The 56,879-nt window shown below is 57.1% G+C and carries 54 protein-coding genes and 1 riboswitch (1 of these 55 cut by a window edge); of the genes, 22 read left to right on the top strand and 32 right to left on the bottom strand.

Annotated elements, in window-relative coordinates; all coding sequences use genetic code 11:
• The 3 genes from map to AVCG78_RS06730 all read left to right on the top strand — a co-directional run.
• Positions 1-306, top strand: the 3' end of a protein-coding gene (gene map, locus AVCG78_RS06740) for a type I methionyl aminopeptidase (protein ID WP_071206282.1). Its footprint begins 531 nt before the window's first position; only the last 306 of its 837 coding nucleotides appear in the window; its start codon lies off the left edge, out of view; it ends in the stop codon at positions 304-306.
• A 54-nt stretch (positions 307-360) separates the two neighbouring features.
• On the top strand, positions 361-1,146 hold the full coding sequence (gene radC, locus AVCG78_RS06735; RefSeq protein WP_087728450.1) for a RadC family protein: 786 nt from the start codon (positions 361-363) through the stop codon (positions 1,144-1,146).
• Positions 1,147-1,279: 133 nt separating this feature from the next.
• Positions 1,280-1,606 (top strand): flagellar basal body rod protein FlgC, encoded by a 327-nt coding sequence (locus AVCG78_RS06730; RefSeq protein ID WP_071206287.1) that lies wholly within the window; start codon positions 1,280-1,282, stop codon positions 1,604-1,606.
• Between the two features lie 56 nt (positions 1,607-1,662).
• On the opposite strand, the gene AVCG78_RS06725 is transcribed toward AVCG78_RS06730, so the two are convergent.
• Positions 1,663-2,289 (bottom strand): LysE family translocator, encoded by a 627-nt coding sequence (locus AVCG78_RS06725; RefSeq protein ID WP_015916042.1) that lies wholly within the window; start codon positions 2,287-2,289, stop codon positions 1,663-1,665.
• Between the two features lie 463 nt (positions 2,290-2,752).
• Between AVCG78_RS06725 and AVCG78_RS06720 the strand changes: the two genes are divergently transcribed.
• Positions 2,753-4,072 (top strand): MFS transporter, encoded by a 1,320-nt coding sequence (locus AVCG78_RS06720; RefSeq protein WP_015916041.1) that lies wholly within the window; start codon positions 2,753-2,755, stop codon positions 4,070-4,072.
• Positions 4,073-4,425: 353 nt separating this feature from the next.
• Positions 4,426-4,731, top strand: coding sequence for a DUF1883 domain-containing protein (locus tag AVCG78_RS06715; protein WP_015916040.1), 306 nt, complete (start codon positions 4,426-4,428; stop codon positions 4,729-4,731).
• A 19-nt stretch (positions 4,732-4,750) separates the two neighbouring features.
• On the opposite strand, the gene AVCG78_RS06710 is transcribed toward AVCG78_RS06715, so the two are convergent.
• From AVCG78_RS06710 to crcB, 4 genes are all read right to left on the bottom strand, one after another.
• Positions 4,751-5,536, bottom strand: coding sequence for an ATP12 family chaperone protein (locus tag AVCG78_RS06710; RefSeq protein WP_071206290.1), 786 nt, complete (start codon positions 5,534-5,536; stop codon positions 4,751-4,753).
• On the bottom strand, positions 5,529-6,200 hold the full coding sequence (locus AVCG78_RS06705; RefSeq protein WP_071206292.1) for an HAD-IA family hydrolase: 672 nt from the start codon (positions 6,198-6,200) through the stop codon (positions 5,529-5,531). Before AVCG78_RS06705 ends, AVCG78_RS06710 begins: the two co-directional genes overlap by 8 nt.
• The gene (locus AVCG78_RS06700) at positions 6,197-7,189 is read right to left on the bottom strand and encodes an RluA family pseudouridine synthase (protein WP_060716998.1); all 993 of its coding nucleotides are present in this window, start codon (positions 7,187-7,189) and stop codon (positions 6,197-6,199) included. The genes AVCG78_RS06705 and AVCG78_RS06700 overlap by 4 nt, the downstream gene beginning before the upstream one ends.
• A 132-nt stretch (positions 7,190-7,321) precedes the next feature.
• Positions 7,322-7,699, bottom strand: coding sequence for a fluoride efflux transporter CrcB (gene crcB, locus AVCG78_RS06695; RefSeq protein ID WP_015916036.1), 378 nt, complete (start codon positions 7,697-7,699; stop codon positions 7,322-7,324).
• A gap of 217 nt (positions 7,700-7,916) precedes the next feature.
• Here crcB and AVCG78_RS06690 point away from each other — a divergent pair, with 217 nt between their 5' ends.
• Together AVCG78_RS06690 and AVCG78_RS06685 are read left to right on the top strand one after the other, a co-directional pair.
• Positions 7,917-8,213 carry a hypothetical protein gene (locus tag AVCG78_RS06690; RefSeq protein WP_041696588.1) on the top strand — a complete coding sequence of 99 codons (297 nt, stop codon included), beginning with the start codon at positions 7,917-7,919 and terminating at the stop codon, positions 8,211-8,213.
• Between the two features lie 208 nt (positions 8,214-8,421).
• The gene (locus AVCG78_RS06685; protein WP_041696586.1) at positions 8,422-8,634 is read left to right on the top strand and encodes a hypothetical protein; all 213 of its coding nucleotides are present in this window, start codon (positions 8,422-8,424) and stop codon (positions 8,632-8,634) included.
• Positions 8,635-8,732: 98 nt separating this feature from the next.
• Here AVCG78_RS06685 and AVCG78_RS06680 read toward each other — a convergent pair whose 3' ends face one another.
• On the bottom strand, positions 8,733-9,245 hold the full coding sequence (locus AVCG78_RS06680; protein ID WP_071206296.1) for a copper chaperone PCu(A)C: 513 nt from the start codon (positions 9,243-9,245) through the stop codon (positions 8,733-8,735).
• Positions 9,246-9,509: 264 nt separating this feature from the next.
• A riboswitch (glycine riboswitch) is annotated at positions 9,510-9,596 on the top strand.
• Between the two features lie 151 nt (positions 9,597-9,747).
• Here AVCG78_RS06680 and gcvT point away from each other — a divergent pair.
• The 3 genes from gcvT to gcvP are packed head-to-tail and all read left to right on the top strand — an operon-like array spanning position 9,748 to position 14,127.
• A complete protein-coding gene (gene gcvT / locus AVCG78_RS06675; RefSeq protein WP_071206298.1) occupies positions 9,748-10,887 on the top strand; it encodes a glycine cleavage system aminomethyltransferase GcvT in 1,140 nt (379 codons plus the stop codon).
• Between the two features lie 16 nt (positions 10,888-10,903).
• The gene (gene gcvH, locus AVCG78_RS06670) at positions 10,904-11,266 is read left to right on the top strand and encodes a glycine cleavage system protein GcvH (RefSeq protein ID WP_071206300.1); all 363 of its coding nucleotides are present in this window, start codon (positions 10,904-10,906) and stop codon (positions 11,264-11,266) included.
• Complete coding sequence (gene gcvP, locus AVCG78_RS06665; RefSeq protein ID WP_071206302.1) at positions 11,263-14,127, top strand: aminomethyl-transferring glycine dehydrogenase; 2,865 nt, start codon at positions 11,263-11,265, stop codon at positions 14,125-14,127. Before gcvH ends, gcvP begins: the two co-directional genes overlap by 4 nt.
• Before the next feature lie 101 nt (positions 14,128-14,228).
• Here the strand turns inward: gcvP and AVCG78_RS06660 are convergent, their stop codons facing one another.
• A complete protein-coding gene (locus AVCG78_RS06660; RefSeq protein WP_071206304.1) occupies positions 14,229-15,980 on the bottom strand; it encodes a M10 family metallopeptidase C-terminal domain-containing protein in 1,752 nt (583 codons plus the stop codon).
• A gap of 115 nt (positions 15,981-16,095) precedes the next feature.
• On the bottom strand, positions 16,096-16,608 hold the full coding sequence (locus AVCG78_RS06655; protein WP_143049414.1) for a hypothetical protein: 513 nt from the start codon (positions 16,606-16,608) through the stop codon (positions 16,096-16,098).
• 413 nt (positions 16,609-17,021) lie between these two features.
• Between AVCG78_RS06655 and AVCG78_RS06650 the strand changes: the two genes are divergently transcribed.
• Positions 17,022-17,309, top strand: a complete 288-nt coding sequence (locus AVCG78_RS06650; RefSeq protein ID WP_071206620.1) for a hypothetical protein — start codon at positions 17,022-17,024, stop codon at positions 17,307-17,309.
• 350 nt (positions 17,310-17,659) lie between these two features.
• Here AVCG78_RS06650 and folK read toward each other — a convergent pair whose 3' ends face one another.
• From folK to folP, 3 genes are all read right to left on the bottom strand, one after another.
• Positions 17,660-18,109: a 2-amino-4-hydroxy-6-hydroxymethyldihydropteridine diphosphokinase gene (folK, locus tag AVCG78_RS06645; protein ID WP_234665114.1), complete on the bottom strand. Its 450-nt coding sequence runs from the start codon at positions 18,107-18,109 to the stop codon at positions 17,660-17,662.
• Positions 18,110-18,170: 61 nt separating this feature from the next.
• Positions 18,171-18,539: a dihydroneopterin aldolase gene (gene folB / locus AVCG78_RS06640; RefSeq protein WP_070164703.1), complete on the bottom strand. Its 369-nt coding sequence runs from the start codon at positions 18,537-18,539 to the stop codon at positions 18,171-18,173.
• Positions 18,532-19,425, bottom strand: coding sequence for a dihydropteroate synthase (gene folP / locus AVCG78_RS06635; RefSeq protein ID WP_071206624.1), 894 nt, complete (start codon positions 19,423-19,425; stop codon positions 18,532-18,534). Before folP ends, folB begins: the two co-directional genes overlap by 8 nt.
• Positions 19,426-19,703: 278 nt before the next feature.
• On the opposite strand from folP, the gene AVCG78_RS06630 reads away from it, so the two are divergent.
• The gene (locus AVCG78_RS06630) at positions 19,704-20,360 is read left to right on the top strand and encodes a DUF922 domain-containing Zn-dependent protease (protein WP_234665107.1); all 657 of its coding nucleotides are present in this window, start codon (positions 19,704-19,706) and stop codon (positions 20,358-20,360) included.
• Between the two features lie 72 nt (positions 20,361-20,432).
• Here AVCG78_RS06630 and AVCG78_RS06625 read toward each other — a convergent pair whose 3' ends face one another.
• Both AVCG78_RS06625 and AVCG78_RS06620 read right to left on the bottom strand, forming a co-directional pair.
• Complete coding sequence (locus AVCG78_RS06625; protein WP_015916026.1) at positions 20,433-20,753, bottom strand: 2Fe-2S iron-sulfur cluster-binding protein; 321 nt, start codon at positions 20,751-20,753, stop codon at positions 20,433-20,435.
• 215 nt (positions 20,754-20,968) lie between these two features.
• Complete coding sequence (locus tag AVCG78_RS06620) at positions 20,969-21,337, bottom strand: Hpt domain-containing protein (RefSeq protein WP_015916025.1); 369 nt, start codon at positions 21,335-21,337, stop codon at positions 20,969-20,971.
• 494 nt (positions 21,338-21,831) lie between these two features.
• On the opposite strand from AVCG78_RS06620, the gene AVCG78_RS06615 reads away from it, so the two are divergent.
• Entirely contained in the window at positions 21,832-28,596 is a 6,765-nt protein-coding gene (locus tag AVCG78_RS06615; protein ID WP_071585120.1) for an apolipoprotein A-IV repeat region-like domain-containing protein, read from the top strand.
• Positions 28,597-28,690: 94 nt separating this feature from the next.
• On the opposite strand, the gene AVCG78_RS06610 is transcribed toward AVCG78_RS06615, so the two are convergent.
• The 5 genes from AVCG78_RS06610 to tpiA all read right to left on the bottom strand — a co-directional run bounded on the left by AVCG78_RS06610 (position 28,691) and on the right by tpiA (position 33,796).
• A complete protein-coding gene (locus tag AVCG78_RS06610; protein ID WP_071206630.1) occupies positions 28,691-29,602 on the bottom strand; it encodes an agmatinase in 912 nt (303 codons plus the stop codon).
• A gap of 23 nt (positions 29,603-29,625) precedes the next feature.
• Entirely contained in the window at positions 29,626-30,657 is a 1,032-nt protein-coding gene (locus AVCG78_RS06605) for a serine hydrolase domain-containing protein (RefSeq protein ID WP_234665108.1), read from the bottom strand.
• Between the two features lie 130 nt (positions 30,658-30,787).
• Positions 30,788-32,425 (bottom strand): CTP synthase, encoded by a 1,638-nt coding sequence (locus AVCG78_RS06600; RefSeq protein ID WP_081363374.1) that lies wholly within the window; start codon positions 32,423-32,425, stop codon positions 30,788-30,790.
• Positions 32,426-32,541: 116 nt separating this feature from the next.
• Positions 32,542-32,928: a preprotein translocase subunit SecG gene (secG, locus tag AVCG78_RS06595; RefSeq protein WP_015916020.1), complete on the bottom strand. Its 387-nt coding sequence runs from the start codon at positions 32,926-32,928 to the stop codon at positions 32,542-32,544.
• A 97-nt stretch (positions 32,929-33,025) separates the two neighbouring features.
• Complete coding sequence (tpiA, locus tag AVCG78_RS06590) at positions 33,026-33,796, bottom strand: triose-phosphate isomerase (RefSeq protein WP_071206756.1); 771 nt, start codon at positions 33,794-33,796, stop codon at positions 33,026-33,028.
• A gap of 360 nt (positions 33,797-34,156) precedes the next feature.
• Here tpiA and AVCG78_RS06585 point away from each other — a divergent pair, with 360 nt between their 5' ends.
• The gene (locus tag AVCG78_RS06585) at positions 34,157-35,353 is read left to right on the top strand and encodes a GGDEF domain-containing protein (protein ID WP_071206632.1); all 1,197 of its coding nucleotides are present in this window, start codon (positions 34,157-34,159) and stop codon (positions 35,351-35,353) included.
• A 40-nt stretch (positions 35,354-35,393) separates the two neighbouring features.
• Here the strand turns inward: AVCG78_RS06585 and AVCG78_RS06580 are convergent, their stop codons facing one another.
• Positions 35,394-36,287: a dienelactone hydrolase family protein gene (locus tag AVCG78_RS06580; RefSeq protein WP_071206634.1), complete on the bottom strand. Its 894-nt coding sequence runs from the start codon at positions 36,285-36,287 to the stop codon at positions 35,394-35,396.
• A 301-nt stretch (positions 36,288-36,588) separates the two neighbouring features.
• Here AVCG78_RS06580 and parE point away from each other — a divergent pair, with 301 nt between their 5' ends.
• Positions 36,589-38,700: a DNA topoisomerase IV subunit B gene (gene parE, locus AVCG78_RS06575; RefSeq protein ID WP_156582739.1), complete on the top strand. Its 2,112-nt coding sequence runs from the start codon at positions 36,589-36,591 to the stop codon at positions 38,698-38,700.
• Between the two features lie 31 nt (positions 38,701-38,731).
• On the opposite strand, the gene AVCG78_RS06570 is transcribed toward parE, so the two are convergent.
• Complete coding sequence (locus tag AVCG78_RS06570) at positions 38,732-39,217, bottom strand: GNAT family N-acetyltransferase (RefSeq protein WP_087728107.1); 486 nt, start codon at positions 39,215-39,217, stop codon at positions 38,732-38,734.
• A 136-nt stretch (positions 39,218-39,353) separates the two neighbouring features.
• Between AVCG78_RS06570 and AVCG78_RS06565 the strand changes: the two genes are divergently transcribed.
• Positions 39,354-39,752, top strand: a complete 399-nt coding sequence (locus AVCG78_RS06565) for a hypothetical protein (protein ID WP_015916014.1) — start codon at positions 39,354-39,356, stop codon at positions 39,750-39,752.
• A gap of 37 nt (positions 39,753-39,789) precedes the next feature.
• Here the strand turns inward: AVCG78_RS06565 and AVCG78_RS06560 are convergent, their stop codons facing one another.
• Positions 39,790-40,926 carry a DUF2336 domain-containing protein gene (locus AVCG78_RS06560; protein ID WP_071206638.1) on the bottom strand — a complete coding sequence of 379 codons (1,137 nt, stop codon included), beginning with the start codon at positions 40,924-40,926 and terminating at the stop codon, positions 39,790-39,792.
• 74 nt (positions 40,927-41,000) lie between these two features.
• Here AVCG78_RS06560 and AVCG78_RS06555 point away from each other — a divergent pair, with 74 nt between their 5' ends.
• A complete protein-coding gene (locus AVCG78_RS06555) occupies positions 41,001-41,726 on the top strand; it encodes a hypothetical protein (protein WP_071585118.1) in 726 nt (241 codons plus the stop codon).
• On the opposite strand, the gene AVCG78_RS06550 is transcribed toward AVCG78_RS06555, so the two are convergent.
• Together AVCG78_RS06550 and AVCG78_RS06545 are read right to left on the bottom strand one after the other, a co-directional pair.
• Entirely contained in the window at positions 41,715-42,320 is a 606-nt protein-coding gene (locus AVCG78_RS06550; RefSeq protein WP_071206642.1) for a flavin reductase family protein, read from the bottom strand. The genes AVCG78_RS06555 and AVCG78_RS06550 overlap by 12 nt on opposite strands.
• The gene (locus tag AVCG78_RS06545) at positions 42,320-42,904 is read right to left on the bottom strand and encodes a nitroreductase family protein (RefSeq protein ID WP_070164689.1); all 585 of its coding nucleotides are present in this window, start codon (positions 42,902-42,904) and stop codon (positions 42,320-42,322) included. Before AVCG78_RS06545 ends, AVCG78_RS06550 begins: the two co-directional genes overlap by 1 nt.
• A gap of 222 nt (positions 42,905-43,126) precedes the next feature.
• Here AVCG78_RS06545 and AVCG78_RS06540 point away from each other — a divergent pair, with 222 nt between their 5' ends.
• A complete protein-coding gene (locus AVCG78_RS06540) occupies positions 43,127-44,113 on the top strand; it encodes a hypothetical protein (RefSeq protein WP_015916009.1) in 987 nt (328 codons plus the stop codon).
• 6 nt (positions 44,114-44,119) lie between these two features.
• Here the strand turns inward: AVCG78_RS06540 and nadC are convergent, their stop codons facing one another.
• The 4 genes from nadC to AVCG78_RS06520 all read right to left on the bottom strand — a co-directional run bounded on the left by nadC (position 44,120) and on the right by AVCG78_RS06520 (position 48,560).
• Positions 44,120-44,977 carry a carboxylating nicotinate-nucleotide diphosphorylase gene (gene nadC, locus AVCG78_RS06535; RefSeq protein WP_071206644.1) on the bottom strand — a complete coding sequence of 286 codons (858 nt, stop codon included), beginning with the start codon at positions 44,975-44,977 and terminating at the stop codon, positions 44,120-44,122.
• A gap of 1 nt (position 44,978) precedes the next feature.
• Entirely contained in the window at positions 44,979-46,526 is a 1,548-nt protein-coding gene (locus tag AVCG78_RS06530; RefSeq protein WP_071206646.1) for an L-aspartate oxidase, read from the bottom strand.
• On the bottom strand, positions 46,523-47,494 hold the full coding sequence (nadA, locus tag AVCG78_RS06525) for a quinolinate synthase NadA (protein WP_071206648.1): 972 nt from the start codon (positions 47,492-47,494) through the stop codon (positions 46,523-46,525). The genes AVCG78_RS06530 and nadA overlap by 4 nt, the downstream gene beginning before the upstream one ends.
• Before the next feature lie 169 nt (positions 47,495-47,663).
• On the bottom strand, positions 47,664-48,560 hold the full coding sequence (locus tag AVCG78_RS06520) for an NUDIX hydrolase (protein ID WP_139191558.1): 897 nt from the start codon (positions 48,558-48,560) through the stop codon (positions 47,664-47,666).
• Positions 48,561-48,891: 331 nt separating this feature from the next.
• On the opposite strand from AVCG78_RS06520, the gene AVCG78_RS06515 reads away from it, so the two are divergent.
• Positions 48,892-49,380 carry a hypothetical protein gene (locus AVCG78_RS06515; protein WP_234665109.1) on the top strand — a complete coding sequence of 163 codons (489 nt, stop codon included), beginning with the start codon at positions 48,892-48,894 and terminating at the stop codon, positions 49,378-49,380.
• Between the two features lie 48 nt (positions 49,381-49,428).
• On the opposite strand, the gene thrS is transcribed toward AVCG78_RS06515, so the two are convergent.
• The 3 genes from thrS to AVCG78_RS06500 form a co-directional block, all read right to left on the bottom strand.
• Positions 49,429-51,429 carry a threonine--tRNA ligase gene (gene thrS / locus AVCG78_RS06510; protein ID WP_071206654.1) on the bottom strand — a complete coding sequence of 667 codons (2,001 nt, stop codon included), beginning with the start codon at positions 51,427-51,429 and terminating at the stop codon, positions 49,429-49,431.
• Between the two features lie 189 nt (positions 51,430-51,618).
• On the bottom strand, positions 51,619-52,005 hold the full coding sequence (gene yidD, locus AVCG78_RS06505) for a membrane protein insertion efficiency factor YidD (RefSeq protein WP_156601533.1): 387 nt from the start codon (positions 52,003-52,005) through the stop codon (positions 51,619-51,621).
• Between the two features lie 13 nt (positions 52,006-52,018).
• Entirely contained in the window at positions 52,019-52,462 is a 444-nt protein-coding gene (locus tag AVCG78_RS06500; RefSeq protein WP_071206758.1) for an iron-sulfur cluster assembly scaffold protein, read from the bottom strand.
• Positions 52,463-52,734: 272 nt separating this feature from the next.
• On the opposite strand from AVCG78_RS06500, the gene folE reads away from it, so the two are divergent.
• From folE to AVCG78_RS06485, 3 genes are all read left to right on the top strand, one after another.
• Complete coding sequence (gene folE / locus AVCG78_RS06495; RefSeq protein WP_015916000.1) at positions 52,735-53,340, top strand: GTP cyclohydrolase I FolE; 606 nt, start codon at positions 52,735-52,737, stop codon at positions 53,338-53,340.
• Between the two features lie 98 nt (positions 53,341-53,438).
• Entirely contained in the window at positions 53,439-53,897 is a 459-nt protein-coding gene (hisI, locus tag AVCG78_RS06490) for a phosphoribosyl-AMP cyclohydrolase (RefSeq protein WP_071206759.1), read from the top strand.
• Between the two features lie 302 nt (positions 53,898-54,199).
• On the top strand, positions 54,200-55,150 hold the full coding sequence (locus AVCG78_RS06485; RefSeq protein WP_071206657.1) for a patatin-like phospholipase family protein: 951 nt from the start codon (positions 54,200-54,202) through the stop codon (positions 55,148-55,150).
• A 173-nt stretch (positions 55,151-55,323) separates the two neighbouring features.
• On the opposite strand, the gene AVCG78_RS06480 is transcribed toward AVCG78_RS06485, so the two are convergent.
• Positions 55,324-55,758 carry a CBS domain-containing protein gene (locus AVCG78_RS06480; RefSeq protein WP_071206658.1) on the bottom strand — a complete coding sequence of 145 codons (435 nt, stop codon included), beginning with the start codon at positions 55,756-55,758 and terminating at the stop codon, positions 55,324-55,326.
• 138 nt (positions 55,759-55,896) lie between these two features.
• Positions 55,897-56,688, bottom strand: coding sequence for a rhomboid family intramembrane serine protease (locus AVCG78_RS06475; protein WP_139191559.1), 792 nt, complete (start codon positions 56,686-56,688; stop codon positions 55,897-55,899).
• Positions 56,689-56,879: the final 191 nt, after the last annotated feature.

Genomic DNA, 56,879 nt, shown 5'->3' with positions numbered 1-56,879 from the left:
GTGCGGGATTTCTGCGGCCACGGCGTTGGGCAACTGTTTCACGACAGCCCGAATATCCTGCATTACGGTCGGCCCGATGAAGGCCCGGAAATACGCGAGGGCATGATCTTCACCATCGAGCCGATGATCAATCTCGGCAAGCCGCATGTGAAGGTGCTGGCCGATGGCTGGACGGCGGTGACCCGCGACCGGTCGTTGACGGCGCAGTATGAACATACCGTCGGTGTTACCTCGTCCGGCTGCGAAATCTTCACATTGTCGCCTGCCGGGCTTGACCGTCCGGGCCTGCCTCCCTTGCAAGGCTGAGCAATGAACAAGCCTCCGCGCTTTAACGTCGACGAAACTGCCTCCCCGTCCTTCCTGCCGGAACAGGACGAGAGCTTCGATTACGAGCAGGACGAGCGCGGCTTTTTCGCCGAACAGGTCCAGAAGCCGAAGGCGATGAAAAAGGCGCCGGACACCAGTGCCAAGCAGCCCGAACATTACCATGGTCACCGTGAACGGCTGCGCCTGCGGTTTAAGGAAAAGGGCGACGAGGCGCTAGCCGATTACGAAGTGCTGGAACTGCTGTTGTTCCGGCTGATCCCACGGCGTGACACAAAGCCGATTGCCAAGGCTCTGCTGGACCGATTTGGCAGCCTTGCGGGCGTATTTGGCGCAAAACACACCCTGCTTCAGGAAGTGAAAGGCGTCGGCGAGGCCGTGGCGCTTGATCTGAAGCTGATTTCATCGGCAGCGCAGCGGATGCTGAAAAGCGAGTTGAAGGGCAAGCAGATCCTGTCCTCCTGGTCGAGCGTGATCGATTATTGCCACGCCGCCATGGCCTATGAAACCACTGAACAGTTCCGAATCCTGTTTCTCGACAAGCGCAATACGCTGATCGCCGATGAAGTCCAGGGCCGCGGCACGGTAGACCACACGCCGGTCTATCCGCGTGAAGTGGTCAAACGCGCACTCGAATTATCCGCCACGGCCATTATCCTCGTGCATAACCACCCAAGCGGTGATCCGACCCCATCCCGCGCCGATATTGAGATGACCAAAACCATTATCGATACGGCCAAACCTCTCGGCATCACCGTGCATGACCATGTCATCATCGGCAAACAGGGCCATGCCAGCCTGAAAGGCCTGCGGCTGATCTGAGCTATGAATCATCATTGAAGATCTCAACCGTCTCAGCTTGAGACAGCCGCTATCTTATTGTTAAGCTTGACTGTTCAACCTTCGGTAAATCGTGTCCGCTACACCTTGTTATACCAAGCCAAGGACGGATCAGATGAGCATTTCCGGTATTTTGAACACGGCAACGTCAGGCATGCTGGCCCAACAGACACGCCTGAGCAATATTGCCAGCAATATCGCCAATGCCGATACGCCCGGATATCAGCGGCTGAACACAAATCTTTCGGCCAGTGGCTCAGGTGTTGCGCCGACCACAACGCGCTCCACGGACGCGCCTGCGACGCAAGACACCTCCAATGTCGATCCCTTACGTGAGATCACCGACATGATCGGCGCCGAAAACGGGTTTGCCGCCAATGCGAAAGTGTTCGAGACCGGTGCCGACATGTGGGACATGCTGATGAGCGTCAAACGCGACTAAAGCATTTTCCTGACGGAAAACCACTTCACACTTTTCCTGGAAATGCTCCAAGCCCCTCACCCACCCCAATATTGCCGGGCGGCAAGGCCAAGAGAAATCAGGCCGAAGCCGATCAGCAGCACGGCGGAGCCGCGTTGAACCCAGATCGTGAAATGGTCCGGCAATCGGCTTTTCAGCCAGACAACGGCGCCGCACAGCGCAAACCACCAGATCAGCGACCCAAGAAACACCCCTGCAACCAGAAAGAACGGGCTGACTTCGCCGGTATCGGCGAGACCCGCGCCTGCAAATAATGCTGCGAAACCGAAGATCGTCGCAGGATTGGTAATCGTCAGCCCGAAGGTGGACATGGTGGTGCGGATAAAATCGCTGGCCTTGATCTGTGCTGCCGGTCGCGGTGGCCGCGCTGCAAGCATGCGGATACCGATCAGCAAAATCAGCGTGCCGCCGACCAGTTTTAGCGGCAGCGATATTTCAGCCAGTAGATCCTGCATGGCGGCAAAGCCCGCTGCGGCGGCAATGGCGAAGACCATATCGCCAATGGCAGCTCCAAGCCCGGCTGACACCCCATGCCAGAAACCGCGCTCCATGGTGCGGTTGATACAGAGTGTGCCGATTGGCCCAATCGGTGCGGCCACGGCAATGCCGAGCAACACGCCCTTGAGCAGCAGGATAATCAGCATGTTTTTCTCCGTCACAGAGGCCTTATCCGTGACGGATGAAAGCAGAAACAGTCATGTACAGGCAGCGCGGCGAGCCTTGACGAGGCATAACGTCGAGAACCCCATTCGGTTCGCAAATTATGCCGTGCCAGCACTGCAACGGCCCAAAAGCACGGGCAAAGAGCACGGGCCAAAGACGCTGTACTGCATAATTCCTCAAACCGGAACCGATTAAAGGAAAAGCTGGAACTGCAATTCCAGCACGGAACCACACCGCAACGACAACCAAAATTTTGTAGAATTCCCGTCTTGCGAGATGCCAGCCGACCATGCAACGGTTTTGCCTGTTAAAACATGCCTCCCGAAAGGCTGCAGCAGTTTCGGGGAAAAGACATGCGAAAACAAAAACCTATGGCATATCGGGTGAATCCCGAATCATGCAACCCGCTATAGGGAAGAGAATCGGCACAGGTGAGAAAGCAATATGGCAGAGAGACAAAGCGCACCACCAGCGGGCGAAAATAGCGGTGATATGGCGCGCCGCCTGCGCTCCATTTTCAGCGGCTCCATCGGCAATATGGTCGAATATTACGATTTTTACGTCTATTCCGCGTTTTCTCTCTATTTCGCGCCCGCTTTTTTTCCCAATAGCGATCCGACTGCGCAATTGCTCAACAGTGCCGGCATCTTTGCCGTCGGCTTTATCATGCGGCCTGTCGGCGGTTGGTTTTTTGGGGTCTATGCCGATAGCAAAGGGCGTAAATCGGCACTGACGCTTTCGGTCCTTCTGATGTGTTTCGGGTCGCTGCTGATCGCGGTCACGCCGGGCTTTGCGACGATCGGCTATGCCGCCCCCGCCATCCTGATGCTGGCCCGCATGTTGCAGGGCCTCAGCCTTGGCGGAGAATACGGCACCAGCGCCACCTATCTTTCCGAAATGGCGACGAAAGAGCGGCGCGGCTTTTATTCGAGCTTCCAATATGTGACGCTGATCAGCGGACAGCTTTGCGCCATTCTGGTCTTGTTGCTGCTGCAAAAGCTGCTGCTAACGGGTGAGGAGCTGGAGGCCTGGGGCTGGCGCATCCCCTTCGTCATCGGCGGCGCACTGGCGATTATCGCCCTCTTCTTACGCCGCAACATGGCCGAAACCGAACAATTCCAGCGTGCGTCGGAAAAGGTGCGGACCAATCCACTGCGCGAACTGATGAAATATCCACGGCAGGTCTTCACGGTCATTGGCCTGACCCTGGGCGGTACTGTCGCCTTCTACACCTATACGACCTATATGCAGAAATTCCTTGTTAACACCGTGCATCTCAGTAAGGACGATTCGACACTGGTGTCGGCAGGCGCGCTGTTTTTCTACATGTGCCTTCAACCCCTCGTCGGATTGCTGTCCGACAAGATTGGCCGCAGACCGATCTTGATCGCCTTCGGCGTGCTCGGCACGCTTTGCACCGTGCCGCTGCTAACCACGTTGAGCACGGCCTCCAATGCGCTGGAAGCCTTTTTCATCATTATCGCGGCGCTGGTTATCGTATCAGGCTATACTGCCATCAACGCGGTGGTGAAGGCAGAACTATTTCCAACCGGGGTTCGGGCGCTGGGCGTTGGCCTGCCCTATGCACTCACCGTGTCGATCTTCGGTGGCACAGCCGAATATGTCGCATTATGGTTCAAGCAAGCTGGCCATGAAAGCTGGTTCTACTGGTATGTGTCGGGATGTATCGCGGTCTCGCTGATCGTCTATGCCGTGATGCCGGATACACAAAAAACCTCCCATATCGACAGAGAAGCAGTGTGAGCGGCGGGCTTCAAACCTTCAGGAATTGCCTGAAAGGCTATGAAAAACCCCGCCCGGCATAGCCTGGGCGGGGTAACCAGAGGTTGGGGGCCGACGATCCGGCTCCGATAGGGGGGTTCGAAACCCTCACATCAGCCCCACTCACGAACGAGTGGCGAACCGATAAGTTCCACCGCATTCATCTAGGATTTCCTTAATGATCCTGTTTTATTTTAGCAGAGCTTAAAAGCCACGGCTCTTTCGAGATTTTTGGATCGATTATACGATTTGAAATGATCGTAGTGACATGCAACCACGCTTCGCGCACCGGCCGCGATAACCACAATCATGCCTCGTGCGGGAGGAGGCCCATCATGACCAAACCGAGCTTTCGGTTCACCCATTACGACCTAAAGGAATTGCGGGCGGGCACCATTCTGGAAGTGCAGCTGAATGCCATCAACAATGTCCGGCTGATGACCGCCAGTAATTTCCAGCGCTTCAAGGAAGGGCTGGATTACAAATTTGCCGGCGGTGTCGCCAAGAAGGCCCCGGTCAAAATCGTCGTTCCCGAGCAAGCTCATTGGCATCTGATCGTCGATATGGAGGGCCATCATGGCCTGGCGGAATCCTCGGTGAAGATGGTCGCCCCGCCAGTGAAATCCAAAAAGGCGAGCTGACACTGCTATAGCGTCGAACTCAAGCGCGAGCAGCCCTCAGCACCTCATAGGCCGACTGCATATCGACAAAGCGGGCCGCGCGCCGTGCTTCTGCTTCCATATCGCTGCCCCAGTGCTCGTCCGTCCAGTTCTCGTCCAGATGGGCGAGATCCCAGGCGTCGAACAAGGTCAACTGGCCATCGGCTAGCGCCAGCGCCAGAATGGCGGACCCTGTCAGAGTCGTCATCACGTGCAGGCTGGCGAGCGCCACACCATCGCGATAGCGCTGCAATGCCCGATCAAATGCCTCGATTGCGTCCGATGGCTGGGGTTGGTAGATGATGCCGCTGGTCTGAAGAACCCGTGCCCCATGTGTGTCGGCTAGCCAGTCCAAAACTGGATCCCATTTAACACTCTGACGCTCCACCAGTTCCTGAGGCGCATCGGCCCGGTAGCACAGCATGTCATTGCCGCAGAACCGGACAATATCGTCCAGTACCTCTTGAGTATTGACGCTGACGGCATCAAGCGCTGTATTGACCAGCCGGGTGACCGGCATCGTCGCGGGATCGATGAACTCACCTTGCTCCTGCCATTCGCCAGCAACCAACGCAGCCAAAGGCTCGGTCGGCAGCACGAGGGCGTTTCGGGCTGGCGTCTTGACCGTCTTGCCATCCAGAAGCACCGCATGACCGTCCTGCCCCGCTGCAACGGTCACGTCTTTATAAAAGCGCTTCGGCAAGGGCTTTTTCATCTGGATCTGCGCCCGGCGTACCGGATCTGGATCGCTCAATTCAGGCGTCAGGCCCTCGAAAATATCACGCATGATGGGTCACTCCCAAAATATGGGCAAGAAGCTCGTCAGGCCGGTCTACGACGACATGCGCACCGCTGACCTTCAATTGGTCGGTGCTGGCGCTGCCCCAACTGACGCCGATTGCCTTGACGCCAGCGTTTCTGGCCATTTGCATATCGTAGATCGCGTCACCGATCACCACGGTATCTTTCAAATCCATCCCGGTTTCGTCGCAGCACTCCGTCACCATGGCCGGATGCGGTTTGGACGGACAGTCGTCCGCCGTGCGCGACACGGTGAAATAGGACTGAAAACCGTGAGCGTCGAGAACATAGTTCAAGCCGCGCCGGGATTTGCCGGTCACAGCGCCGATCAGGATTTCGTCTTCCGCAGCCAGCCGCTCGATCAAAGCGCGGATACCGTCAAACAGCGGTTCGCTATAGCCGGGTGCCTGGCGCACTTCGGTAAACAGCGATTTGTAATGGTCCCGCATGGCCACGGCTTCGTCATCGACATGCTGCTTGCCGTCGATACGGGCGATGGCGATATCCAGCGTCAGGCCCATGATGCTTTTGGTCGCAGCAAGCGTTGGCTCCGGCTTGCCGAAAGCAAGAAACGTACGGCGCATGCTCTCGTGAATGGTGCCTGCGCTGTCGATCAAGGTACCGTCACAATCGAACAGGACCAGTTTCATGCAAAGTCACCGCCATTTTCCATGTCCAGGCCCAGAAGGTTCCAGGTCTGCACCATATGCGGCGGCAAGGGCGCGGTGATGCGCAGACGTCCGCCATCGGGATGGGGAATATCGATATGGCGGGCATGCAGATGCAGCCGCTTCTGGACGCCGCCGGGGAAATCCCAGTTGGGATCGTCGACATAATATTTCGGATCACCGATGATCGGATGGCCGATATGCAGGGCGTGGAGGCGCAGTTGATGGGTACGGCCCGTATAGGGTTCCATTTCCAGCCAGGCGAGGCTTTGCGCTGCGGTTTCCAGCACACGGTAATAGGAAACGGCGTGATCGGCACCGTCTTCGCCGTGGCGGGCGATGCGCATGCGGTCGCCGTCTTCGGTCTGTTCCTTGACCACCCAGGTGGAGATCTTGTCGTCATGCTTGCGCGGCACGCCCTTGACCAGCGCCCAATAGGTCTTCTTGGTGTCGCGTTCACGAAACGCTGCCGTCAGCTTTTGGGCCGCGCCACGGGTGCGGGCCACCACGAGCACGCCTGACGTATCGCGGTCAAGGCGGTGCACAAGGCGCGGCTTTTCGCCCTTCTTACTGGTCCAGGCTTCGAGCATCTGGTCGATATGGCGGTTGAGGCCGGAGCCGCCCTGCACGGCCAGACCAGCAGGCTTGTTTAGCACGAAGACTTTTTCATCTTCATGCAGCAGCATGCGCGACAGCAATTCGCCGTCGCCAGCGTGCTTCAGATCATGGGAGGCAATCGGCCCGGATTTCGGGGTCTTGGCATCGACATCCATCGGCGGCACACGCACCACCTGGCCGGGCTGCACACGAGCATCGGTTTTCACCCGGCCGCCATCGACACGGACCTGGCCGGAGCGCATCAGCTTTTGCAAGGGGCCGAAACCGAGGCCCGGATAATGGATCTTGAACCAGCGGTCGAGGCGCATGCCCGCCTCGTCTGGACCGACGGTAATATGTTCTATGCCTGCCATAAGGACGTCTTTCGTTCCCTTGGGCGCGCGCGCGCGCCAAACCCTGTCAATTCTATTATGGGCTGGCTTTACCCCATTTCTGCGCCCGTGTGAAACCGCGATTGTGAAAAAACGCCTGAAACAGACAGGCCATCAGAAAAGCCAGCGGCCCACGGCAAGTCCCGCAAACACAGCGCCAACGCCAAAGCCGATACTGGCCGCCACATAAAAGGCTGGCCACAGAAGGTCGCCGCGTTCCGCAAGACTGACCGTATCCAGCATGAAGGCCGAAAAAGTCGTGAAGCCGCCGAGCAGACCGGTGATCAGCAGCATGCGCAGGTCGGCTGACGCATCAAACTTGCGGGCGATCATTTCGGCAAACAATCCGATGCAGAAAGACCCTATGAGATTGACCGAAAACGTACCCCAGGGAAGAAACGGACCGAACAGCCTGATTGTGACGATGCCGACCCAATATCGCAACACCGATCCGACCGCGCCGCCAAGGGCAACATATATCACGTCCTTCATCGTTTTCCGGGCCTCGCTTGTTTCCTGCATCCCTTTGTGCGTCATCCGGCAGGACGGGCAAAGAAAAAATCAACGCAGTTTACAGCTTTCCCGGCATGTTTTTCTCAACACAAACCGCTGGAATCCGGTCGGTCTTTAAAATGCGATTCATTTATTTAAGTCACGATAGAATTTGTCGTGATGAAATGGCAACAGCTAAACAGATCATGTGAGTGCCATGGTTCAAGTTCTTTCGGTTTCGGCCACCACGGCCGGCTATATTTCGGATACGTTGAAGCCGGTGCAAAAGCCAGGCCGCTCAACCTATGTCGAACAGATCAACCGGCAGATCAGCGTCAAAAAGGCAATCGCCAAGACGCAAGGCATCAACCGAACGGCCATCGAAACCCTGCGGGATAGCTCGGCCATCGGCTTGCACTTCATGAAGGCGGGTGAAAACAAGCAACCCCGCGCCAGCCTGGAAGAAACCAAACAGGCCTATCAGGAATCCGAGGATGCCGGCCTCAAAGCGTAATCAAGCCTGAAAGCGTCATACAGAGCCCAGCATTCCGATTGTCGTAAACCATTACCGGAACAACATCACACAGTCCGCGTTTGTCATCGACGCTGCATGCTGCTGCGCGACTGCGCATAAGTTTCGCAGGATGCAGCGTATAGACCTGGCGCATGATGCCCTCAACCGATCTGGTTGAAGGGATGATGCTGCATAAAGGAGGTTCGCGATGCATAAGGACGCTAAAGCCCGTAACGCTGTCGAACATACGGAAAAACCTATTCCTGCCGGAACGAAGTCTGGCAACACCGGACAAGCGGCTGATAATCTTCCAGCCGGGCCGCATTCCAAGGAACATTTGATCGACCGGGAGAAAACGCCCGGCAGTGGAACCCTGCCAGGGGAACAAGATGGGCCAAATGTCGATGCCGGAACCGGTTGATGCAAGGTTCCGATAAAGCAAGCCGACTGGTCTCAAATGATGACTGAAGACGGACGATTATCGAAATGAACTGGCGCCGCGTCCATTGGCGCGGCGTTTTACCTGCCGCGTATCGTCACCACGGGCATCGCCAGTTCGAGCGTACCAGCCTTCTCGAAGGTTAATGTTACCGGTATAGTCTGGTTCGCCTTGAAGGGCATCTGCACACCCATGAACATGAGATGGTAACCGCCCGGTTCCATTTTCAATGTGGCGCCTGGGGCAATGGCAAAACCATCTGGTATTTTTCGCATTTTCATGATCGTGCCTTGCATGACCATTTCATGCAATTCCACCCGCATCGCACGCGGCGATGAGATTGCAATCAGCTTATCTTCCACGGAGCCGGTATTGTTGATCGTTACGAAACCACCGCCGACGGGCTGGCCCGGGATCATCGCTTTCAAATAGCCATCGCTGATCTTAAGCGATCCAAGTGTCGCGGTAATCGCCTGCGCGGGCGCGGCCATATCGCCCTTTGCCGTCATGGCGGCATGATCCATTTCTTCTGACGCAGCCCCGCTGGCGGCAAGCATGATGACAATGGCTGAAGCTAAAAATGTCTTGGTCATTATTGTCTTCCTCTCTCCCAAGTCTGCCGGCGGGAATCTCCGTTGCGCCGAAAGCACTTATCTGGAACCTGAGCGAATTGGCGAGGGAAAGCAAGAGATCTCCGCGCCCGGTGCCCTTTCCGCAGGCTGTATAATAATATTGCTTTATCACGGTCATTGGACGTGCATTTGCCCTGGATCAAACAGCGCTGCGCTGCGACAAAAATTTGGCTGAGAACGACCGGTAGCACTTGCCAAGAGCCCCCCACTCCGGATAATTGCGCCATCACCTTGTAGGGAGAATCCGGTTAAGTCCGGTGCCGAAGGAGCAACCGCCCCGGAAACTCTCAGGCAAACGGACCACAAGGCGTAAACTGCACTCTGGAGAGAGGCTTGGTTGCAAAACCAAGCCGCGCCGAAGGGATAACAATCTCAGGCAAACGGACAGAGGGGGCTCATGAACCGGCACAACCGTGCCTGAATTTGAGCCTATGCGCGTAGCGCATGACAGTGGAGACGCCTCTTGGACGACCATCTCGCCCTCAAACGCACCCCCCTTTATGATCTTCACCTGTCGCTTGGTGCCCGTATGGTGCCATTTGCCGGCTATGACATGCCGGTGCAATATCCCGCTGGCGTGTTGAAAGAGCATCTGCACACCCGCGCCAACGCCGGGCTGTTTGATGTGTCACACATGGGGCAAGTGCTGCTCAAGCCAAAATCCGGCAAGGTGGAAGATGCAGCCCTTGCGCTGGAAACGCTGGTTCCGGTCGATATTCTGGCCCTCAAAGAAGGGCGTCAGCGCTATGGCTTTTTTACCAATCTCGATAGCGGCATTCTCGATGACCTGATGATCACCAATCGCGGCGATCATTTGTTTGTGGTGGTCAATGCGGCCTGCAAGGATGCGGACATTGCCCATATGCGGGCGCATCTTGCCGATAGCTGCACTATTGAGGTTCTGGAAGACCGCGCCCTTCTGGCGCTGCAAGGCCCGCGTGCCGAGGCGGTGTTGGGAGAGCTTTGGGCTGGTGTCTCCGGCATGAAGTTTATGGATGTGCGCGAAATTCCGCTTTTGGATACGCTCTGCATCGTCTCGCGCTCTGGCTATTCCGGTGAGGATGGCTTTGAAATCTCTGTGCCAGCGGATAAGGCAGAAGCGCTTGCCAAAGTGCTGCTGGATCACCCGGATTGTCAGCCAATTGGCCTTGGCGCCCGCGATTCCCTGCGGCTGGAAGCTGGCCTTTGCCTCTATGGCAACGACATTGACACCACCACCAGCCCGGTGGAAGGCGCGATTGAATGGGGCATTCAAAAAGCCCGCCGCGCTGGCGGTGATCGCGAAGGTGGATTTCCCGGCGCTTCACGCATTCTGGCAGAGTTGTCAAACGGCCCTGCCCGCCGCCGCGTTGGCCTGAAGCCCGAAGGCAAAGCGCCTGTGCGCGGCCATTCCAAACTGTTTGCGGATGCAGAAGGCAAGGTTGAGGTTGGCGAAGTCACCTCTGGCGGCTTTGGCCCCACGGTCGAAGGCCCCGTTGCCATGGGCTATGTGCTTGCCGATCACGCCAATGTTGGCACCCAGCTTTTCGCAGAGGTACGCGGCAAATATCTGCCTGTTGCCGTTACCACCCTGCCCTTCATTACTCCCACCTACAAACGCTAGATCTCTGGAGAGACCCATGTTGAAATTCACCTCTGAACATGAATGGCTGCAAATTGAAGGCGATATCGCCATTGTTGGCATTACCGCCCACGCCGCTGAACAGCTTGGCGATCTGGTGTTTGTAGAGCTGCCAGAAGTTGGAGCCACATTTGCAAAAGACGGTCAGGCCGCAACGGTTGAAAGCGTCAAGGCAGCTTCCGACGTTTATTGTCCGCTGGATGGCGAAGTGACCGAGATCAATCAGGCGATTGTCGATGATCCATCGCTGGTTAATTCCGATCCGCGTGGCGCTGGCTGGTTCTTCAAGCTCAAGCTCGCCAATCCTGCTGATGCCGAAACCCTCCTGAACGAAGCCGCTTACAACGAGCTGATCGCATGACCACACCCACAGAATTTCAGTTTACCGATTACCAGCCCTACGATTTTGCCAATCGCCGCCACATCGGCCCCTCTCCGGCTGAAATGGACGAAATGCTGAAGACCGTGGGCTATGACAGCCTTGACGGGCTGATTGCAGCAACCGTTCCCGCCTCCATTCGCCAATCCGCGCCGCTGGTGTGGGGCAAAGCGATGAGCGAGCGCGAAGCGTTGGACAAGCTGCGCGAAACCGCCAACAAAAACAAGGCTTTGACCTCGCTGATCGGTCAGGGCTATTACGGCACCATCACGCCGCCCGTGATCCAGCGCAATATTCTGGAAAACCCGGCCTGGTACACAGCCTACACGCCTTACCAGCCGGAAATCTCCCAAGGGCGCTTAGAAGCGCTGCTCAACTTCCAAACCATGATCTGCGATCTGACCGGGCTGGACGTTGCCAACGCCTCGCTGCTGGATGAGGCAACCGCCGCTGCCGAAGCCATGGCCATGGCGGAGCGCGTGGCAAAATCCAAGGCCAAGGCCTTCTTTGTCGATGCCAATTGCCATCCCCAGACCATTGCCGTGATCCAGACCCGCGCCGAGCCTTTGGGCTGGGGGGTCGTGGTTGGCAATCCCTTCACCGATCTCAACCCCGGCGAAGTGTTTGGCGCGCTGTTTCAATATCCCGGCACGCACGGCCATGTCAGCGACTTCACCCCGCTGATCAACGCCCTGCACAATGCGCAAGCCATTGCCGCTGTGGCCGCTGATCCGCTGGCGCTGCTGCTGCTGAAATCCCCCGGTGAAATGGGTGCCGATATTGCCATTGGCTCCAGCCAGCGCTTTGGCGTTCCAGTGGGTTATGGCGGTCCGCACGCCGCCTATATGGCGGTGAAGGATGCCATCAAGCGTTCCATGCCGGGCCGTCTGGTGGGTGTATCGGTGGATTCACGCGGCAACCGCGCCTATCGCCTGTCGCTCCAAACCCGCGAACAGCATATTCGTCGCGAAAAGGCCACCTCCAACATCTGCACAGCCCAAGTGCTGCTGGCGGTCATGGCCTCGATGTATGCGGTGTTCCATGGTCCGCAGGGCTTAAAGGCCATTGCCCAGCAGGTGCATCAAAAGACCGTGCTGCTGGCCAAGGGCTTGGAAAAGCTGGGCTTTACCATTGAGCCAGAAACTTTCTTTGACACCATCACGCTGGAAGTCGGCCATATGCAGGGCCTTATCCTGCGGGCGGCTGTGGCTGAAGGCGTCAACTTGCGCAAAGTCGGCACCACAAAAATCGGCATCTCGCTGGATGAGCGCACCCGCCCTGCCACGCTGGAAGCCGTTTGGCGTGCCTTTGGCGGCAATTTCGCGGTGGGTGATTTCACCCCGGATTATCGCCTGCCCACCAGCCTGCTGCGCACCAGCCAATACCTGACCCACCCGATCTTCCATATGAACCGCGCGGAAAGCGAAATGACCCGCTACATCCGCCGTCTATCGGATCGGGATCTGGCGCTGGACCGGGCGATGATTCCGCTTGGCTCCTGCACCATGAAGCTGAATGCCACAGCCGAAATGCTGCCAATCACCTGGCCGGAATTTTCCGACATTCACCCCTTTGCCCCAGCCGATCAGGCCTTGGGCTATCAGGAAATGATCGACGATCTCTCGGAAAAGCTCTGCGCCGTTACGGGTTATGATGCGATTTCGATGCAGCCAAACTCTGGCGCGCAGGGCGAATATGCGGGTCTTTTGACCATCCGCAACTATCACCTTGCCAAGGGCGATACGCACCGCACCGTCTGCCTCATTCCAACATCGGCCCATGGCACCAACCCGGCATCTGCCCAGATGGCTGGCATGTTGGTGGTGCCAGTCAAGGCGCTGGACAATGGCGACGTCGATCTGGCTGATTTCCGCGCCAAAGCAGAACAGCATTCGGCAAACCTGTCTTGCTGCATGATCACCTACCCCTCCACCCACGGCGTGTTTGAAGAAACCGTGCGGGAAATCTGCGAGATCACCCATGCCCATGGCGGGCAGGTCTATCTCGACGGTGCCAATATGAACGCCATGGTCGGCATTTCCCGCCCCGGTGATATTGGCTCGGACGTTTCCCACCTCAACCTGCACAAAACCTTCTGCATTCCGCACGGCGGCGGTGGTCCGGGCATGGGTCCAATTGGCGTCAAAGCCCATCTCACCCCCTACCTGCCTGGCCATGTGGAAACCGATGGTCGCCCCGGTGCTGTGTCAGCCGCCCCTTACGGCTCCCCTTCCATCCTTCCCATCAGCTGGTCCTACTGCCTGATGATGGGTGGCGAGGGCCTCACACAAGCCACCAAGGTTGCCATTCTGAATGCCAACTACATCGCCGCCCGCCTGACCGGGGCCTATGATGTGCTCTACACCTCGGCTTCTGGCCGTGTTGCGCATGAGTGCATCATCGACACCCGCCCGCTGGCCGACAGCGCTGGCGTAACAGTCGATGACGTTGCCAAACGCCTGATCGATTGCGGCTTCCACGCCCCCACCATGAGCTGGCCGGTGGCTGGCACGCTGATGATTGAGCCAACAGAATCGGAAACCAAAGCCGAGCTGGACCGCTTCTGCACAGCCATGCTGGCCATCCGCGAAGAAGCCCGCGCCATTGAAGATGGCCGGATGGACAAGACCAACAACCCACTGAAAAACGCACCCCACACGGTGGAAGATCTGGTTGGCGAATGGGATCGTCCCTACAGCCGCGATCAGGCCTGCTACCCACCGGGCGCGTTCCGCGTGGACAAATACTGGTCTTCCGTCAACCGCGTGGACAATGTCTACGGCGACCGCAATCTGGTCTGCACCTGCCCCCCGATGAGCGCGTATGCGGAGGCTGCCGAGTAAGCAGTAGATCAAGTATCGAAGTCTGTCTTTATTGTCCTAAGAATAGGCCTCCCTGAATGGGGAGGCCTAGAATGAGTATTTCGCCTGTCAAAGTATCTGAATCAAGCCAACATGAAATCATTGGCTGAAAGACTATGTAGCGCAACATTTTGCAGGCGTATGGAATTCGTTTCATCGAACTTCAACCAAGTCGTTCCATCCAATTCCTCGGCAATTGCAATTACGTCAGAAAAATCGTCGAACGAGGTGATATCAGAAATATCAATACGATCCTCATTGACAGTGAAGTCTTCAATCCAGTCTGCGCCTTGAGCCGAAGAACTGAAAACGAAGATATCTGCGCCCGCGCCGCCGATCAGATAATCATCACCCGCTCCTCCGGCGAGGATATCATCACCTTCGGAGCCATTCAAAGTGTTAGCATCTTCTCCAGCAGTGATGGTATCGTTTCCACTTCCTCCAGTGATATTTTCAATGCTGAAAATTTTGTCATCGTAGGTATAATAACTTTGATTTCCTCCCGACTGAGAGAATTCACCGTCACCACTCACTTTCCAAAATTTTTCCCCGCTTGAGGAAACAACTCCGGTAAAGGTAATGGTCAAGTCTTGCGTTTCGCCGCTATAATCAACGGTATCCTGACCGCCACCGCCATATACAACATCGTCACCAACGCTGTACAAGCCTAAGCGAAACATATCGTTCAAAGTGCCGCCATAAGCGAGATCCCATCCATTGCTGAGAGTGAAATCAGCTCCAGCAAAACTCTCTGCTGACCTACTTTCTGTAGCGCTACCGCCCGCGGTTCCACTGTCGTTATCACCACTACTGGGTGAGTCACTGGCGACAAAAACCCAGTCTTCGGTAGAAGAAGGGTCATAAGTTATGAAATTTGTAACGCCGTATTGAGCAAAGGACGTCTTATAATCATCCTCAACAGTAACAACGAGAACAGCTCCAATATCATTAAATACAAAATTATGGAAACCAATATGTGAAATCAGAGTATTGATTAAATCTCCATCAGTATAAAGAGATGAAAATTCACGATCAACTAAATCATCATCAATATCATTGGTTGCTTGCTCAAGCTCCGTTGCCGTGATGTTCGTGACGTAGGTTTCCGAACCATCTTCCGTAGAGCTTTGCGCGTAAACGGTAAAATTCTTGTCTGACCCATCAATGAGGTCAAGGGTCTTTATCGCTTCAGCACTCTCTCTCGACACCCAATTCCTGTTAAGCTCATCTGCAAACCAAGTAGGGTAAACAGCGATTGAGCCAGAAACCAGAAAAACGTCATCCCATTCAGGATGGTAGATCTTTACATAATTCCCATCCTGAAGATCGTCCGCCTTGAAGCCCTCCTCCACTGCCCCACCAACTAATATGTCTCCAGCGATGTCGTCACGTCCTTGCCCACCAGCCAGAACGTCATCCCAGATACCGCCACGAATGATATCGGCTGCGTCAGTTCCGCTAACCTGAAAAGCGATCTCCTGGTAAGCAACGTGGGCACCATCATTCGCATTCAAGCCCGGAAATCCATTGGTGACATTTGAGGGCGTTATGCTGTCGATATAAGAAAAAACGTTGATACCCACAGCATTTAGCATTGTGTTTACGTAGGTATTACTATTATCATCAGCCGTATAATCTATGATACAATCATCAATCGACGCCGATATTTGCTTTAAAAGCTCCCAAACGTCGTTGGCATTTCGCCCGCTTAGATCGAGTTCAGAGATTTTGTAATTCTCAGGCTCACCATACCCCGGAGTATTTTCAATATGAAGTTGACTCCCGTCACCATAGACAATCCAATTGGCGCCAGCTTGAACCTCCAATTCAAACAACTCGCCATTCTCGTCTTCCCCAACAATTTGTAAATGCCCCCAGCCAGAAGGTGAAATTTGATTGGCTGCAACTTATAGCTTTACGATAGTCATAAATTTTCCCCGCACCAGAAAATCATAAGTAGGTGAAACCAATTCTGACTTTTATTTTTCTATCTGGTTCCTCACGTACATCTAAGGAAACTCGATATGCGAACCAAAATAAATCATCATCAAATAACGAATAACCATAGTACGAAGGACTTGAAATGTTCATTGAATCTGACGATTTTAAAATCATAAAACCTTCACACGCCATCCAATATTTAACTTTTTTAAAATCATAAAATGAATCTATATATTTTTTATAAATAATATTTTCTATATTTTCTTTGCCTTTATTATTCCACCAATAATCAAATTTATATTCAAATATTTCTTCTTTGCACTCTATGTAATTATCACGATCTACTTTACACCCCTTTATATCCGCCCCACCGCATCGATTTTCTTGCTTTAAACGCATTTCAGCAATAATAAGATTTTTTGCTTTTGGCTCAGCATAAAGCTTGCACCAAGAGAAATATCCAATCAGCACGATACCCAAGGCTGCAATTGGTCTGAAGGACCTCTTGTTCATATTGCTCACAAGATCCATACCCCCTTGGCACCTCTCCAAGCGCATCACAAATCACGAGCGCGCGGCCTGATCCGATAAAACATAGGAAATTCATTCTCAGCGAAAACGCAGAGCACCCCTGAAACGCCCGTCAAATACAAAAAATAACACCCCTGATTGGATCAATTATTCAAGGCACGCCATGGGTGTCAAGCGAATATGATTATGGCAAGTACGCTTGACGGAGCTAAAACCGATTTCGCGTTCTCCTGCCGAAGGTAGGCTCACAGCCGCGTATGAAAACGCGCCGAAAATTATAATTTAAAAAATCAAACTAATGACAAAAATTTGTTATTGAAAATAACCAAACAAGAAGCTTGTCCTGTTATCATCCCTCTGATTGCACGGCAGCTTTTGTGTAACCGACAGAATAGGAAGATCCATTGACCCGTTTTCTCACCACCCTCGCCCTTGCCTCTGCCCTGATCCTCTCAGCCCACCAGGGCTTTGCTCAGGCACCGAACAGCGACCGTTGCGTCAAGGGCGGCATGAGCGATTGCCAATCGAAGCCTGGCAAACCGACACAGAAGAAAGCCGCCACCCACGAGCGCACGCATCAAAACAAGCTGCCTCCTCAAAAAGCGGCAAAACAGCATCGCGGCAAGTCCGTCGATCCGATGACGACCTGCGGCGTGGGTTCTAAGGCTCCCTGCAAGCCGCAGCGGCCATAAATTCAAGGCCTGCACCGAGGGTGGAGGTGGAGGTTTGAACCGCGACAGCGCCGTGCGTTAAAACGCACAAAGGACGCTGTAACACTTTAAATCTACTGCATAATTTTCTCCTCCCATTTAAGGAATGATGCAGTAGAAGCGGCTTTTCTATAAGTGAGTAGGCTCTATAAAGAGGTCGACAAAGTCGGAAGCTTTGTCGACCTTTTCCTATGAAGGAATAGCAAGCGCGATCTTCGATCGCCTCCAGAGTTTGTCAGGGAAAAGTGGAACCCGGTTTTCCTAAAAAACAAACGAAAACAGAAAAATCTGGAGTTTGCCTGGTTCAGTGTGAGCCTGACAGACTCCAGGTATCAGCCCCTCTTCCACCAAAGCGGATCGGTATCGGCGACGACGATATCATGGGCGTCAGCCTGCCCCAGCCAATCGGCCACCGATCGGCCCTCTACCACAAGGTCGCAGCCGATATCGCAAAGTGGCTGAAGAACGAAAGCTCGCTGCACCATGCGCGGATGCGGGATCGACAGGTGATCCTCCTCGATATTTTGGTCACCATAGAGCAGAATATCGATATCGAGCGTGCGCGGGCCCCAGCGCTCCCGACGCTCGCGTTTCATCACCCGCTCAAGCTCCAGACAAACCGAAAGCAGCGCGGAGGGCGGCAATGTGGTGCTGACCAGCGCGCAGCTATTGAAGAAATCCGCCTGATCCAGCTTTCCCCAGGGCGGCGTGCGATAAAGGCGCGAGACCGCCAACACCGTGCAATCCGGGCGCTCATCCAGGGCTTTCAATGCTGCTGCCATGGCATGCGCGGGATCGCCGATATTGCCACCCAGCCCGAGCGCTGCGATCACCGGGGCGCGCTTATCGATGATGGTCAACGGAAACCTCGACATAATCGAGCATGCCGGTAATCGGCGCGCTCGGCTTGCGCACGGTGATTTTCGCTCGCAGGATCTGTTCGAACCGATCACATAGCGATTTAGCGATATCCAGCGCCAAAGCCTCGATCAGATAGCGCCGCTTGCCGGTGACGATCTCTTCAATGAGGTTGAAGGCCACGCCATAATCCACCGTTCCGGCCAATTCATCGGTTTCCAGCGCCGAGGAAAACCGCAGCTCCAGTTCGGCATCGATGAAAAACCGCTGCCCCAGAAATTTCTCCTGCTCATGCAGGCCGTGACGGGCGAAAAACCCGCAATTCTTCAGGGTGATTGTATAGGTGTCAGCCATCGATCCGTCCTTCCCGCAGCCGCGCCTGCGCGGCGGGCCCGTCATCGGGGGCCATGGTTAGCATTGCATCTGCCACTGCCAGGGCATCGCGATTTGTCCTTACATCATGTACTCTGAATATGGCAGCCCCCTGTAGTCTTAGCAGAACCGAGCTTGCCGCCGTTGCCGCATCACGCCCCGCGGCGTCGCGCCCGGTCAATGTGCCGAGGAAGCGCTTGCGCGACGTCCCCACCAACAGCGGATAGCCCAGATCGAGCAATTCATTGCAACGCGCCATCAGACCGATATTGGCCTCCACGGTTTCCTTGGCAAAGCCGAATCCGGGATCGAGCACAATCGTCTCTGCTGCTACAGCTGCATTACGGGCGATAGCAAGCGAGGGTTCGAAAAACAGCCGCTGATCGGCAATCGGATCGGCCAGCACGTCGCGGCCCCGGCCGGTATGCATGATGCAGAGCCCTGCCCCGGCTGCGGCAGCCACATCGGCAATCTCCGGCTCGCGCTGCAATCCATGCACATCGTTGATGATATGGGCACCGGCGGCCAGCGCCAGCCTCGCCGTCTCGGCCCGATAGGTATCGACCGAGATCAGCGCGTCGGTGTCGCGCGCCAGGGTTTCGATGACCGGAAGGATGCGGTCCTGCTCCTGGGCGGCAGACACGGCATCCGCCCCCGGCCTCGTCGATTCGCCACCGATATCGAGGATATCGGCGCCATCCTCGAGACATTGCAGCGCAAAGCGCAGGGCCTCGTCACGGCTGGAATGGGCGCCGCCATCCGAAAACGAATCCGGGGTGACGTTGACGATCGCCATCAGGCGGGCCTGAGACCCGAGCGTCAAGCTGCGGCCATGGGCCAGGCGCCATTGGTGAGTTGAGATCTTCACGCGGTTTCCTCATGACTTGCAGAAAAGACCGTTGCCGAGACGGCGCGGGACGCCATATACAAGGCAACAAGACTGGCCGTAACACTTTATGCCAGCTGCATATTTCCTTAAATCCGGTCGGGTTCGGGGATTTATGCGGCCTTTCCTTGAAACGGCTGAAATTCGCAGTGAAGATCACCTTGAAAAACAAGGGTTGTTCAGAATGGCTGGCACATCAGGTCGATGTCGGCGCTGTATGCCCCAAACCGGGACCAAGTTCAATGTCGTGGATACGTTCAATGGCCAAAAGAAAAGGCACTCTGGTTTGTGCCGCGCTCGTCTCCCGCGTGATCGTCTCCGGCGTGGTACTCGTTGTCATCGGCACGGCAGGCATGGCGCAGGCGGAAACCATTGTCCGCAAATCAACCGTCTATTTCCCGATTGGCGGGCGGACAGCGACTGATCTCGACCACGAACTGGAGCGCAAGGGTCCGCACACGGTCAGCACCGGAACCCGCCACCCGGGCGCGACCCGCATCCGTTTTGGCGGCACCATGGACTATGTTCGTCATCGGGGCAGCTGTGCCATTGGCAACATCAAGGTGACGGTATCCATCAAGGTGATTGTGCCACGCTGGAAAAACCGCGGATCGGCCAATCCGCAACTGGGATTGATCTGGGATACGCTATCGGCCGATATCAACCGCCATGAATCGCGCCATGCCGAAATCGCCGTGCAGCACGCCCGCGACCTCGATCAAAAGTTAAAGGCTCTGCCCAGCGCCACCACCTGCGAAGAGCTTCAGGAAGAGGTCTCAGTGCTGACCGATCAGGTCACGCAGGAACACGACGCCGACCAGTTGCGGTTTGACCGCATCGAAGCGGTTAATTTCAACGACCGGATCATGAGGCTGTTGAAATATCGCTACACGAAGACGCAAGCCCATCACGACTGATAGAGCCAGCGTCTTCGACACATTCCTGTGAGATGTCGCGCGCTTTTCACAGAAGAAAAACGGATGCGTGGATTAGCCCTGGCGCTCCGGCACATGCACCACAAGACCGGCCAGCGCCGGGGCGATCTTGATCTGACAGGAAAGCCTGGAATTGGGCCGCACATCAGTGGCGAAATCCAGCATATCCTCTTCCATCGGCGCCGGACCGCCGGTCTTTTCAACCCAGGCTTCGTCGACATAGACATGACAGGTGGCGCAGGCACAGGCGCCGCCGCATTCGGCATCAATACCGGGAACAGAATTGCGAACGGCATTTTCCATCACGGTCGAGCCATCGGCGGCATCAAGGTCAAAGCGGGTGCCATCAAAGGCGACAATGGTCAACTGGGTCATGGGATCTATCCGGGGCTTGAAGAGCACGCCGTGCGCAACAGTCAGCACGTCACGGCGATGAAGACAAAGACGACACTCTGACCGGATGAACAAGGCCGCTGATATCAGCGGCCGGCGCAGCCGTCAGGCGCGCAGTCTTCTGACAAATCCGCACACCAGTCAACCGGTGCATAGCAACCTGTAAGCCTTGACTGGCGCGGACACATCACGACGGTTCAGATACGGCAAAGCTTCAGAATGAAATGCTCGGCTTCAACCACAGTTGCGGTAATCGCCGCAATCCGGGCTGCATCGGGGCCTTTGCCTTCGACTTCGGCAGCAGCTTCTGCCACCTTGAAGGCACCGACGGCACTGGCCGCACCCTTCAGGCGATGGGCGATGGCAACCGGATCAGCGGACGCGTTGGCGAGACCCTGCAGACAGCTGCGCGCCTGCTTTGCAAACATCTGCAAAACCTCGATTTCCAAGGCCTTATCGCCCATGGTCTGCGTGGCAAGATGGACCAGATCGATCGGTCGTGCCTTGGACGGGCTCAGTCCGGATTGTACTTCTGGAGCTTCGAAAGCGATATTGACGGCAGCCATGACCCTTAAGATCCTTTTTGTTATGATACGGTTCTCATATTCAGGATGGTTGTCAATCGTGGGATTGGGGTTAAATTCGGGCCAGACGGCTGCGGATATTTATCCTTATGGTTAATTTCCGTTAAAGGCCGTCAGATTATGTGTTTTCGCGGCCTGAGATCCTTTAAATTGTGTTAATAAGCCTGATATCTCTTTGGGATAAGCCGTGCCGTTAATTGTAACAGTATCTGGAATGTGTCACTACGGAACGGGTAGAAAGGCAGATTGGGTCTTAGGCTTTGCTGCTAAACCCTGTAGTGCTATGGATGACCATTGCAGGCCAGGGAATTGAGCGCAAATCTGGAGAGATCTGCCGAAATTCAGTCCGGATGGCCGGGAAAACCGGCCAAATGGGTGCGGGGACTGGATGATTAAGGTGTTAGCCGCGTTTGCCGGGCCTTATAAGCAATCCGGTCGGGCAATGCGGCCTGAGTAGGCGTAAGCGAGGCGTACCTATGGCGACCAAAAAGACAAGCGAGTCGATTGACGATAGCGCTTTCCAGGCCCTCGAGGCAGCCCTGAGGATCGACTTCGAGGAAGAAGACGATACGCCAGTGCGTGGCCCCGCGCCTGTAGCGGCGGAGGCAAAAGTGTCCGACACACCGAGACAGACCAGGCCTGCACCACGGACCTCCGCGCCGCAAGCGGATACGACAGCTAATGAAAAAGAGCGGCTGCGGGCCGCGGCCCAGGCAAAAGCTGCCAAGGCTCCAAAGCCTGCTTCCGCTACGACCGCCGATCCTGCGCCTAAGTCCCCTTCCCTTGCCCCTGCCAACGATGCGTCCCGCCGCAGCTCATCCGCCGTGTTGAAATCGCTTGATGCCGGATCGATGGGCGGCGCGTTGCGCAATGCCACCATCGTTTCGATTCTCTGGGGCGCCGGTGGCCTGGCTCTGTCGCAATTGCTCTATGGCTCCCAGATCTGGAGCGGCGGCGCTGCCGCCATTTTCGCCAATCCGGGCATTATCGCCATTCTCGTTGGCACTGTCCTGCCGATCTTCGTGTTCTTTTCCTTTGCCATCATGATGTCGCGGGCGCAGGACATGCGCAACGCCGCCCGCTCCATGGCAGAAGTCGCCTTGCGCCTGTCCGAGCCAGAAACCGTCGCCTCCGAGCGTATCATGTCGGTCGGTCAGGCCGTGCGCCGCGAAGTCTCGGCGATGAACGAGGGCATTGAGCGCACCATCGCGCGCGCCACCGAGCTGGAAACCCTGGTTCATTCCGAGGTGACCGCGCTGGAGCGCAGCTATACCGATAACGAGCTTCGGGTTCGCAGCCTGGTTCAGGAATTGTCCGCAGAACGTGACGCCATCGTAAACCATGCCGATCGCATCCGCTCCTCCATCGTGGGTGCCCATGACCAATTGAAGGAAGATCTGTCGCTGGCGACAGAAGAAATCGGCATTCGACTGGCGACATCAGGCGAGGCTTTTGCCTCGATGATCGATATGCGCGCCGCGACGATCATGGAGAAATCCAACACCGCCGCCACAACGCTCGGATCGCTGCTGACCGCCAAGACCGACGAAATGGTCCAGACTCTGGGTGCCGCCGGATTCTCGCTGTCGAGCGAATTTGATAACCGTTTGCAGGCCCTCACCGGCTCCATGTCTACCCATGGCGAAGAAATCCTGCGCCAGTTTGAAACCCGCGCCTCGACGCTTGACGCCAACACCGAAAAGCTCAATGCGGCACTGAACGATCGCGCTCGTCAGTTGAATGAAACGCTGGTCGCCCGCACCCGTGAAATCGCCCAGAGCTTCACCCAGGGCGAAGCGTCGATCACTGGCAGCCTGGATAGCGCGCTGACACGCCTCAACACCTCTCTCGAAGAGAAATCGGTTTCCTTCCGCCAGAGCCTGCAAACCAATGCCGAAGACGCGCTTGTTGATATCGACATCCGCTCCGGCCTGTTTGAAGACCGGATGCAGGCGACGATTGGCCAGATCAACGCCACGTTCGACGACCGGATGACCGAATTCGCCACCGCTTTCGATCAGCGTGCCGGCACGCTGGACAGCAAGCTGAACGAAAGCCTGCTGCGCATCAACGAAACCATGGCGGGTGGCTCGGAAACGATTGATGGCATCCTGACGACCTCGATCGACCGCCTCGGCAATACGATGACCGACCAGTCTTTCGCGCTGGCCGCAACCCTTGGCGGCAACCAGGAAGCGTTGACCGAAGCCCTTTCCAGCCATTCACGGGAACTGGCGGACGCCCTCGAGCGGCGGCGGCGCGAACTGGACGAAACGATTTCCAACGCCCAGAGCCGCATCGACCAGATCATGGCCGAACGTGGCACAGCCTTGACCGAAGCCCTCAACACCAGCCAGACCCGTTTTGACGAAACGCTGGGCAGCCGCTCGGAAGCGGTGATCAACCAGCTCACCGGCAGCCATGATCGCATTTCCGACCTACTGCAAAATGCCTCTTCCGGCATTGTCGAAGCTGTCACCTCCTCCGAAACCCGTCTTGCTAACACGCTGGACCGCAAGGCACAGACGATCATTGAGGCCGCCGATGGTGCCGACGCCCGTATTGAGGCCGCCCTCAGCGACAAGGCCGATGCGATCCGCGCCGCCTATGAAACAAACCATGAGCGGTTGACATCGGTTCTGGATGCCAAGGTCGAGCAACTCGAACAGACGGCCCTGGCCGTCGATAGCCGTGTCGAGGCTGCTTTTGGCAACAAGGCGGATGCTATCCGTGCGGCCTATGAAGAAAGCGAAGCGCGCCTTACCCGTACGCTCGACGGCAAGGTCGACCAGATCACCGATGCAGCGACCGAGGCCGATATGCGCATCGAACTTGCGCTCGGCAACCGCATGGACACGATCCGCGCCGTCTATGAAGACAGCGAAAGCCGTTTGGCCAGCACAATCGATGCAAAGCTTGGCGCTCTGACCGAGACACTCGGTAATGCCGATAACCGCATTGAACAGGCGTTTGGCACCAAGGCCGATCAGGTTCTCTCCGCCTATGAGCAAAGCGAAGCGCGCCTTGCCCGCACGCTCGACAGCAAGATCGAACAGATCAGCGACGCTGCCTCTGATGCCGACATGCGCATCGAACTGGCGCTCGGCAACCGTATGGACACGATCCGCGCCGTCTACGAGGAGAGTGAAAGCCGCCTTTCAAACACCATTGATGCCAAGCTTGGTGCCCTGACCGAGACGCTTGGCAATGCAGACGTTCGCATCGAACAGGCGTTCGGCACCAAGGCCGATCAGGTTATCTCCGCCTATGAGCAAAGCGAAGCGCGCCTTGCCCGCACGCTCGATAGCAAGATCGAGCAAATCAGCGACGCTGCCTCTGATGCCGACATGCGCATTGAGCTGGCGCTCGGCAATCGCATGGACACGATCCGCGCCGTCTACGAGGAGAGCGAAACGCGCCTTTCCGGCACAATCGATGCCAAGCTCGGCGCTCTGACCGAGACACTGGGAACTGCCGATAGCCGTATCGAGCAAGCCTTCGGCTCCAAGGCTGACCAGCTCCGTGCCGTCTACGAAGAGGGCCAGGCCCGCCTGACACAGACTCTTGACAGCAAAGTCGACCAACTCAGCGATGTGGCGGCAGAAGCCGATATGCGCATCGAGTTTGCACTGGGCAGCAAGGTCGATTCGATCCGCTCTGTCTATGAAGATAGCGAAGCGAGACTGGCTGGAACCATTGACGCCAAACTTGGCCAGTTGATCGAAACTGTCGGTTTTGCCGATAGCCGTGTCCAGCAGGCACTTGGATCCAAGGCCGACCAGATCCGTGAAGCCTATGAAGCCAATCACGGACGTCTGGCTGAAATGCTCGACAGCCGTATCAATCAGGTCATGGATACCGCCACGGAAGCCGATCTGCGCATGGCGCTCGCCTTCGGCAACAAGGCTGATGATATCAGGGCCGCCTATGAAGAAAACCAGGGCCGTCTTGAGCAGTCACTGGAAGCCCATTCCAGCCGTTTGACGGAAACGCTTGGCCAATCCACAGACCGCGTCGAACAAGTCTTTGGCCGCTCGACCGACCGGGTTGAGCAAGTCTTGGGGTCTGGCGTCTCGCGGATCGAGAGTGACATTACCGGCAGTGTTTCGCGGCTGGAAACCACCTTTGAAGACAATCACAATCGCCTGCGCCAGACGCTGGACGAGCGTGGCAACGCTATCACCAATGCCTTGCAGAATGCCCGGAGCGGATTGGAAGAAACCCTCAACGAACAGGGCATGGCCATCGGCGCCTCGATCGCCGCCAGCGCTGGCATGCTGGAAATGTCGCTGGAAGAACAGCAGGACAATCTGCGCTCCACCATCGACGCTTCAAGCCGTGATCTTCAGGACAGGCTGCGCGGTTCGGCTGGTGCCATCGCCGGAGAATTCGGTCAGGCTGCCCGCGAAATCAGCCGCACGGCAGAAGAGTTCTCCACACGGGTCGAAGGCTCGCTGGACGGCGTCGCCAACCGGTTGTCCGAAACCGGCGCCCGGATCGAGACCAGCCTCGGCAGTCTCGAACAGCGTATTCAGGGCAGCCTCGAAGGCGTCGACCTCAAGGTCAGCAATGCCGGTGACAATGTTGCCGCCAAACTCTCCGAAAAAGTCTCCGATCTGGAGCGCGTCACCACGGATGCAACCCAGCGTATCGAGCAGACACTCGGCGATGCCACGCAGCGTGTTGCCGACACATTTGATAGCCGCACGTCTGTTATCGATGAGCGCCTGTCGACCATGGACCGTGCGCTGAATATCGGCTTGCAGAATGTGAACAACACCATCGAGGGCAAGGCCGCAGGTCTCGCCTCATCGTTGCGCGAAGCCGTTATCGGTGCCACCCGTGAGATTGACAGCGAGGCGCAGAAGTCCGCCGAATTGCTGGGCCGGACCGGCCAGGAATTCTCCGAGACCATGAATGCCCGCAATGAGGAATTCACCCGTTCGGTTCGCGAACAGGCGGAAGACCTGACACGCCGGATCTCCGACACCCAGAACCGGCTTGCCGGTCAGGGCGCTCAGATTGCACAGAGCTTCTCGGATGCTGGCGATGCCATCGTCAGCAAGGTTTCAGCAGCCGAGGCCACCATCACTGCCAAGGCGGGAGCCATCGCTGGCACGTTGACCGACGCCGAAAAGGCCCTGGAAGAACGTGCCACTGCGATCCGCGCGGCACTATCTGCAACAACCGGCGACATGACCGACGCCCTCGACAGCGTCGACAAGGCGCTGGACGCCCGTGGCAATGCCATTCGCACCACGTTGGACGAGCGCACCCGCGAGCTGAATTCGATGCTCTCAGGCCGCACGTCGGAACTGGCTCGTCTGATCGAGGAAAAAGCCAAGCCGACCGTCGAGCAATACGCCCAGGTTGGCCGCGATGCCGTCGAACGGATCGCCCAGGCCGCCGACCAGAGTGCCCATAGCTTGCGCCAGGAAAATGCCAAGCTGGCCGATGCTCTGGCAGCCCGTGCCGCCGAAGCGGCTCGCCAGATGAATGCTGCGGAAAACAGCCTGACATCCAGCGCTGGCGAGATGATTGACCGCATCAGCGAAACCAACCAGACGCTGCACGCCGTCGTCGAACAGGCCGCCCAGTCCATGGCCAATGCTGACCGCCAGTTTGGCGCAACGACTGACCGCCTGGCCGCGACCACCCACAAGGCCGCCGATGTCTTGGCGACGTCTGGCCGGTTGCTGGAAAGCAATCTGGAACGGCTGTCGAATGTCTCCAACCAGGCTCTGTCTCAGGTGACGGGCATTGTCGGCCGGTTCGGTGATCATGCGAAAGTGCTTGGCCAGGCGTCCGAATTGCTCGGCGCAGCGCAGTCCAACCTTGCCGGTACACTGGAAGAGCGTCAGCAGGCCCTGCGCGACCTTTCCATCGGCATCGTCAAGCGGTCAGAAGAGATCGAGAATACCATGAAGTCGCTGGCCGGCATGGTCGATGGCGCCTTCAGCCAGGCTGAGCAGCGCTCCAGCCAGGTAGCAGGAAACCTGCGTCAGGGGATTGAGACATCCTTTGCGGATATCGGCCAGATCCTCGGAGAGACCGAACAAAAAGCCAAGTCCGCCGCTGGCTCCATGCGTGACTCACTGCTTTCGGCTGGCGAAGACGCAACCCGCGCCATCGAACGCACCTTGGGTGATGCAGAAAAGCGCTCCAGCGAGTTGGCAAACCGCCTGCGCGGTGGCCTGTCTTCATCGCTTGCCGATGTAGACCGTATCCTGGCAGAGGCCGGCCAGAAATCCGATGGCACCGCCAACCAGATGCGCGAAGCTGTGCGGTCGGCTGTCGAGGATGCCCTTGGCCGGTTCTCCGGTGCCACCGACGAGATCCGTCGTTCGGCTCAGGAAATCCGTCAGGAACTCGACCTGACCCGCACCGAACTGAAACGCGGCGCCTTCGACCTGCCGGAAGAAGCCAAGGAAAGCGCAGGCGCCATGCGTCGTGCTGTTGCCGAGCAGATCAAGGCTTTGCAGGATATTTCACAGCTGGTGGGCCGCAGCGCCCAGCAGCTTGAAATTTCCACGCCTGCGCCTCGCGCTGCCGCGCTTGCCCCTGCTGTTGTTCAGCCCCAACCGGTTCGCCCAGCGCCGACGGTTCAGGCCCAGGCTCCAGCCCCACAGCCCGCACCAGCTCCTGTCCCTGCCCGTCCGGCAATTTCGGCCGCGCCAGCCCCTCAGCAAACCCCACGCCCTGCCGTCAGCCCTCTTGGCCTGCGTGGCAGCCTGCAAAGCGAACAGCCAGCATCGGCTGCGGGCGAAGGCTCCGGCGGCTGGATCAGCGACCTGTTGCGAGGCGCTTCGCGTGAGGAACAGACGATCACCTCACCTGCCCGCGCTACTCGCCCCGCTGGAGAAGCACCGCGCAGCAATGACAGCCGCAACCCGCGCCATATGGTCGAATCGCTGAATTCACTTTCGGTCGATATTGCTCGGGCCATCGATCATGATGCCTCGGTAGACCTGTGGCGCCGCTACCAGCGCGGCGAGCGTGACGTCTTTACCCGTCGCCTCTACACGCTGAAGGGCCAGCAGACCTTTGATGAAATCAAGCGTAAATACGACCGCGAACCTGAATTCCGCACCGCCGTCGACCGCTATATCGCTGATTTCGAAAAGCTGCTTTCCGACGTGGCCCGTACCGACCGCGACAAGTCGATCACCCAGTCCTACCTGACGTCCGACACTGGCAAGGTTTATACCATGCTCGCTCACGCGGCAGGTCGGTTTAGCTGACAGCGATTGAATATCTGAATATGAACAAAACCCCGGAGCGCAACTCCGGGGTTTTGTGTTTGTAAAGTTCAATTTTTAGCGGCAGGCGCCGATGTCATCCCTGCCGAACGATGGCGCCAATGACATTGATGACAAGACGTGCGGCGGTCAAAGCGGAGAGGTTATCAATGTCTGCGTGAGGATAGAGTTCGACGAGATCGAACCCGGCAATTCTTCCCCGCTTGCCGATACCCGCGATCAGGTCGATGACCTGGGTATAGGTAAGACCGCCAGGCGTTCGAGCCGCCACACCCGGCATGACCGAGGGATCAAGACCGTCGCAATCGAGAGTGATGATGGTTTGCGCGCCCTCCGGGATGTGCTGGAGCACAGCTTTGATACCCCGAGCGTGAACTGTGCGAGAGGTTATTATCCGACTGCCATACTGCTGCGCCGCCTCAATTTCGGCAATACCTGCGCTGCCGACGCCGCGCATGCCAACCTGCACGATCCCGGCAACATGCGGCATTTCACTGATCCGGCGCATCGGGCTCGAATAGCCATATCGTTCGCCATCTTTGTCGTCGCGCCAATCAATATGGGCATCGATTTGCAGGACCCAAACAGGTCCGTGCTGCGAAAAGCCAGCGACAAATGGAATCGGAATAGAATCATCGCCGCCCAACACGACTGGTACAGCCGAAGACGCCAAGATCTCCCGTGTTTTCGCCTCGATTCTAATTCGATTACCAAGATTATCGTGCAGGATTGTCGAGACATTACCGACATCGATGCAGCAAGCCGGTTTGTTATCGAAAAGCGGGCCACCAAGATCGAAATCCCAATGGTCGATCAACCCCGCATCTTCCTGGCTGGCAACGCGGATAGCATCCGGAGCCAAGGCGTGACCGCCGCTATCTTGTCCGGCATAGGTACTGCCGTGACCAGCTCCGACAATCACTATTTCGGGTTTACGCCCGCCGGAGAGCCATTCGGGAAAGCCAAGAAATGAAGGTCCATTGCTCATTTTCTAGATCCTGGTTCAATGCCCTAAGGAGCAGCCGTTGCGAGGATTTGCAGCATTGCCACGAAATGGCTTGTTCGAATGCCTTTGGGATTTTGTGAAGCGTCGACAACCTGGACAACAACCAAGCGTTTTTGAGGAATAACTGCTATAGCTTGACCGCCATAGCCGGATGCCAGCGCCGCTCCGTCCCCGAATACGGCAGGGTTCAATGTCCACCAGAGATAACCATAACCCATGCTTCCCCGATCGGTTTGGGAGTAAGGCGTTGTTGAGTCCTTGACCCATGATGCGGGAATAAGCTGCCTGCTGTTCCATCGACCGGCATCCAGATAAAGCTGACCAAAACGAGCAGCGTCCCTGGCGCTGAGATTGACCGGGAAAGCAGGATGCTCCGATTGCGCAACGGTGACATAGTGGCCGTCACGCGTCGAGAAATCCTCCATGCCGAGCGGCGCAGCGATGCGCTGCGCAAAGCTCTGGAAAATATCCTCACCCGTCTGCTGGCGATAGATCGTGCCGAGGGCATTGAAATCCCAATTATTGTACCACCAGAACGAGCCCGGCGCATGGCTTCCACGCTCTGGCCGTTTGCGCCGCATCTCGTCAGTTTCAGAGGCCGCACGATGATAAATTCCTGATCTCGCCATCAGCAAGTCACGCACCGTCGCTTGTTTTTCTGTCACGGTAAGGCCGGGAGGCTTGTCATCAATCTTCAGATTCTCAAGCGTATTCTCGAGGTTTATGTGGCCTTCGGATACGGCAATTCCGTAAAGCGCACCCAACAAGCTCTTCCGGATCGACGCCACGTTCACTTTGCGTGAAACGTCACCCCAACGCGCAATGACCTTTCCATCCTGAACCACCATAACGGCTGTCGGTTTCAACCGAGTGGAATAATCTTGAGCGGCTTTCAGACTGTCGACCTTCCATCCAGCTAACGCCGGATCAATATTCTGCCAAGGCTGCGCATGGGCACGTTCCAGGGAGAGCGCCATTAACAGACACAGGAAGACTTTGAAAAGTAACCGTTTGAGCATCCAGATCAGCTTTCGCACTCATCGCGGAAATTCTATACGTATTTTGCTTTCAATGCTTGAGTGCAGATTTTTATCTTTTCCGCCGTCCAAAAGCAAAACCCGCCTTGCGGGCGGGTTTTGTCTGTATTGTCTTGATGATCTGAAGGCCTCAAACCAGTCGGCTCTGCTCCAGAGCCGCTTCCACGAAGCTCTTGAACAGCGGGTGCGGGTCCAGCGGGCGGGACTTGAGTTCCGGGTGATACTGCACGCCGACGAACCACGGGTGATCGGGATATTCCACCGTCTCCGGCAGAAGACCGTCAGGCGACATGCCTGCAAAGACCAGACCGCAATCTTCCAGCCGTTGCTTGTAATCCACATTCACTTCATAGCGATGGCGGTGACGCTCGGAAATCTCGGTAGAGCCGTAAATGTCGGCAATCCGCGAATCCTTCTTCAGGGCAGCCTTATAGGCACCAAGACGCATGGTGCCGCCAAGATTACCCGCAGCAGACCGCTTCTCAAGCTCATTGCCCTTCATCCATTCGGTCATCAAGCCGACGACCGGCTCAGATGTCTGACCAAATTCAGTCGAGGAGGCCTGTTCGATGCCTGCCAGGTGACGGGCTGCTTCCACCACGGCCATTTGCATACCAAAGCAAATGCCGAAGTAAGGAACCTTGCGCTCACGCGCAAACTGGGCAGCCAGGATCTTACCTTCCGAACCGCGCTCACCAAAGCCGCCCGGTACCAGAATACCATGAACCTTTTCGAGGTAAGGAGCCGGGTCTTCCTTTTCGAATACCTCGGATTCGATCCACTCAAGCTTGACCTTGACGCGGTTGGCAATGCCGCCATGGTGAAGCGCTTCGATCAGCGACTTATAAGCATCCTTCAGGCCGGTATATTTGCCGACGATGGCAATGGTAACTTCGCCTTCCGGGGTACGGATGCGGTTGGAAACCTCTTCCCAGGCATCGAGGCGTGGCTTGGGAGCCGGTTCGATGCCAAAAGCGGCCAGGACTTCATTGTCCAGCCCTTCCTTGTGGTAGGCCATGGGCACGTCATAGATATTGGCAACATCCAGCGCCTGAATAACCGCCGATGGGCGGACGTTGCAAAATAGCGACAGCTTGCGACGTTCCGGTTCCGGAATCTCACGATCCGCACGCACCAGCAGAATATCAGGATGAATGCCAAGGGCCTGCAATTCCTTGACGGAATGCTGGGTCGGCTTGGTCTTCAACTCGCCAGCCGCTGGAATGTAAGGCATCAGCGTCAAATGCACATAGATCGCATTGCCGCGTGGCAGCTCGTTGCCCAGCTGGCGAATGGCTTCCACGAAAGGCATGGCCTCGATGTCGCCCACCGTGCCGCCGATTTCGCAGATCACGAAATCATAATCGCTATTGCCCTCAACGATGAAATCCTTGATCTCGTTGGTGACATGCGGAATGACCTGAACCGTTGCGCCGAGATAATCGCCGCGACGTTCCTTGTCGATAATGTTCTTGTAGATCCGTCCAGTGGTGATGTTATCGGTCTTGGTTGCCGAGCGCCCCGTAAAGCGTTCGTAATGTCCGAGATCGAGATCCGTCTCTGCGCCGTCGTCGGTGACGAAGACTTCACCGTGCTGAGTCGGGCTCATGGTGCCCGGGTCAACGTTAAGATAGGGGTCCAGTTTGCGCAGCCGCACACGATAACCGCGTGCCTGCAACAAAGCCCCGAGTGCCGCAGCCGCTATTCCCTTACCTAGAGAGGAAACCACGCCGCCAGTGATGAATACATATCGCGCCATGGGATTCACCGGATACCGTTTCGATTCTGATTCCGCCAGCGTTATTTTTCATGCCGACGACAATACACACAAAGAAAAACCGGCGGACTGTTTAAGTCCGCCGGAGCGAAGATGAACGAGACCGATCAGTTGCCGGTCGGAACAGCGCCGGGCTGAGCCGGTGCGGGCGTTGTCGCAGCGCCGTTAGCAGGAGCCGGAGCGGTTGCAGGGGCACCAGGCAGCTGGTCAAGAATATTGCCGGAAGGGGCCTGCTGGCCAGCCGGAATACGATTGAGAATATCGGTCGGCTTTGCCTCGAACCGCGAAAGAATGCCAAGTCCGAGCGAGGTGATGAAAAACAGCGTCGCCAGGATAGCCGTTGTCCGGGTCAGGGCATTGGCCGCGCCGCGTGCCGACATGAAGCCTGAGCCGCCGCCGATCCCAAGCCCGCCGCCTTCGGACCGCTGGATCAGCACGACGCCGACAAGCGAAATCACGATTATGAGGTGAATGACGATCAGTACGGTCTGCATGGACGATCCATCCTGCCCACGTAGGGCCAAGTCAAAACAACATTCGGCGGCTCTCTACACGAGGAGCCGCCGCAAAGAAAGCCCTTTTCAACAAAGATCAGGCTATCAAATCCGAATAGACACCGTATATGGCAAGGAAATCAGCGGCTTTCAAGCTTGCGCCACCAATCAGCGCACCATCCACATTGGCGACGCCCATCAGTTCCCTGGCATTAGAAGGCTTGACGGAACCACCATAGAGGATTCGCATTTTCGCACCCTCATCGCCCAGCCGGCGCGTCAACTCGGCCCGCATAAAAGCATGAGCTTCTGTCACGTCAGCGATAGTCGGCGTCACGCCGGTGCCGATCGCCCAGACGGGCTCATAGGCAATGACCGTATCTTCGGCGAGCGCTTCGTCCGGCACGGAACCGGAGAGCTGACGCTTGAGAATATCCAGCGTCTGCCCTGCTTTGCGCTGATCGGCTGTCTCGCCGATGCAGATGATGGCCGTCAGTCCCGCCGCATGGGCCGCAACCGCTTTGGCGCGCACCAGATGGTCGGTTTCCGCGTGATCGGTACGGCGTTCGGAATGGCCGACAATCACATGGGTTCCGAAGCAATCAGCGACCATTTCCGCCGAAATATCGCCTGTATGGGCGCCAGATGCATTTTGATGGCAATCCTGCGCGCCGATCACCAGCGGGCTGTCGTCGCAGAGCGCGGTTGCCACGTAAAGCAGGGTGGCCGGCGGGCAAATCAGACTGTCCACGGTCTCGCTGAGCGGCCCTTTCACGCCCTCGGCCATCGCCTTGATCTGATCCAGCGCGTCGCGGGTTCCGTTCATCTTCCAATTGCCCGCAACAAGCGGACGTACATCTGGTGTCATATTGATCCAACCCACCCTTATTCCATGTTCCTGTTCAGCTGGAGGTCGCTTTTTTGCGCCTCAACCGACACCCGGGAAACCATAAACAATACTCTTCCACATCTAGACACCCTATAAAAGGACGTGGCGGCAAAAAAGGCAAGTTGCAATGCAGCATGCCGTTAATTCATGCAGAGTACACTTTAACCCTGTAATTACAGGGGTAACCACAGAAAGAGATTCGGGGCCGCTGGCGGATCAGAATCGGTATTGGCAAGACTTTTAAATTGTTCCGATGTTTCTCGATAACGGCGCTTCTCCAAAGCACCGATTCGGCGTATGCGGAAAGCTTGTTTCCCCTTAGTCAACCGGAGAGCCGCAATGGCCACCGTATCTCTTGAAGCTATCGACCGGCAAATCGCCCGAGGCTTCAAGGCGTTGCGGTTCAGCCCCGCCGTAGAAGCGGAATTTCTTCAGGAATATGTCGCCAATCGGGTCAAGCTGACACCATTCTGGGCGGTAATCGGCACACTTATTTACGATGCCGTTTTCATCGGCGACGCGACGATGATGGCCGATGTGTTCGATAAACTGCTGATCGTACGCTTCGGGATCTTCACGCCTTTCGCAATTATCAGCGTGCTTGCCGTCCGGCGCTGGCGCACGGCCCTTAATTACGAACTTCTGTCGCTGGGAATAGGCACGCTCAGTATTCTCCTGCCGATGTCGGTCGCAATCTACAGCCAAAGCCCGTACATGTTCGTCTATCAGAACGGCAATGTGGCTGCTTTCCTGTTTTTCGTCATTGCGCTGCGGCCACGGTTTCATATCGTGGTGATCGGCCTGACGCTGATGTGCGGCGTGCTGTTGAAAACCGCAAAACTGAACGGCTCCTTCGACGATATCACTTATAGCGGGTTGGTCAGTTTCTACATCACGATCGCGATTTTCCTGGCGCTCGGTGCCTATTTTCTCGAACACACTGATCGAATGAATTTTCTCAACAGGCTGCGTGCTGGCCTACTGCAAAAGCAGTTGGAGCATAACGCCGCCCGTGATGAGCTGAGCGGCCTGCTGAACCGTCGCTCGCTGGTACAGGTCGCGACCGACTTGTGGAAAGGCAGATCACCGGCAACACATGTTTGCGCCATCATGCTCGATATCGATGATTTCAAACTTTACAACGATGTCCACGGACATCTGGAAGGGGATGAGTGTCTGCGCACCGTCAGCCAATGCATTCGCGACAATGCCGGTGAGAAAGGCTTCGCCTTCCGCTACGGCGGCGAGGAAATGCTCGTTTTGCTACCAAATACGGATGTCGACGCCGCCTGTGCAATAGCAGAAGCCATCCGCCGGGCAATCGAGTGCATGAACATCCCGCACTTGGGCAAAGGCAGGGGCCAGGTGACAACGGCAAGTCTGGGCGTAGCGGAGGGCCCTACGGCAACGGTTTCGTTGGAAGACCTGCTGAACCGCGCCGACGCGGCCCTTTACGAGGCAAAGCGCAGCGGGCGCAACCGCGTTTGCGTGAGCGGGTCAAAACAGCTCGATCTGGAATTTGCCAGGGAAAATTGAAACCCTGCTTTCCCAAAATGACAAACCAAAACAGCAGATTCTAGCGAATTAGCCAGTTGAGCACGGCGCGCCAATCGGTCATGCGCACCGGTGTGCCGTGAGAACCGGTCAGAAACAACGTGAAGCGGGTTGGATAGCCGGTGCGGTGCAGACGTTCGTAAAGCGCGATCTGATCGCCGGCAGCATAGACGCTATCGCGGCTGCCATGGGTGAACCACATCGGCAGCTTGCGTTTGAAGGCCGCACTGGCGGTAAAATCCGGATCGCTGGCTCCGCCGAGAATGGCCATTCCGGACAGTTTCGCAACGATTCGGTCGTCACGGGTCAGGCCCCAACAGATGAAACTGCCCATGGACGCGCAGGACAACACCACTGGACGACCGCCGGAATGGGCCGAGGCATAATCGATCAGAGCCGCGACCTGCGTCACCCCCGCTTGGTCGAAGGAGCGCACGGAAGGTGCGTAATAGGTGCCGCCATTGTCATTGGCAAGATTTTTCAGCCGGTTGAAATTGCCGCCGAATTTGTAGTCGTCGGCCCCAAGGCGGCGGTCCCCGCCCCGGCCATGAATGAAAATCACCGTGAAGGCCGCACCATCAGCAGGTCCGGTCCTGGTCACATCCAGCTTGCCGGCATCACCGAGATCCAGCGTCTCATCCTTTTGCTGGTGACGCACACCGAGCGAGACGTAAGCGGATTTAACACGGCGCTCGGGAATTTCGTCGCGGCCATTGATGTCGCGCATTTCCTGATAGTCGATGGTCTGGAAATCACCCTTGTCGCGGCTTTCCAACACGGTCTGGCCGGAAAACAGCTCGTCCTTGAAAGGTTTGAGGCTAACGGCAGGCGCACTCGTTGCAGGCAACGAGCTGGCAACCGAGCAGAGAGCGGCCAGAACCACGGGGGCGAACAAATGAACTGTGGACATCCGCATCGGGATCAGGTCTCCTTAACGCCGCAGCCTTGCCACGCCACCGGGAGAAACGCAAAAGTTTTCCTCGACAAAAGGCTGAATGGACATGGTTTGACCAAGTGCGACATAATTCTCCAGCGTCTTTGCCGCAACAGGCAATTATGGAATGGTCGCGCTTGAACACAATCGGTTGATTGTTGCCAAGAATATGCGCTAATCAGGAACAAACCGGAAACTGCGCCGAAAGCGCCAGGGACGGATGGGCATATGCCCTATCGCAAGACAGAATTCTTCACGGTGCTCCGCTGAAGACCACAAGCAAATGACAGACAAGATCATGGACGATAACAACGACCTTTTCGCCGCCCTGCCGTCAACGCCCCCCAAGGCGGCGAAGACGCAGAAAGGTGCTGCCGATGTGACGGCTGCTGTTACTGCCGCCCAACCGGAAACCCCGGCCAAGGCAGTGGCTTTCGGCTCAGCCACGCCCGCCTCCACCGGCAATCCCGACGATTATGGCGCGTCCTCCATTCGTGTTCTGGAAGGGCTTGAGCCGGTGCGGATGCGTCCCGGCATGTATATCGGCGGCACGGACGAAAAGGCCCTGCACCATCTTTTTGCCGAGGTGATCGACAATTCGATGGACGAGGCGGTGGCTGGCCATGCCAATTTCATCGATGTCCATCTGGATGCCGAAGGCTTCCTGACGGTGTCCGACAATGGTCGTGGTATTCCCGTCGAGCTGCATCCGCAGGTGCCGGGCAAATCCACCCTTGAAGTGATCATGACCAAGCTGCATGCGGGCGGCAAATTCGACGGCAAGGCCTATGAGACTTCGGGTGGTTTGCACGGCGTCGGCGTATCCGTCGTCAATGCGCTGTCTGATCTGCTGGAAGTGGAAGTGGCACGCAATCGCAAGCTCTATCGCCAGCGTTTTTCGCGTGGCGTGCCGTTGGGCGGGCTGGAAGAATTGGGCGATGTCCATAATCGGCGTGGGACGCGGGTGCGCTTTCACCCCGATCCGCAAATCTTCGGTGATCACGCGAAATTCGATCCGGGCCGGATTTTCCGCATGGCCCGCTCCAAGGCCTATCTGTTCGGTGGCGTGGAAATCCGCTGGTCCTGCGATCCGGCGATTTTGACCACCGGCGGCGACATTCCGGATAAGGCGGTATTTCACTTCCCCGGCGGGTTGAAGGATTATCTGGCCGCGACCCTCGGCAAGGAATTTACCGTCACCCGCGAAATCTTTGCGGGCAAGACCGAAAAGACCGGCGGCCATGGTGCGATGGAATGGGCGATTACCTGGTATGGCGGCGATCCCCAGGTTCATTCCTATTGCAACACCATCCCGACGCCCGAAGGCGGCACGCACGAGGCCGGTTTGCGCATTGCACTGACCAAGGGCTTGAAGAATTATGCCGAACTGACCCAGAATAAGCGCGCCCAGCAGATCAGCACTGATGACGTGATGATCTCGGCGGTCGGCATGCTGTCGGTTTTCATCCGCGAGCCGGAATTCGTCGGCCAGACCAAGGACAAGCTGGCGACGGTAGAAGCGCAGCGTCTGGTCGAAAACGCTCTGCGCGATCCGTTCGACCACTATCTGGCCGACAATCCGAATGAAGCAGCCAAGCTGCTCGACTGGGTGATCGAGCGAGCTGAGGAACGGCTGCGGCGGCGCAAGGAAAAAGAAGTCAATCGCAAGACAGCGGTGCGCAAGCTGCGCCTGCCCGGCAAACTGGCGGATTGCGCCCAGAACACCGCCGAGGGCGCGGAACTGTTCATCGTCGAGGGTGATTCGGCTGGCGGCTCGGCCAAACAGGCCCGCAACCGCTCCAACCAGGCCATTCTGCCCTTGCGCGGCAAGATCCTCAATGTCGGCAGCGCCAGCCGTGAAAAGCTGATGGCCAACCAGCAGATTGCCGACCTGATCCAGGCGCTCGGCTGTGGTACACGGACGAAATATCGTGATGAAGACCTGCGCTATCAGCGTATCGTCATCATGACCGATGCCGACGTGGACGGCGCCCATATCGCTTCACTGCTGATCACCTTTTTCTATCAGGAAATGCCGGAACTGATCCGGGGCAATCATCTCTATCTCGCCGTGCCGCCGCTTTATGTGATCCGTCAGGGCGCAAAGACCGTCTATGCCCGCGACGACGCCCACCGTGCCGAACTGATGGAAACCACATTCAAAGGCAAGAAAGTCGAAATCGGTCGCTTCAAAGGTCTCGGCGAAATGATGCCGGCGCAGTTGAAGGAAACCACCATGGACCCGGCCAAGCGGATGCTGCTGAAAGTCGAGATCGACGACGTCGATTTCGAAGGCACCCGTGATGCCGTGGATGCATTGATGGGGACTAAGCCGGAAGCCCGATTCCGGTTTATTCAGGAGCGGGCCGCCTTTGCGGAAAACTTGGATATTTGAACCGTAACGAAGTGTTTTTGCGCTTAGCGATTCAAACGACGGGATTTTCCAGACGTTTTTCCATGAATAGGCTGAGCGGATCGGGACGGTATGAGCCAAAGGGCGGAATTTCCTGAAAACCGGCTTTTCGGTAAAGACCAATCGCTTCCGGTTGGCTGATGCCTGTCTCGAGGCGCAACGCTTCAAGGCCAAGCGTTTTTGCCTGGTCTTCCAATGCCGCCATCAGCGTCTTGCCAAGCGACAGCCCTCTTGATTGCGGGTCGACAAACATCCGCTTGATCTCCGCCGTGCCATCGCCAGCCTCGACAATGGCGGCGCAGCCCACCACCTGCCCTTCATGGCGCGCCACGAAAAAATGGACATCAGGCTTTTCCAGGGATGACACATCGAGAAGATGGTTGCTTTCCGCTGGATAGAGTGCAGCCATATAAGCATCGGAGAGATCCAGCAAGCGGATCACATCGGGCTGGCGGGGCGGTTCAATGGTGATTGCCAAAAGGGGAATGTTCACAGACATCTATCGATCCTGAAAAACCAACCCAACCGTACAAAACAGATTATGCATTATAATCTTTTGTCTGAGGGTTGATTGGCCTTGGTTGCGCCAATCTTGTTGCGTTACTGATAACTTTACTGACTGGAAGGACGTGCCGATGCAAGCCTCACTCGTGATCATGACCATTCTGGGATGCAATGACAGCGTCAGCCAATGCCAGTATATCGCCACTGCCGAGCAGCGCTGGGTTTCGGTGGAATTGTGCAATCGCGATTCGGAAAATGTTCTGGGGCAATATTCCAATGTGAATTTCCCCAGCGTCGTTGCCTTTTGCCAGCAGCAGACGGTGACACCTCCCCAGACGACCGTGACAGCGGTCCCAGCAACGCCAACCGATCCTGTGCCGGAAGCTGAAAAGCGGTCTCTGGCAGACCGTGCCATCAACAGTGTAAAACAGGTTCTGCCCGGCAAGGAGGATATCAAGATGGTGTTCACCACCCCGGTGCATGTGGTCACCGATACCTATGCCTGGGCGGCAAAAAAGCTGACCAAATAACCCGCATACCAGCAATCAAATCGCCCGCCGGAACAGGTCAGGCTGCGTCGACCACAAGATGTGCGGCATATTGGCGGGCCCGTCGGCGTTCGTCCTGATGAAGCATGATTTCCACCAGATCCAGCAATTGGCGCGCCGCCTCACAAGAGGCCAGCTTGCTACCCTTGGCGAGAAGCGGTTGGCAAATGCTGCCGATCTCACCATGGGTCGCCGTCTGCACGGCGTGACGCCAAAGCAGCACAGCCTCAACGAACAGCGGTGCGATTGTGTGGTCGAGACCGGCGGACAGAAGCAGCGCTCGCACAGCATGCATGCGTCCCGTAGCCAGAATCGAGCGCACCCGGCGCTCCTGTAAGCCACTCAGCGATTCGATGGCGCTGGCAAAGAAATCGACCTTGCCCCGGCATAGCAGTTCGATCAGCAAGGCGGGCGTCAATTGGCCATTGACGCGCATCTGCTCGACAAGATCTGGAATTTCATCGAAGCTGACCTCACCGGCAATCACCGCGGCTGCGCTGACGCCAATTTCGCGGTTCAGTCGTGTGAGTTTGCTTTCTCCAAGGGAAAACCGCAGCAGGCCGGAGGCGGCAAGCGCCTGACTGGCCTGTGAAACCAGCAGGTGCCTCGCCCGGCTCGGCAAGTCCAGGCGCTCCAGCAATACGCCCCTCACCGCCTCATGTGCGCCGTGGCGCTCGGCCAGTCGCAGCAGACTGAAAGGCGAAATAGCGGCGGTGGGGCTATCGAGCAGCACCAGGCATTCCGGCACGTCGCCAATCTCGCTGAGGGCAGCGGCAACGGCAGAGGAAAGCTGGGGACGCGCCGCAATGAAGGCGCGTGTCATACCGCTGCCTCGACCAGCCAGATCGACCAGGTCACGGTCTTGCAGCACGGGCGAGCAGAGAATGACCCGCGAGGCGATCTCCGGCTGGTCTTCACATAGGGAGATCAGGATGGCGCGCGGTGCTTCAGCCGAACAGGCCAGAGCCTCGGCCAGTGCCAGCCGCACTTTGGGTGAGGGATCGTCCAGAAGATAGGTCATGGCGACATAGGTGGAGCGCCGGTCGTCTTCGGTCATCGGGGAATGGAGATAGGCCCGGCCCAGCGCATTGGCGGCCTTCGCCCGGTCGCACGCCTTTGCGGTTTCTGACCAGCGAAAGAAAGCCTTTACAAGCACTGACAACCCCAATCAAAACAAAACCCGACCCATTGCCATTATGGTATGCGAGAAAAGTTTAAGATTGGTTCACCATGTCGATTAACCATGAAGTTCGGGAGGATCTGGGTTTGTTTTTCTTCAAGGGAAAACCGTGTCGGGCGCTATTGCTGATCAAGACAGAACAACAGACCTCACCTGCCGCGCCAGATGCATTGGTTTTTGGCGGCAACGAGCCCACTGCACTGTATGGTAGCTGGCGGCAAAAAGCGCCATCATCCACCCCGCCCGTACTGTTTAGTCTTTCCGCCCGGCTTGACCATGACGACTTCGCCGCTCTTCTCGCCCAGGTGATGGCTCTGAAGCCGGATGGGCTGATGTTGACGGATGCAGCAACCGCCGCCGATAGCCAGCGGCTGGATGCGCTCTTGCGGGTCGAGGAAGCGAGAGCTGCACTTGCCGATGGCAGCACACCGTTCATTGCTCTTCTCGGCGGCGATCCTTCCGGCTTTTTCCAGGCATCCGCCATCGCAGCCAGTTCAGCTCGGTTGATCGGCCTTGGCTTGGATGAAAAAGCGGTCGTCACCGCCATCCAGGCCGAGACGCCGCGCCATGCCCAGCCCGTTCTGGAAACCTGCCGCAGCCTTGTGCAACTGGCCGCCGCCAGCGCCAATCTGCCTGCCTTCGTCCAGCCTTACAGCCCGGAAGATACCGATGCCGCAGCCGATCTGGTCAAGCGAGGCTTCAGCGCCCTGATGGGCGACAGCAGCACAGCGATCACGATGATCCGTGCCGCCTTGCCTCAAAAATCAGGCCTTTGAGGGCCGCACCATCTGAAACACTTCAGTCACCGCCGCATAGTCCAGATAGCCCAGCCGTGACAGGGGTTGCACAAGCGTCACATCGAACCGGCCATCGCGCATGGCGCTGTCGGCCAGATGAATGCCGACCACTTCGCCGAACACCACGAAATTCTCGCTGGGTTCGCCCGAAAGCGTCTTCGGAGAAATCACCTCGGTAACCTTGCATTCCAACACGGCATAGGCTTCGTCCACATAAGGTGCGTCCACCAGCCGGGCCATGACGGGGGTCAGCCCGGCAAGTTCGAATTCGCTCGTGCCATAAGCTGCCGGTGCCGAAGACCGGTTCATGGCCTCGCCTAAGTCGCTGCTGACGAAATTGGCGGTGAAACAACCGGTTTCCTCCACATTACGCAGACTGTCCTTGCGGCCAGCCGAGGAAAACATCACCATTTTCGGCTTGTCGGAAATGGCGTTGAAAAACGAATAGGGCGCCAGATTGAACGATCCATCCCGGCCTTTTGACCCGATCCAACCGATAGGACGTGGCGAGACCACGGCCTTGAACGGATCATGCACCATGCCATGGGCGTTGGTCTTGGTTTCGTAAAACATCAATCCGTGTCTCCCATCCAACTGACCACGTCATCTATGCTCGGACGCGGGCGCTCGACAATCGGAAATGTCGTGGACCCCATGTGAATAAAGCCCGCCACCTTCTCGCCCGGCTTGATGCCCAGCAAAGGAAAGGCCTTTTCATCGAAGGCAAACCATTCGGAAAGCCAATTGGCCACATAGCCATGGGCATTGGCCGCCATCAACAGATTGAGGCACACGGCACCCGCCGACATGACCTGCTCCCATTCCGGCACCTTGGGATGCGGTCCCGCCGTGCTGATCACGCCGATCACGACAGGAGCGCGGGTAAAGCGGGCGCGCTCGACCTTGATCATCTCCTCATCCAGCTCCGGCTTTTTCTCCAGCGCCATGGCCAGCAGCGCCTCGCCGATTTCAACCCGCTTATCGCCGCGATAAACGATGAAGCGCCAGGGGGCGATCTTGCCGTGGTCGGGGACGCGCACCGAAAGCTTTAGGATAGATTCAAGCTCTAGTCTGGAGGGACCGGGCTCGCACATCTGAAAAGCCGGAACGGAACGACGGGTGGCCAAATAATCGAGAAGGGTGATATGTTCGTACATGTTAACGTCTTTTCCTTGAAGATCGGCGGAGCCTTGAAGAAAGTCACATCAGTCGTTGCGAAAGCCCGCCATGCGAAAGCGTCGGAATTCGGAGCCCGAATACTGCAAAACTGGAGTAGAAAATTCAGGAAATTGCAAGCCTTGAATTTGCCTTGGCGGTCGGATTGTAGTACCAGCCGATCAACACGCCAATCATCGCGGTTGAATCGGTCGGGCATTCATATGATATCTTTTTCCTGCCGTCTTCCCCTGATCCTCGCGGCCTCGCTGCTGGCGGCAAGCGCCGGACCCGGCATGGCCGAGGATGCGTTCAAATCGTTCAAGCAATTGGATAGCACGGCGAAAATGCCGAAGCTGAATGCGTTTTCCACGCCGATTGCCCCTGCCCCCCAGTCCCATTCCAAGCTCATCCGGTTTGAGGCAAAGCTCGACAATGAGGGGCAGCCCTTGCAGCAAGGCCTGGAATGGCGGGTCTATAGCCCGATAGCCGGTAGCGACGGCAAATTGCCGATGGTCGCCAGCAGCCAGGGCGGCTCGGCGGAACTGCAATTGGCGCCCGGAGATTATTTCGTCAACGTGTCCTTTGGACGGGCGGGCGTTACCCGCAAGCTCGATGTGCCTACCGACGGCGAGGTGCAAAAGCAGGTCATGGTGCTGGATGCTGGCGGCATGGTGTTGAATGCGGTTTCCGGCCCCGATACCCGGATCAAGCCATCGAAACTGAAATTCAAAATCTACGCAGGCGATGGGCCTGAAGACAATGATCGCGGCCTGATCATGGATAATATCGAGCCCAACACCCTCGTCAGCCTCAATTCCGGCACCTATCACGTCGTCTCGCAATATGGCGAGGTCAATGCATTGGTGCGCGCCGATATCAAGGTTGAGGCGGGCAAGATTACCGAGGCGACGCTCCAGCACCGCGCCGCCCAGATGAATTTCAAGCTGGTCTCGGAACCGGGTGGTGAGGCGATTGCCGATACAGCCTGGTCGATCCTGACCTCGTCCGGCGATGCCGTGGCGGAAAGCGTCAGCGCCTATCCGGTTCTGGTTCTGTCCGAAGGCAATTACACTGCTATTGCCCGCAACAAGGACCGGATCTACCAGAAGGAATTTCAGGTCAAGGCCGGGGTAAACGCCGATGTCGAACTGCTGCTGAAAGACAGCCAGCAGAATGTTCAGCAGCAAGCCGGATACGACACCAACTAGATCCCCTCATTCCGCCTCGACAAAATCCAGGCCGATATCCAGCACCGGCGCGCTATGGGTGATCCAGCCGACCGATAGCAAATCGACACCGCTTTGCGCTACAGCCCTTGCCGTTTGCGGTGTGATGCCGCCGGAGGCCTCGGTGATGGAGCGGCCTGCGACAATCTCCACCGCCTCGCGCAATTGCTCCGGCGTCATATTGTCGAGAAGCACGGCATCCACACCGATCTCCATCGCTTCGTGCAATTGCGCCAGCGTATCGACTTCCACCTCGATCTTGACCATATGCCCGACACCGGCCCGCGCCCGCAGGATGGCCTGGGTGACGCTACCAGCAATGGCGATGTGATTGTCCTTGATCAGCACGGCATCGTAGAGCGCGAAGCGGTGGTTCATTCCGCCCCCCATCCGCACTGCATATTTCTCCAGCGCCCGCAGGCCCGGGGTGGTTTTGCGTGTACAGGCCACGGCGGCCTTGGTGCCGGAAACAGCGTCGACAATCTGGCTCGTCACCGTGGCAATGCCTGAGAGATGGCCGAGAAAATTGAGCGCCACCCGCTCGCCGGTCAGAAGGCTGCGGGAGGAGCCGGAAATCGTTGCAAGAACATCGCCCGCCTTGACGGCAGCGCCATCGTTGACATGGCAGGTCATGACCAGGCCGGGATCGACCAGTTCGAAGGCGATGGCACTGGCATCAAGCCCGGCAATCACCCCGTCCCGGCGGCTGGCGATCTGCACCGTCGAACGATGGTCCGCCGGGATGACCGCCATGGAGGTGATATCACCGGCCAGTCCCAGATCCTCCGAGAGGGCATTGCGCACCAACGGTTCAACGATGACGTGCGGCAGGGAATGAACAAACATGTCAGGCGCTCCGGGCATAGGGCTGCAAGGCAGGGGAAACGGTATCTTGGGCAAGGGAAAGGGCCTCATCCAGCGTCATGCGCTGGCGCAGAGGGTCTGGGCGGGATTGGGGGAAATCGGTTCTCGCATGAGCGCCCGCGCAATGGCGTCGCGCATGGGCAAACACGGCAATCAGCAGCGCCACCACAGCCGGATCGCTGGCCGGTCCGCCAGCTTCAACGAGTGGCAGATGATCCGCCATTGCCGCCTGCAAGCCGCGCTCGTCGCGCAAGACGCCAAGCTGGGCCGAGACAATCGCCCGGACCGGTGTGATATCATCGGCAGGCGGCAAGGTTTGCGACCCGGAAGGCATTATCTGACGGGGCGACATGCCCGCTACATCCTCTGCGACCCGCATACCCATCACTGCCGCTTCCAGCAGCGAATTGCTAGCCAGCCGGTTAGCGCCATGCAGACCGGTGCAGGCCACCTCGCCTGCCGCCCAGAGACCGGCAACCGAGGTTCTGCCAAAACAATCGGTCTCCACACCGCCCATGTGATAATGCGCGGCGGGCCGTACCGGGATTGGTTGCGACGACGGATCGATGCCAGCCGCCCGGCAGAGAGCGTCGATGGCGGGAAACCGGCTGGAAAAATCGCGGCCAAGCGCCTTTCGGGCATCGAGGAAAACCTTACCTCCCCTGGCCCGCTCTGCGCTGATCGCCCGCGCCACGACGTCGCGAGGTGCAAGTTCAGCTCCGGGAGTGGAGGCCATGAAGCGCTCGCCACGCTCATTGACCAGCACAGCGCCCTCGCCGCGCACGGCTTCGCTCACCAGCGGCTGCGGATAGAGGGGAACATCCAGCGCCGTCGGGTGAAATTGCACAAACTCCATATCCGACAAAACCGCACCGGCGCGGGCAGCGAGCATGATGCCCTGTCCGTAATTGCCGGAGGGATTGGTCGTGGCATCGTAAAGACCGCCAAGGCCGCCGGTGGCCAGAATCACCCGCGAAGCGGCAATCTGCACCGGTCCTGACGCCGAGGCGCAGAGCAATCCCGTTATCCCGCCTGCATCGACCAGCAGGCGGCGCACCTGAAGTCCGCTCATCACGGAAATCGATGGCGTGGCCAACACCGCAGCCACAAGACTCCGAATAATCTCCGCGCCGGACCCGTCACCCCCGGCATGGACAATGCGACGACGGCCATGGGCGGCTTCCAAGCCCAGCGCCAACGCACCATCGCCATTCCTGTCGAAACGGACGCCGAACCGTTCCAGCATGGCAATCGCCGCAGGGGCAGCCGATGTGATCATCTCGACGATATCAGGATCGCAAAGCCCATCGCCTGCCGCCAGCGTATCCGCAGCATGCAGGGCTGCATTGTCGTCACCCCCCATGCTGGCGGCAACGCCGCCTTGCGCCCAGGCGCTGGAGGTTTCCGCACCGAGAGCAGCGCGAGTGACGATGGTGACAGGCTGCGGCGCAAGGCTGAGCGCCGTTACCAGGCCGGCCAAGCCGCTGCCGATCACGATGACCCGATCCCCCGTGGTATTCAGCGTGCTCATACTGCCAGCATCCTTTCCACCGCCCGGCGCGCGTCATCGGCAATGGCGGGATCGACGGTCACTTCCTGACGGTTTTCCTCCAGTGCCTGGCGGATATTGGCCAACGTGATCCGCTTCATATGCGGGCAGAGATTGCAGGGCCGTACGAAATCCACATCGGGATGATGGACAGCGACATTGTCGCTCATCGAGCATTCCGTCAGTAGCACGACACGAGCAGGTTTATGATTGGCGACATAATCCGACATTACCGCTGTCGATCCGGCAAAATCTGCCGCCGCAACCACATCCGGCGGACATTCGGGATGGGCAAGCACGACAACGCCGGGATTGGCCTCGCGCAGCTCGGCAATATCGCCTGCGGTGAACAGTTCGTGGACTTCGCAATGGCCGTGCCAGGCGATGATTTCGACATTGGTTTCGCGCGCCACGTTGCGGGCCAGATATTCGTCCGGGATCATCAGCACTTTCGGCACACCAAGGCTTTCGACCACGGCCTTTGCATTGCCGGAGGTGCAGCAGATATCGGAGGCCGCCTTCACTGCCGCAGACGTATTGACATAGGTGATCACAGGCACGCCGGGATGGGCGGCACGCAACAGGACAATATCCTCAGGCGTGATCGAATCAGCCAGAGAACAGCCCGCCGCCATATCGGGAATCAACACGGTTTTTGTCGGGTTAAGCAGCTTGGCGGTCTCGGCCATGAAATGCACGCCTGCCAGCACGATCACATCCGCATCGACCTCCATCGCCTTGCGGGCCAAGGCCAGACTATCGCCGACAATATCGGCAACGCCATGGAAAATCTCCGGCGTCTGGTAGTTATGAGCAAGGATCACAGCATTGCGGCGCTTCTTCAGCTCCAGGATCGCTGCGATGTCATCCTCGAAAGACATCCACTCGGCCTTCGGAATAACGCGGGAGACCCGGTTATAGAGTGCTGACAGTGAAGGGGCGGTATTCATTGGCTTTCCCTTTTCTACTCATTTTGAGTATATCCTCAAGCCAAGAGTTATTCTCGATTGGAGTTTATGTCAATCGCACGACAATTATTTTTATGAAAACGACAAAACGACCCCTGATGCACATCCACACGGAAGATTGCACCGCATTAAATCTTTTAATATCAGTGACTTATGACCTAGACAGCGGCAGCTTCGAGCCGGACAAGGCGCGGGCTTCCAACACGGCGTGACGATAGCGGAAAAGTTTTGCCGGGCGTCCGCCCGTCTCGCTTGCCATGTCGCCGGTCTCCTCGATCAGTTCCTGCTGATCGATCTGACGGCGGAAATTTGGTTTGTGAAGCGTCAGACCAGCCAGCGCCTCGACACAGCGTTGCAACTGGGAAAGCGTAAAGCTTTCCGGCATCAGCTCGAACACGACAGGGCGGTATTTGATCTTGGCGCGCAGACGGGCAATGCCGGTCGCCAGGATGCGGCGGTGATCGCCGACCATCGCACGGCCCGAGGCTTCCGCAGCACCGGCTTCCTGCACGAGACCGGCCTCATACATCAGCTCATAGCGCTGCAAGACCAGATCCTCGTTCCAATCCATGCCATTCAGCCCGAAGGAAAAATCGAGCCGGCGCTGGCGATGTTCGCGCCGGCTGCTATCGGCCACTGCCCAGGCCTGAAGAGCATCGAGAATGCGGGCCAAGCTCTCCGGCTGCCCGTTGCGACGGTCTTCCCAGGGGAAATATTCGTACCAGCCATGCCAGCCGGGCCGTCCGGCGCCGGGCGCTGCCTGTTCGCGCACCAGACCCAGATAGCTGATCGAAATCGTCCGCCCACCGCCGACATCCGTGTCACGATCCCGGTCGGCAAAGGTGTAGAGCTGCTCCAGATAGCCGACCGGATGCCCGGTCTGATCCTCAATCCATTCCCGCAACCCGCCTTGCAAGCTGCGATGGCCAAGCTCGAACGGACCGGACGGCAGGGCATCGCCACCCCGCACCGTCATGACCCGCGGTTCATCCCCAGTCACAGCTGTGAGGACCGCGATCAATTCAGCATGGGCGATGGCATTGAGCAAGGCGATGGTCCTGCGTGGGATTAATGATGGTTACAATGTCGTTGTCGTTGGAAGGCTTACAGAAAATTCTCTTTCTTTTCAATTGATTGACTTTTGAATATCAAACCATTGACGTAGCCGCTCCTTTTTTCTCGAAAAATTGGCAAGCAACCAACTCACAAACCAAACTATCTAAAAGCATTTTTTGAGATTCAAAGCTCGGCATTTTTCCCATCTATTATCCGACAACAAAATACCAGATCCTTATCGATGTAATTTTACAGTACAAATATTGGATTATTAAATGATAGAGAAATTTATATTTTTAACTTTTGTAATGACATCGGTTCTGATGTCATCAGGCGCAAGCCGGGCTGAAAACTGCCCCGCAGCAATCAGCGAAACCGATGTCCTACAGGCAGAGGAGAGATGGGGCAAAGGGTTGGTCGAAATTGGCGCCGCTGAAGACGCAAAAACGGCGGCAAAAAAATTCATAGCCGACACCTATGGCTATCAGGAAGGAACCGTCCTGTTCAAGCCGACCAAGGCTTCCGTGGTTGAGTTTCGAGATACACCTGAAGACGCGCTATCCTATTTCGTCACCGGAAGGCTGGCGGAAGACCACGGATTTGCGCTGACACCCTATACGAATGTGCGGTTTGAAAACCACGCCATCATCTACGACTGCAAAACAGCAATCTCCATGGGCAATTACTACTTCACCGCCAAGGACGGCTCAGTGACCAAAGCCGATTACACAATGGGCTTTATCAAAACCGCAGATGGCCATCTGAAAATCAATATCCAGCATTCATCGCTGCCATACACGCCCAGTCATTGACGGGATCAGCAAGGGGCGGCAACCCCGCCCCTTGCTTTAAACAGACCCTTAAGCCAGTTTCCTGGCCGCCCGCTTGCGCTTCACATCCGGCGGCGTCGCCTCATCGACCAGGCTGGCAATCGCCTCATCCAGCGTCATCGACACCTGATCCTGGCTGCCGAGACGGCGGATATTGACCGTGCGCTCTTCCGCTTCGCGCTTGCCGCAAACGATGATCACAGGCACCTTGCCGACCGAGTGCTCGCGGACCTTGTAGTTGATCTTCTCGTTGCGGAAATCGGTTTCCACTTCGAGCCCGGCATCGCGCAGCTGTTCAGCTACGTCGCGGCCATAGTCGTCAGCCTCGGAGGTAATGGTCGCCACCACCACCTGCAAGGGCGCAAACCACAGCGGCATGTGACCGGCAAAATTCTCGATCAGAATACCAAGGAACCGCTCCATCGAGCCGCAAATGGCGCGGTGAATCATCACCGGTTGGGTCTTTTCCGAATGCTGGTCGATATAGAAGGCACCGAAACGTTCCGGCAGATTGAAGTCCACCTGCGTCGTACCGCATTGCCATTCACGACCAATCGCGTCCTTCAGCGTATATTCGAATTTCGGACCGTAGAATGCGCCCTCGCCCGGCAGAATACCGGTCTTGATCCGCCCACCGGACTGTTCTTCGATGGCCTTCAACACTTCGGTCATCACGCTTTCGGCGCGGTCCCAAAGTTCGTCGGAGCCGACGCGCTTTTCCGGACGGGTCGAGAGCTTGACCACGACTTCCTTGAAGCCGAAATCCTCATAGACCGACAGGATCAGATCGTTGATCCGCAGGCATTCCGCCGCCATTTGCTCTTCCGTGCAGAACACATGCGCATCATCCTGCGTGAAACCGCGCACACGCATCAAGCCATGCAAAGCACCCGATGCTTCATAGCGATGTACAAGACCAAATTCCGCAAGACGAACAGGTAGTTCGCGGTAAGACTTCAACCCATGCTTGAATATCTGCACGTGGCCGGGGCAGTTCATGGGCTTCAACGCAAAGACGCGCTGGTCAGCTTCCGGATCGTTCGGATTGGTAAAGGCATGGGCGGACTTCACCGCGAACATGTTTTCCTGATACCAGCCCCAGTGACCGGAGGTTTCCCAGAGCGATTTATCCAGCACCTGCGGCGCGTTGACTTCCTGATAGGTGTTGGCCAACCGACGGCGCATATAGGCGGTCAGCGACTGGAACATTTTCCAGCCCTTGCCATGCCAAAACACCACGCCTGGGCCTTCTTCCTGGAAATGGAACAGGTCCATTTCACGGCCCAGCTTGCGGTGGTCACGCTTTTCGGCTTCCGCCAGGATGTGCAGGTAATTGTCGAGCTGTTCCTGCTCGGCAAAGGCCGTCCCGTAGATGCGCGTCAGCATCGGATTGTTGCTATCGCCGCGCCAATAAGCACCGGCCACCTTCATCAGCTTGAAGGCCGTGCCGATCTGGCCGGTGGAGGCCATATGCGGTCCACGGCAAGGATCGAACCAGTCGCCCTGATAATAGATCTTGATGTCCTGATCTTCAGGAATGGCATCGATCAGCTCGACCTTGTAGGATTCGCCCTTGGCGGCAAACACTTCGCGCGCCTTTTCACGCGACCAGACTTCCTTGCGGAACGGCTGATTGCGCTGGATGATTTCCTTCATCTTCTTTTCGATCTTCGGCAGATCATCCAGCGTGAAAGGCTCTTTGCGGGCAAAATCGTAATAGAAACCGTTTTCGATCACTGGGCCGATGGTCACCTGCGTATCGGGCCACAATTCCTGCACCGCTTCGGCCAGAACATGGGCGGTGTCGTGACGGATCAGTTCCAGCGCACGCGGATCGGCGCGAGTGACGATCTCGATTTTTCCATCGACAACCGGGTCGGCAAGGTCGCGCACAACGCCATCGAGCGCAATGGCCACGGCCTTCTTGGCCAGCGACTTGGAAATCGATTCGGCAACATCACGACCGGTCGCGCCAGCCGCAAAGCTGCGCACGGAACCATCGGGAAATGTAAGGGAAACGGTGTCGGACATGTTTTAAAGGCTCCTGATCCAGTCCCGCCAACCAATGCGGGTGGTAAAAATGACCGGCGCAAATGGCCGGGATTGAAGCGGCTGAATACTGAAATTCGTCTTTTCAGTAAAGCTTATTCCGCAAGGATATCGAAGCGCCAAAACCTGATCGTCGCGCGCGCGACGCCTGACGGTATTCTTCCGGTACCGTCATGAAACATGCCCTGAAGGACGCTTGCGTCCAAATGTCCACAGGCTCCAGACCTGCCAAAACCGAAAGCGGGTGCCAAGGGTATGCGGCACATCATCCACGCCCCAGGTGCCGCCGGGGCCGCAGCACCCGACCCGAAACAGGGTGAGCCAGCCGCCACTCCACAATCCATGGCGGGCGATGGCCTCATAACCATATTCCGAGCAAGTCGGGGAATGCCGGCAATGACTGCCGACAAGGCTGGAAAGCGTCAGCTGGTAAAGCCGGATCAGCCCCATGCCCAACAACCGGTCCGGCGTCTTGCGAAAGGGTCCGTGATAGTTCCGGCCTCTGTGGCGCGGCCTTTCGTCCTCCTCGTCGTCGAGGTTTTCGCAGTGCTGGCACATTGGCGAGACAATCCTAGCCAGCAAGCGCCGATTGGCGAGCCTCGACCTGGTCGAGACAGTCGCAAAGCGCATCCAGAATCAGCATGGTCGAGGCATGGCGGGCCTTGTAATCCTTGACGGGCATCAGGTAGCGCAGATCCTCGAACCGGCCCTGCGGCCCCTCACCACCGTCTTTCAGCATATCAAGCATATCGGCACGGGCCTTGCGGATCTCCGTAAAGCTTGCGCCCACCACATGGCGCGCCATGATCGATGCGGAGGCCTGACCCAGCGCGCAGGCACGCAACTCCTGCGAAAAATCAGTGACTTTTTCACCGTCCACGGTTACAAAAGCCTTGAGACGGGAACCACACAAGCGGGAGTGCTTTTCAGCCACGGCATCGGCATTGCTCAATGCGCCGACGCGGACGATATTGCCGGCAAATTCCAGGATTTTGGTATTGTAAATATCATCCATCGCCAAACTTTGCTCCAAATGCCCGCCCATACGCAAAAACCGACCTGTTGGATTATCCATATTTGCGCAACACTGTGTCGCGTTTTGGCGTATGTCGTGACTGTGCGGGTTCTCTATATATCACATCGTATGTCGGTGTAGAAACATCAAGGCGAAAACTTTGAAACACGCCCACGAGGATTGGACTTGCCATCATGGCTCGAATTACGCAATTAAAGCCTGGATCGTCGAAAAGGGCTTCTGCCAGTATGAGTGACCGGGAGAGTAATGGCATGGATGCCACAGTGAAAAAAATGTCGCCTGAAACGTCCCGCCCCAGCCGCGAGGAAGCCGAAAACGCCGTGCGCACATTGCTGCGCTGGGCTGGCGATGATCCGAGCCGGGAAGGCTTGCTCGACACGCCAAAGCGTGTGGCCAAAGCTTATGGCGAACTGTTCGGTGGCTATAATGTCAATGTCGAGGACGTGCTGGGCACGACATTCGAAGAGGTTGGCGGCTATAACGACATCGTTCTGGTGCGCGACATCCCGTTTTTCTCTCATTGCGAGCATCACATGCTACCTGTCATCGGCAAGGCGCATGTCGCTTATCTGCCGAATGGCCGAGTGCTTGGCCTGTCGAAAATCGCCCGCGTCGTCGATCTCTTCGCCCGCCGCCTGCAAACCCAGGAAACCATGACGGCACAGATTGCCGATTCTCTCGTTCAGTATCTTCAGCCACGCGGCGTTGCCGTCATGGTTGATGCAGAACATATGTGCATGGCAATGCGCGGCATTCAGAAATCCGGCTCCACGACACTGACCACCACCTTTACCGGTGAGTTCAAGACCGATGTCCCTCAGCAGGTGCGGTTCATGACCATGGTGCAAAACCGCTGATCATCTCAGCGCTTGCTGAGAGACAGTTTTGATGGAATACAATAACGCACCGTTTCGCCGCAGTGCGTTATTTTTTGCCTTTGTATTGGATCGACGAAATGATCAGCTTTGCAGCCCCTTCGACGGACAAGACCATTCTGGAAGGCGCTGGCGTGTTGACGCCGAAATTTGACGCCCATGGTCTGCTGACCGCCGTTGTGACCGATAACCGCGACGGTGAACTGCTGATGGTTGCCCATATGAATGCCGAGGCCCTGGCGCTGACCATCGAAACCGGCCTTGCCCATTATTACAGCCGCTCGCGCAAAAGCCTCTGGAAAAAGGGCGAAAGCTCCGGCAACATGCAGAGCGTCAAGGAAATTCGCGTCGATTGCGATCAGGATGCGATTTGGCTCAAGGTTGAAGTGGCTGGCCATGACGCCACCTGCCATACCGGACGCAGATCCTGTTTTTATCGCTCCGTTCAGCTTGCCGATGGCGAGGCGAAAATGGTGATTACAGACGACCACAGGCATTTCGATCCTGCGCAGGTTTATGCCGGCCAGGACCAAAAATAGACATTTGCTATTTTAAACATCAAAAAGTCTTTACAGAAACGCTTTGGTAAACAAGGCGGCGCAGACTACCCCGGAAATACCGCATTTGAAGGCAGAGTAAATCTGCTGCATGCTCTCAAAACAGAGTTGGTGGACATGAAAATGCGGGCGGGCGTTACGACGTCGACGGGCACTTGAAGCATGCCGTACATGGCAGCGCCGTGCATCGGACGTGATGCACCACTGTATGGTTTCTGACCTGAGCCAACGGCGGCTTTATGCAATGCAGTTGGGGACTGTTCGGTCGAAAGGGTGTTCTGGAAATGTTGAACTGGAATTTAAGAGGTCAAGGGGCCGGTCGGTCCGCAAAGCCAGGAAACCCATCGGGCGGAAGCACTGTCGCCGAATTGCCACCGCCGGTCGTCAAGCCTAAAATCGCGCTTGCCCTTGGTGGTGGTGCTGCCCGTGGCTGGTCGCATATTGGCGTTTTGCGCGCGCTGGATGAGGCTGGCATCGAAGTCGGCATGGTAGCGGGAACCTCTATTGGCGCGCTGGTCGGCGGCTGCTATCTGGCGGGAAAGCTGGACGAGCTGGAGCAATTTGCGAGATCCCTGACCGTCCGGCGCATCGCGGCCCTTCTCGACCTGACCATTGGCGGCGGCGGCCTGTTGGGCGGCATGCGCCTGACGAAACGCATGCAGGAACACCTGGAAGGCCTGACCATCGAAGATCTGCCGCAGCCCTTCGTGGCGGTTGCTTCCGAACTGACGAGCGGCCACGAAGTCTGGATCGATGGCGGCAATCTGGTCACTGCGCTTCGCGCTTCCTACGCATTGCCCGGTATTTTCGAGCCGGTGCGTTGCAACAACCGGACGCTGGTCGATGGCGCATTGGTCAATCCCGTCCCGGTATCGGTCTGCCGTTCCTATGAGCAGCCGCTGGTGGTGGCGGTTAATCTCCACTACGATCTTTATGGTCGCTCCGCCGTGGTCAAGCACAAGGTCGGCCCAATTGGCCCGGATACCGGCGCGGTGAAGCAGCCGAATCGGCTGGGGCTGACAGGCGTGATGGTGCAATCCTTCAACATCATTCAGGATCGGATTTCCCGCGCCCGGCTTGCAGGCGATCCGCCCGATCTGGCGCTGCATCCGCGTGTCAACGATATCGGCCTATCGGAATTCCACCGCGCTGGTGAATGCATTGCACGCGGCTATGAAGAAACCATCGCCCGCATCGCTGAAATCCGCCGAATGCAGGAAGCTGTGATGCGATAAAGCATCAGACTGAAACATGGAAACCGGTTTTCGGTCCAAGGCTGCAGCGGGGACATTTTATTCGCTCGCATAGAAAAGCCTGCCCGGACAAACCAGGCAGACCCACTATTCACGCAGAGAACTGGCTATTTATCGCGGAATGTCCGCGCCCAAAACCAGGCACGACACCGGCCTTATCCGGCGATATAGGCCTTGATGTGCTCGGCCTCCAGCTCCACCTCACGGATGCGTTGCTTGACCACGTCACCGATCGAGACGATGCCAATCAACTTGCCGCCATCTTCCACCGGTACGTGACGGAAGCGTTTGCTGCTCATCATTTCCATCAACTGGTTGACGGTGGTCTCTTCGCTACAGCGAAACACATTGGCGGTCATGGCTTTGGATACCGGCATGGACAGGGCCTCGACCCCGCCTTTACCGATGGCCGATGCGAGATCGCGCTCCGTGAAAATCCCGACGATCCGGTTTTCCATGCCGACAACCACCACCGCACCGATCTTATTGTGATGCAAAACCTTGGCGGCCTCGGCCAAACTGACCGTCGGACCAACCGTAATCACATCACGACCTTTTTCGCTGAGAATATTCCTTACTGTCACAGACATATGCGCCTCCTCCTGGCAAATCTCCGGGCATTCAGGATTGGGCGCCTTTCCTCCTCCCGGATCGACGCCCCCTGATCAGGAATGCTGCCTGCATTTGCTAGAGAACGCAACCAATTGGATGCATCGACACAGCTTTTTTTAATCGTCCGCCGTTTTTTGCCCGATTGGGCGGCGGTCAAACAGCGCAAACCCCAGAAAACCTAGGGTGAAGCCACCCAAATGCGCGTCCCAGGCGATGGCCGCGCCAGGATCGCCGACCAAGGGAATCCCGAAAGCGATAATCAGATTTCCGGCTAGGAACATGATAATGAAGACAAGGACCGTGCGCTCGGACAGGCTGGCAAGCACGCTCAACCGGGGTGGAAAGGCATCCTGTTCGCGCAGACGCAGGCCGGAGCGTCCGGGGCCGAAGGCAAACCGGCAGGCAGCCCCCATCAGGCCGGAGATGACGCCGGAAGCACCGATCAGCAGGCTTGCATCGCCCCAGTTCAGGCAGACATGCGCAAGAGCGCCAGCGGCTGAAGTTGCCAGCCAGAACAACCAGAACCGCACTGCCCCAATACGGCGCCAGACCGGCGTGCCGAAGGCGGCGAGCCATAGGCCATTGAAGCCGAGATGCTCGATACTGCCATGCAGCAGTGAATAGGTGAAGGGTGTCCACAGCCAGGCGAGATCCTGGTTGGAAAAATCATAGACATAGCGAACCGGCGAAAAGCCGAATTCCACCATGATCCAATTGGAGATTTCATCAGACAGAATCCAGCCGGTCAGGGCATAGATCATCACCAGCAGCATCAGCGCGAGAAGAATGCCGCCCGGCATGTTGAACACCGGTTCGCGTCCACTGGTCGCCGGATCGAGTCCCTCGCCCAGCGGGTCGTCCCCATCTTCAGGCTCGCGGTCCCATTGCCCCTTCGGCCTGTCGTCCATGCATCTCTATTCCTTGTGACCCGTGAGCATCAGCATATAGCGAGAGATCGGCAAAAGGAAATGCAGGAGATCACCGCTGTCAGAAAACTGTTGCACACAGACCTTAAGCAATCGCCAGCAACACGGCTTCAGTCCACTAAACCGACGATTGACACGGGAAATTCACAGCTATTAATCTACCACCTTGACGA

Source organism: Gillisella vitis (assembly GCF_021559775.1).
In the GTDB taxonomy this organism is placed as follows: domain Bacteria; phylum Pseudomonadota; class Alphaproteobacteria; order Rhizobiales; family Rhizobiaceae; genus Allorhizobium; species Allorhizobium ampelinum.
This window is presented reverse-complemented; position numbering and strand designations above follow the sequence as displayed.

What these genes read in the sequence shown, in the direction of transcription:
- folB (WP_070164703.1), bottom strand. Translation starts at nt 18,539, where the DNA reads ATGGCTGACACCTATACAATCACCCTGAAGAATTGCGGGTTTTTCGCC.
- yidD (WP_156601533.1), bottom strand. Translation starts at nt 52,005, where the DNA reads ATGTGCCAGCACTGCGAAAACCTCGACGACGAGGAGGACGAAAGGCCG.
- AVCG78_RS06545 (WP_070164689.1), bottom strand. Translation starts at nt 42,904, where the DNA reads ATGTACGAACATATCACCCTTCTCGATTATTTGGCCACCCGTCGTTCC.
- AVCG78_RS06720 (WP_015916041.1), top strand. Translation starts at nt 2,753, where the DNA reads ATGGCAGAGAGACAAAGCGCACCACCAGCGGGCGAAAATAGCGGTGAT.
- AVCG78_RS06725 (WP_015916042.1), bottom strand. Translation starts at nt 2,289, where the DNA reads ATGCTGATTATCCTGCTGCTCAAGGGCGTGTTGCTCGGCATTGCCGTG.
- crcB (WP_015916036.1), bottom strand. Translation starts at nt 7,699, where the DNA reads ATGAAGGACGTGATATATGTTGCCCTTGGCGGCGCGGTCGGATCGGTG.
- AVCG78_RS06615 (WP_071585120.1), top strand. Translation starts at nt 21,832, where the DNA reads ATGGCGACCAAAAAGACAAGCGAGTCGATTGACGATAGCGCTTTCCAG.
- AVCG78_RS06680 (WP_071206296.1), bottom strand. Translation starts at nt 9,245, where the DNA reads ATGACCAAGACATTTTTAGCTTCAGCCATTGTCATCATGCTTGCCGCC.
- nadC (WP_071206644.1), bottom strand. Translation starts at nt 44,977, where the DNA reads ATGTTTGTTCATTCCCTGCCGCACGTCATCGTTGAACCGTTGGTGCGC.
- AVCG78_RS06530 (WP_071206646.1), bottom strand. Translation starts at nt 46,526, where the DNA reads ATGAGCACGCTGAATACCACGGGGGATCGGGTCATCGTGATCGGCAGC.
- AVCG78_RS06475 (WP_139191559.1), bottom strand. Translation starts at nt 56,688, where the DNA reads ATGGACGACAGGCCGAAGGGGCAATGGGACCGCGAGCCTGAAGATGGG.
- AVCG78_RS06540 (WP_015916009.1), top strand. Translation starts at nt 43,127, where the DNA reads ATGATATCTTTTTCCTGCCGTCTTCCCCTGATCCTCGCGGCCTCGCTG.
- AVCG78_RS06730 (WP_071206287.1), top strand. Translation starts at nt 1,280, where the DNA reads ATGAGCATTTCCGGTATTTTGAACACGGCAACGTCAGGCATGCTGGCC.
- parE (WP_156582739.1), top strand. Translation starts at nt 36,589, where the DNA reads ATGACAGACAAGATCATGGACGATAACAACGACCTTTTCGCCGCCCTG.
- AVCG78_RS06580 (WP_071206634.1), bottom strand. Translation starts at nt 36,287, where the DNA reads ATGCGGATGTCCACAGTTCATTTGTTCGCCCCCGTGGTTCTGGCCGCT.
- AVCG78_RS06625 (WP_015916026.1), bottom strand. Translation starts at nt 20,753, where the DNA reads ATGACCCAGTTGACCATTGTCGCCTTTGATGGCACCCGCTTTGACCTT.
- AVCG78_RS06570 (WP_087728107.1), bottom strand. Translation starts at nt 39,217, where the DNA reads ATGTCTGTGAACATTCCCCTTTTGGCAATCACCATTGAACCGCCCCGC.
- AVCG78_RS06565 (WP_015916014.1), top strand. Translation starts at nt 39,354, where the DNA reads ATGCAAGCCTCACTCGTGATCATGACCATTCTGGGATGCAATGACAGC.
- AVCG78_RS06620 (WP_015916025.1), bottom strand. Translation starts at nt 21,337, where the DNA reads ATGGCTGCCGTCAATATCGCTTTCGAAGCTCCAGAAGTACAATCCGGA.
- hisI (WP_071206759.1), top strand. Translation starts at nt 53,439, where the DNA reads ATGATCAGCTTTGCAGCCCCTTCGACGGACAAGACCATTCTGGAAGGC.
- AVCG78_RS06700 (WP_060716998.1), bottom strand. Translation starts at nt 7,189, where the DNA reads ATGGCAGGCATAGAACATATTACCGTCGGTCCAGACGAGGCGGGCATG.
- AVCG78_RS06515 (WP_234665109.1), top strand. Translation starts at nt 48,892, where the DNA reads ATGTCATCAGGCGCAAGCCGGGCTGAAAACTGCCCCGCAGCAATCAGC.
- AVCG78_RS06480 (WP_071206658.1), bottom strand. Translation starts at nt 55,758, where the DNA reads ATGTCTGTGACAGTAAGGAATATTCTCAGCGAAAAAGGTCGTGATGTG.
- thrS (WP_071206654.1), bottom strand. Translation starts at nt 51,429, where the DNA reads ATGTCCGACACCGTTTCCCTTACATTTCCCGATGGTTCCGTGCGCAGC.
- tpiA (WP_071206756.1), bottom strand. Translation starts at nt 33,796, where the DNA reads ATGACACCAGATGTACGTCCGCTTGTTGCGGGCAATTGGAAGATGAAC.
- gcvH (WP_071206300.1), top strand. Translation starts at nt 10,904, where the DNA reads ATGTTGAAATTCACCTCTGAACATGAATGGCTGCAAATTGAAGGCGAT.
- AVCG78_RS06485 (WP_071206657.1), top strand. Translation starts at nt 54,200, where the DNA reads ATGTTGAACTGGAATTTAAGAGGTCAAGGGGCCGGTCGGTCCGCAAAG.
- folE (WP_015916000.1), top strand. Translation starts at nt 52,735, where the DNA reads ATGGATGCCACAGTGAAAAAAATGTCGCCTGAAACGTCCCGCCCCAGC.
- folK (WP_234665114.1), bottom strand. Translation starts at nt 18,109, where the DNA reads ATGGCAGCAGCATTGAAAGCCCTGGATGAGCGCCCGGATTGCACGGTG.
- AVCG78_RS06630 (WP_234665107.1), top strand. Translation starts at nt 19,704, where the DNA reads ATGGCCAAAAGAAAAGGCACTCTGGTTTGTGCCGCGCTCGTCTCCCGC.
- secG (WP_015916020.1), bottom strand. Translation starts at nt 32,928, where the DNA reads ATGCAGACCGTACTGATCGTCATTCACCTCATAATCGTGATTTCGCTT.
- AVCG78_RS06610 (WP_071206630.1), bottom strand. Translation starts at nt 29,602, where the DNA reads ATGAGCAATGGACCTTCATTTCTTGGCTTTCCCGAATGGCTCTCCGGC.
- AVCG78_RS06550 (WP_071206642.1), bottom strand. Translation starts at nt 42,320, where the DNA reads ATGTTTTACGAAACCAAGACCAACGCCCATGGCATGGTGCATGATCCG.
- nadA (WP_071206648.1), bottom strand. Translation starts at nt 47,494, where the DNA reads ATGAATACCGCCCCTTCACTGTCAGCACTCTATAACCGGGTCTCCCGC.
- AVCG78_RS06555 (WP_071585118.1), top strand. Translation starts at nt 41,001, where the DNA reads ATGTCGATTAACCATGAAGTTCGGGAGGATCTGGGTTTGTTTTTCTTC.
- AVCG78_RS06690 (WP_041696588.1), top strand. Translation starts at nt 7,917, where the DNA reads ATGGTTCAAGTTCTTTCGGTTTCGGCCACCACGGCCGGCTATATTTCG.
- AVCG78_RS06685 (WP_041696586.1), top strand. Translation starts at nt 8,422, where the DNA reads ATGCATAAGGACGCTAAAGCCCGTAACGCTGTCGAACATACGGAAAAA.
- AVCG78_RS06715 (WP_015916040.1), top strand. Translation starts at nt 4,426, where the DNA reads ATGACCAAACCGAGCTTTCGGTTCACCCATTACGACCTAAAGGAATTG.
- AVCG78_RS06585 (WP_071206632.1), top strand. Translation starts at nt 34,157, where the DNA reads ATGGCCACCGTATCTCTTGAAGCTATCGACCGGCAAATCGCCCGAGGC.
- gcvP (WP_071206302.1), top strand. Translation starts at nt 11,263, where the DNA reads ATGACCACACCCACAGAATTTCAGTTTACCGATTACCAGCCCTACGAT.
- AVCG78_RS06500 (WP_071206758.1), bottom strand. Translation starts at nt 52,462, where the DNA reads ATGGATGATATTTACAATACCAAAATCCTGGAATTTGCCGGCAATATC.
- AVCG78_RS06705 (WP_071206292.1), bottom strand. Translation starts at nt 6,200, where the DNA reads ATGAAACTGGTCCTGTTCGATTGTGACGGTACCTTGATCGACAGCGCA.
- AVCG78_RS06710 (WP_071206290.1), bottom strand. Translation starts at nt 5,536, where the DNA reads ATGCGTGATATTTTCGAGGGCCTGACGCCTGAATTGAGCGATCCAGAT.